The following is a 57,543-nucleotide window of genomic DNA, read 5'->3' as shown; positions in this document are numbered from 1 at the left end:
TGCTGATGGACGAGCCGTTCGCGGCTCTGGACGCCATCACGCGGGACGTGCTGCACGACGAGCTGACCCGTATCTGGGCGGAGACGGGCGTGTCCGTCCTCTTCGTCACGCACAACGTGCGGGAGGCGGTGCGGCTCGCGCAGCGGGTGATCCTGCTGTCGTCCCGGCCGGGCCGGATCGCGCGCGAGTGGACGGTCGACATCCCGCAACCGCGCCGTATCGAGGACGCGCCCGTGGCGGAACTGTCCGTCGAGATCACCGAAGTACTGCGTGGGGAGATTCGCCGCCATGGCCAGCACTGACACGACGACGACCGGGGAGGGGGCCAAGGGCGGCTCCGGACTGGGCGGCATCGAGGCGGGGCTCGACGCGTTGGAGAGCTCGGTCACCGGCCGGCCGCCGCTGCGGCAGACCTTCCGCGAGAAGATCTTCCCGCCGATCGTCGCCACCGTCGTGGTGCTCGCGATCTGGCAGGGGCTGATCTCCCTGAGGATCGTCGACGACGCGTCGAAGCTGCCCTCCCCCGGCGCCGTGTGGGCCGAGGCCGAGGACGCGTGGCTCAGGGGCACCCTGCTCGACTACATCTGGACCAGCGTCTCGCGGGGCCTGTTCGGCTTCGTGCTCGCCCTGATCATCGGCACACCGCTCGGCCTGATCGTGGCGCGGGTGAAGTTCGTGCGCGCGGCCATCGGCCCGATCCTGTCCGGCCTGCAGTCGCTGCCGTCGGTGGCCTGGGTGCCGGCCGCCGTGATCTGGCTGGGCCTGAAGCCGGAGATGATGTACGCGGTGATCCTGCTCGGCGCGGTGCCGTCGATCGCCAACGGTCTGGTGTCCGGCGTCGACCAGGTGCCGCCGCTGTTCCTGCGCGCGGGACGGACGCTGGGGGCGACCGGGTTGCGCGGCACGTGGCACATCGTGATGCCCGCGGCGCTGCCCGGCTACGTGGCGGGGCTGAAGCAGGGGTGGGCGTTCTCCTGGCGTTCGCTGATGGCCGCCGAGATCATCGCGCAGGCGCCCGACCTGGGCGTGGGCCTGGGGCAACTGCTGGAGGTGGGCCGTACGAACAGCAGCATGGCCACGGTCTTCCTCGCCATCCTGCTCATCCTGTTCGTCGGGATCGCCATCGACCTGCTGATCTTCAGTCCGCTGGAGCGGTGGGTGCTGCGCACCCGCGGTCTGCTGGTCAAGGGCTGAGTCCCGTGTACGCCATGGACAGGAAGCCGGTCCTGCTGGTCATCGCCCACGGCAGCCGCGACCCGCGGCATGCCGCGACGGTGCACGCCCTGGTCCGCCGGGTGCGCTCGCTGCGCCCGGACGTACGGGTGGAGACCGGCTTCCTGGACTTCAACGTCCCGTCGGTGCAAGGGGTGCTGGAGTCGCTGGCGGCACAGGGCGTACGGGAGGTGGTGGCCCTGCCTCTCCTGCTGACCCGCGCGTTCCACGCGAAGGCGGACATCCCGGCGGTGCTGCGGGACGCGCCGCCGCGGCTGCGGATCCGGCAGGCGCAGGTGCTCGGCCCCTCGCCGCTGCTGCTCGCCGCCCTCGAACGGCGGCTGTACGAGGCCGGGCTGACGCCCGCCGACAAGTCCTCGACCGGGGTCGTGCTGGCCTCGGCGGGGTCCACCGACCCGGAGGCGATCGCAGTGATCGCTGATATCGCGCGGGAGTGGCGGCACACCGGTTGGTGCGCCGTGCGGCCTGCGTTCGCCTCCGCTGGTTCTCCCGCGGGGTTCCCCCGCACCGAGGACGCGGTAGGCGAACTCCGGGCGCTGGGATGCTCTCGTGTCGCGGTCGCACCGTACGTCCTGGCCCCCGGCTTCCTCCCCGACCGCATCGCGCGGGGCGCGGCCGGGGCGGATGTCCTGGCGGAGGTGCTGGGACCGGCGCCGGAGGTGGCGCGGGTACTGCTGGAGCGGTACCAGGCGGCGCGCAGGCCGCTGCTGGCGGCCGTGGGAGCCTGACGGCGCGGTCCGCACGGCACGCCCGCCGGCCCGGCACGGCTGGGCCGCCGACCCCGTAGCGTCGAACGGTCAGGCGGGTTTCGAGCACGGGTGCGGACGGCCGCCGTCCACCGTCCCCGGCGTCCGCTGCCGGGGTGTGCGTCCGCTCGCGGCCAGGGCCCGGTCGAACGGCGGGGCGCCGGCCGGCACCGGCACCGGGTCGGCGAAGCCGTCGTAGCCGGTAGAGGCCGCCGTGGGTGAGGACGAGCCGGGGACGGGCCGGGCGGCGTACGCCTCGGCCCGCTCCGGACCGGCGGTGAAGTCGCGCGCGACCAGCTCGTCGGGGAGCTGCTTGCGGCAGGGCGCGGTGCTCCAGGCCGTGCGAGGTGTACAGGACACGGTGGTTCACCAGGGCACGCACGTCCCAGCCGGCGCAGTGGGTGGGCTCGCCGCTCGAACGAACGCGACAGCGCGGGCGCCCTCAGACAGCCGTCATCTCCACGAGCTTGAGGACGGTGTTCCAGTTGCGGCTGGTGGCGATCACGCCCTTGTTCAGGCGGGGCTTGGCGAGGCGCTCGGCGAGCTTGGAGCGGCCGAGGCCGTCCGGGGCGTACAGGTACAGACAGCGGTCGCCGAGGCGGAACTCCTCCGGGAGATGGGCGGCCCGGTCGATCTCCGCGAAGCGTTCCTCGCCGACCGGGGCGGAGAAGTAGGTGACGTGGAGCTGTCTGGGCTGCAGGTCGGCGGCCGGGAACGGGCAGGAGCCGGCGACCGCCGCCAGGTAGGCGTGGTCGCGCACGATCACGTCGACCGCGAAGCCGAACCGGCCGCCGATCGCCCGCGTCAACTCGGCGGCCAGCGACTCCTCGTCCCCGTGGTCACTGGCGAAGGCGGCCTGGCCGCTCTGCAGATAGGTGCTTACGCGGTGGTGGCCGAGACCCTCCAGCAGCACGCGCAGTTCGGCCATCGGCACCTTCTTGCTGCCGCCCACGTTGATCCCGCGCAGCAGCGCCGCGTACGTCGTCGTCATCCGCACACCATAAAGCGGCCGTCCTGCCCCGTGGCCGTGGGCGCGGGCACCGTGTCCGGCGCACCGGGCACTCCGGTAGATGTAAGGGACCCCTGTCCTACCCAGTGGGGAGAGCGGAGCGCCGGGGGGATGATGTCGGCCCGCCGCACCTCACCGGGCAGCACGAGGAGATGGCTTTATCCGGCCCATACCGTCGAACTGAAAGGTGGCGGCAGGGGGCTGCCACCGCTCACGAGGGGGCATGTCCATCATGGCGAACGGAGACATACGGGTGCGGGGGCTGGCCGCCCGGGCCGGCGGCTGGAGCGCCCGGCACCGATGGGCCGCCGTCGGGATCTGGATGCTGTTCGTCGTCCTGGCGATGGGGCTCGGTTCGGCTGCGGGCCGGGTCGACGTCAAGGACAGCGACCAGCTGAAGGGCGAGACCCACACCGCCGCCAAGATCAGCGAGGATGCCGGGATCGACGAACCGGCCAGTGAGTCGGTGCTGATCCAGGCCAAGGACGGTGACCTCAAGGCCACCGACGCCGAGTTCCGTGCCGCCGTCGCCGCGGTCGTCGAGGCCGTCGAGGGGACCGGCGAGGTCACGGGCGTCACCTCGCCGTACGACACGGACACCCTCTCGAAGGACGGCCGCAGCGCGCTGGTGCAGTTCGACATGCGCGGCGAGTCGGACACCGCGGGCGAGCGGGTCGAGCCGGTGCTGAAGGCCGTGGAGGGGGTGCAGAAGGAGCACGGGTCGCTGCGGATCGAGGAGCTCGGCGGCGCCAGCATGATGAAGACGTTCGACGACGCGTTCGGGGACGACTTCAAGAAGGCCGAGTACTCCGCGGTGCCGGTGGCCCTCGGCATCCTGCTCATCGCCTTCGGCGCGCTGGTCGCGGCGCTGCTGCCGGTGCTGCTGGCCGTCACCGCGATCATGGCGACGATGGGCCTGATGGGCCTCGTCAGCCATGTGATGCCGATGAGCGAGACCGCCAACTCCGTGATGCTGCTGGTCGGTCTGGCCGTCGGTGTCGACTACTGCCTGTTCTATCTGCGCCGCGAGCGCGAGGAGCGCGAGGCCGGCCGGGACGCGCAGACGGCCCTCAGGATCGCCGCCGCGACCAGTGGCCGCGCGATCGTGGTCTCCGGTGTCACGGTGTGCGTGGCGATGGCGGGCATGCTGTTCACCGGGCTCGCCGAGTTCGAGGCGATGGGCCTGGCCTCACTGATGGTCGTGGCGGTCGCCATGGTCGGGTCCGTGACCGTCCTGCCGGCGCTCCTGTCCCTGCTGGGCGAGCGGGTCGAGAAGGGCCGTCTGCCCTTCCTGCGCCGGCGCAGCCGGAACGGCGGCGGCCATGACAGCCGGTTCTGGACGGCCGTGCTGAAGGGTGTGCTCGCCAGGCCCGTCGTCTCCGTGGTGGTGGCGGCCGGCGCGCTGCTGGCGATCGCGGCGCCCGCGGTCGGCATGAAGACCCAGAACCTCACCCTGGACCAGGAGTTCGGTGACTCGCTGCCCATCGTGCAGACGTACAACCGGATCAACGACGCCTTCCCGGGCGGCTCCGAGCCGGCCGAGGTGGTCGTCAAGGCGGACGACATCAACGCGCCCGAGGTCAAGGACGCCCTCGCCGCCTTCAAGGCGCAGGCGGTGGCCTCCGGTGCCTCGCGCGGCCCGGTCGAGATCACGCTGCACGACCAGCAGAACATCGCCTTCGTGTACGTCCCGCTGGTCGGCGGTTCCGACCTGGACAAGGCGGGCGTGAGCCTGGACAAGCTGCGCGACGAGGTGCGGCCCGCCACGCTCGGCAAGGTCGACGGTGTCCAGGCGCCGATCACCGGACAGGTCGCCGGTTCGAAGGACTTCAACGACCAGCTGGCCGGAGCCGTCATCCCGGTCTTCGCCTTCGTCGTGGTCTTCGCCTTCGCGCTGATGCTGCTGTCGTTCCGCTCGCTGACGATCGCGATCACCTCGATCGTGCTCAACCTGCTGTCGGTGGGCGCGGCCTACGGCATCCTCGTCGGCGTCTTCCAGCACGGCTGGGGCGCGTCGCTGGTGGGCGCGGAGGGGGTCGGCGCGATCATCACCTGGCTGCCGCTGTTCCTCTTCGTGATCCTGTTCGGCCTGTCGATGGACTACCACGTGTTCGTGGTCTCGCGGATCCGTGAGGCGCGGCTGCGCGGCCGTACGACCCACGACGCCATCCAGCACGGGGTGGTCACCACGGCCGGGGTCGTCACGAGCGCCGCCGTCATCATGGTCGCCGTGTTCGCGATCTTCGGCACGCTGTCCATGCAGTCCATGAAGCAGATGGGTGTCGGCCTCGCGGCGGCGGTGCTGATCGACGCGACGATCATCCGGGGCGTGCTGCTCCCGGCGGTGATGGCGCTGCTCGGCGAGCACAACTGGTACCTGCCGAAGTGGCTGCACCGGCTGCCGGACCTCACCCACGACGAGGCGCCACAAGCCGTGGTGCGGCCCGTGGTGCGGGACGACGAGGGTGAGCGGCTGGGGGTCTGAACCCTCCGTCACCGAATTCCCCACAGCTGAGGGCCCGTTGGTCACCGGGGAGCCAACGGGCCCTCTCCCGTGCGTCGTTACGGCAGTTCGGCCTCGATGAGGTCGGCCGCGCGCCGGGTGCCGCCCTCCTCGGCCATCTCCGCCTGGATGCGCCTGAGCCGGCGGGCGACCCCGGGGTCGTCGACGAGCGCGAGGGCGGCGTCCCGCAGCGCGTCGGCGGTGGCCTGCCCGGCGTCGAGGCGACGGGCGACCCCGAGGGCCTGGAGCATGTCGGCGTTGCCGAACTGGTCGACGGCCTGCGGTACGGCGATCATCGGCGTGGCCGTGGCCAGACCCTCCTGGCTGCCGCCCGCTCCGGCGTGCGTGACGAACAGGTCGGCCTGCCGGAGGACCGCCAGCTGCGGGACCCACGACCGTACCTCGACGGTGTCCGGTACGTCGCCCAGCTCGGCGGGGTCGACGTGCCTGCCGATCTGCAGCACCAGGTGCCAGCCCCGCAGCTCGCCGAACGCCTTGACGCACTCCCGGTAGAAGCCCGGCCGGCTGGTGAAGGCGGACCCGAGCGAGACGAGGACCACCTTCTCGGCGTCGGCGGGCCGCCGCCAGTCGCCCTCGGCGGCCCGGTCGCCCTGGCAGGCGCCGACAAAGGTGTACACGCTCTCCTTGACCCGGTCGGCGTTCGGCTGCAGCACTCTGGGGATCAGGACGAGGGAGCGGGCGGGCCGGCCCACGAACTGGTCCGGGTGCCGGGTGATCCCGTTCTCCTCCAGCCAGGCCTGGAAGCGGGCGTAGTAGGCCTGCCCGCGCTCGGTCTTCTTCGGCTCCGCCCACATCGGCTCGGCGACCTCCTCCTCGTAGCCCTCCCAGGCGACGAGGTTGGGGGAGAGGGAGATCGCGGGCACGCCCCAGCGGTGGGCGAGGACCATGGCCGGGTAGGCGGTGATGTCGTGCAGCACGAGGTCGGGGCGGTCGCCCTCGTACGCCTCGGTCAGCTGCGGCAGCGCCTGGACGGCGTCGGCCAGGAAGGGCTCCACGTTGTCCAGCAGGGTGGTGCCCCAGGCCGCCGGGTCGGCGTCGGGCCCGGGGAGCGTCGAGTGCCACGGCTTCACCTCGGCACCGGTCTCGGCGGCCTTCTCGGCGAACGCGGGCGGAATCGCGTAGGTGACCCGGTGCCCGCGCGCGACGAGCTCGCGGATCACCTCCAGGCTCGGGTTCACGTGGCCGTGGGCGGCGATGGAGAACATGGCGATGTGGGCGGGGCGACTGGTCATGACGTGACCGTACGCGAGACGATACGTCTCGTGCAACATGATGGCCGGAACGGGGTGGCCGGTCGTTCCGCAGTCCAGCCCGGCCGGTCGGCGAGGACGCCCTCGGCCTGGGCACGGGCGGCGAGGTCAACCGCGACATGGCCGGGAGCGGCATGGTCCCCCTCGGGCACCGGCCGGCCACGGCCGCGTCGGCCGTCCCGGCCCGGGGCGACCGGCCCCCGCGATGACGCGGCGGATCAAGGGGGTGCGGGGCCGCGTGCCCGCTGTCCGGCCGTCCGGCGGGGAGGGACGGTACGCCACCGGTCCGGCCGTTCCCTGAGTGCGGGCGCTCAGCGCTGGTACCGGGCCAGCACCAGGTTGCCGTCCTCCTCCAGCCGTTCCCGCAGTTCGCCGAGGCCGATCGCCCCGCTGTAGTACTCCTGCAACGCGGGGGTGGCGACCTTGTCCTTCCACTCCGGGTAGCCGCGCACGGACTGGGCGGGCGCGGGACGCAGCCGCGCGGCGAGGGCGGTGCCGGTGGCCCAGCCGTCCTTCGCGGTGTGCAGGGCGGGGTCCTTCAGCGCCTGGGTGCCGGTGGGCAGCATCCAGTCGCCGAGAGCGAGCCGGACCATGTTCGCGGGCCGGAGCAGGAAGTCGAGGAACGCGACGGCCTCCTTCTTGTGCGGGCTGTCCTCGGCGACGGACAGGGTCTGCGGGCTGACCCCCTGGGTGAGCCCGCCGGCGCCGGCCGGGGCGGGCAGGACCTGCCAGTCGAAGCCCTTCGGTGCCTGCTGGGTGATCTGCTGACGGTAGGAGAAGCCGAGCGGGACCATGGCGTACCTGCCGCCGAAGAAGCCGGGCAGGGTGTCCGAGCCGCCGCTGCCGAGGGTGGTCGGCGAGGCGCTGCGGTCGGTGGTGGCCTGGTCGTGGATGGTGCGCGGCACCACCTCGTCGGCGGCCCCGAAACGGACCGTCACCTTGCCGTCCGCATCCCGGTGGAAGAGCCGTCCGCCCGCCGACAGGGACAGGTTGAGGGTCGCGGAGACCGGCTCCTTGAGCGGCCAGGCCACGCCGTACTTTCCGTCGCCGCTGAGCCGCTCGGTGATGTGCCGGAACTCCGGCCAGGTCCAGGGGTGTTCGGGGGTGGGGATCCGTACGCCCGCCTCCTTCAGCCAGGTCCGGTTGGCGATGAGGACGCGCGGTTCCTGGAGGAACGGGACACCGTAGATCCCGTCGCCGAAGGTCGTCGTGTCCCAACTGCGCCGCGGGATGTCCGTCTTGAGGCGCGCGGGCAGCAGGTCGGTCAGATCGGCGAGGTAGCCGCCGTACGCGAAGTCCGCGAGGTCGTCGGAGGCGTCGTGGATGATGTCGGGCGCCTCACCGCCCTCGAAGGAGGTGAGCAGCTGGTCGTGCACGCTGTCCCAACTGCCCTGGACATACTCGACCTTGACGTCCGGGTGGGCCGCGTTCCACTCCTCGACCAGGTCCCGGTTCACCTCGACGGACTCCTGCTGCCAGGCGAGGGACTGGAAGCGCAGGGTGACGCGGCCGTCGTCGCCGCCGCTGCCCGAGGTGCACGAGGTGAGGAGCAGCAGCCCCGTGACCAGCGCCGTGATCCGTCCTCGGCGCATCAGCTCTTCACCGCCCCGGTGAGCATGCCGCCCGTGATCCGCCGTTGGATGACCGCGAAGACGACCAGTGAGGGAAGGGTGGCGAGGAAGGCGGCGGCGGCCAGCGGGCCGAGGTCGGCGACGCCCTCCGCACCGATGAAGTGGGTGAGGACGACCGGCAGGGTCTGCTTCTCCGGCGTCTTCAGCAGCACCAGCGCGAAGAAGAACTCGTTCCACGCGGTGATGAACGCGAACAGGCCCGTCGCCACGATCCCCGGCGCCAGCAGCGGCGCGGTCACCGACACCAGCGTGCGCAGTCGTCCGGCCCCGTCGACCGCCGCCGCCTCCTCCAGCTCGGCGGGCACGGCACGGACGTACCCGACGAGCATCCACAGCGCGAACGGCAGAGCCCACACGACGTACACCATCACCAGCCCGGGCAGGGAGTTGATCAGCCGCAGGTTCTTCAGCACCAGGAACAGCGGGATGATCACCAGGACCAGCGGGAAGGCCTGGCTGACGACCACCCAGCCCGTCGCGGCCTTCGCGAGGCGGGAGCGGTGGCGGGCCATCACGTACGCCAGCGGGGTCGCGATCAGTACGGCGATCAGGGCGGCGCCGAGCGCGGCGAGCAGGGAGTTGCCCGCGGCGCGCAGCAGCGGCTGTTCGTCGAAGGCCTGCCGGAAGTTGGCGAGGGTGGGGTCCCGCGGGATCCAGGCGGGGTGCAGACTGCCCAGTTCCCGCGGCGACTTGAAGGCGGTGGAGACCAGCCACAGGAACGGGAAGGCGAGGAAGACGAGATACCCGAGCAGAGCGGTGTACTGGCCGGCCCGGCCGGCCGTGCTGGTCCTCACGCGTCATCCCCTCCCCTGAGCCGGCCCACCAGGAAGAGGGCCAGCAGTACCGAGATCACCGCGACCATCACGCAGCCCATCGCCGCCGCGTAGCCGAACTGGCCGTAGCGGAAGGCTTCTTCGTAGGCGAACAGCATGGGCAGGCGGGTGCGGCCGCCGGGTCCGCCGCTGGTCAGGACGTACACGAGGGCGAAGGCGTTGAAATTCCAGATGAAGTTGAGGGCGGTGACGGCGAGCGCGACCGGCCGCAGGGCGGGCCAGGTGACCGTCCGAAAGCGGCGCCAGGCGCCGGCGCCGTCCATCGCGGCCGCCTCGTGGAGTTCGCGCGGGGTGTTCTGCAGGCCGGCCAGCAGGGCGACCGTGGTCTGCGGCATGCCCGCCCAGACGCCGACCACGATCACCGCGGGCAGGGCGGTCGCGAGGCCGCTGAGCCAGTCCCGGCCGTCGCCGAGGCCGAGGTCGCGCAGGGTCTCGTTCAGGACACCGGCGTCCGGGCTGTAGACGAGCCGCCACATCACGCCGACGACCACCTCGGGCATGGCCCACGGGATGATCGCCAGCGCGCGGGCCAGCCACCGCAGACGCAGGTCCTGGGCGAGGAGGAGGGCCAGGCCGAGCGCGAGCAGGAACTGCGGGACGGTCACCCCGACCGCCCAGACCAGGCCGATCCGGAACGACTCCCAGAACAGCGTGTCGTGCAGCAGGTCCCGGAAGTTGAGGCCGCCGATCCACTGCGTGGGCTCGGTCCGCCCCGACTGGGCGTCGGTGAAGGCCAGCAGGATCCCGTAGAGCAGGGGGCCCACGCTCAGCAGCAGGATCGGGATCAGCGCGGGCAGCACCAGGAACCAGGCCCCGCGGTCGGGCGGCCGCCCGCCCCCGTCGGCACGCGACGCGCCCTGCGCCGGCCGCTTCGTCGCGGTCACCAATGTCACGTGATCGGCTCCTTCGCACGGCTCGTCACGCGTTCCGGGCCCCCGGCGGGCCCCCGTCATGGTCGTGAAGTCGCTGTACGCCGTCAAGGCACCGCGCACACCGGTCCGACCTGTGCGAATGCGACACTGACCGGCGGATGGCGGGAACCCGACCCCCGTCCGGGCGACCCCACGCGGGCAGGACGAGGCGGGACGTACGACGACACGGAGGCGGACGATGGACGAGGCACGGGCGCGGGACGTACTGGCCGCGGCGGGGGTGCTGCCCGGTGCGGCGCGGGACGCGCGGCTGCTCGCGCTGGGCGAGAACGCGGTGTTCGCCGCCGGTGACCTGGTCGTCAAGGTGGGCCGGGACGCCGAACTCCTCGACCGGGCCCGCCGTGAACTGGCTGTCGCGGTGTGGCTCGCCGAGGCGGACGTGCCCGCGGTACGGGCCGCGGATCCCAGGCCGCTGCTGGTCGAGGGGCACCCGGTGACGGTGTGGCACCGGCTGCCCGACCCGGTACGTCCCGCCGAACCGGGCGATCTGGCCGCGCTGCTCCGGCTGGTCCACGCCCTGCCCGCCCCTTCCTTCGGGCTGCCGCCCCGCGATCTGCTGGCCGGGGTGGAACGCTGGCTGCGCCTGGCGGGCGACGCGATCGACCCGGCCGACGCGGCCTACCTCCGGGAGCGCCGCGACGGCTTCGCGGCGGCCGCCGCCGCCCTCACCCCGCACCTGCCTCCGGGCCCGATCCATGGCGACGCCCTCCCCCGCAACGTCCATGTCGGCCCGGCCGGCCCGGTCCTCGTCGACCTGGAGACCTTCTCCACCGATCTGCGCGAACACGACCTGGTCGTCCTCGCCCTCTCCCACGACCGCTACGGTCTGCCCGCCGACGCGTACGCCTCCTTCACGCGGGTCTACGGCTGGGACGTCCGCGCGTGGGAGGGCTGCGGCGTCCTGCGCGGCGCCCGTGAGACCGCCAGCTGCGCCTGGGTCGCCCAGCACGCCCCGGCCGACCCGAAGGCCCTGGCCGAGTTCGAACGCCGGGTGGCCTCCCTGCGGGACGGGGACGAGACGGTGCGCTGGTATCCGTTCTGAGCGGACGCGGTGCCGGGGAACCCGCTGACCGTCCCCTCGTCGGATGGGGACGCTCCCTCGTCGGATGGGGGACGCTTTCCGGTGATCGAGCGTGAGTTCGCCGTCCGGCCGGCCGAGGCCCGGTTGGAGCAGCAGGCCCCGGGGCGGTTCGTGGTGTCCGGTGCCGAGAAGCACGCGCTGGCGTGGATCGTCTTCCACGACTCGGCTCAGGGGTCCGTCGCGGAATCCTCGCCCGAGGCGTGAGCGTCGCGGTCCCGGATGACGCGTGCGGCGCGCCGCAGTTCCGTCAGGACCGTGCGGACCGCTTTGCGCGCGGTGCGTTCCGGGCGGTGGAGGGCGTCGATGTGGCGGCGGGCCTGCACGCCGGCGAGCGGTCTGAGGACCAGGGCGGGGTGCGGGCGGGTCGTCCAGCGCGGCATCAGCGCGAGTCCGCCGCCGGCGGCGACGGCTTCGGCGGCGACCGCGAACTCGTTGATGCGGTGGACCAGTCGGAGCCCGCGGCCGGCCGCCGCGGCGATGGCCTCGATGGTCGCCATGACCGGGAAGCCGTCATGGACGGTGATCCACGGCTCGTCGGCCACGTCGGCGGGCGTGAGCCGTCGCTTCACGGCCAGCGGGTGGCCGGCGGGCAGTGCCACGTCCAGTGGTTCGCGCAGCAGCGTCGTCGCGGTCACCGCGCGGGGCCACGGCGGGGCGTGGTCGAGACGGTGGGCGAGCACGAGGTCGTACTCCCGGGTGAGCCGGGGGAAGTCGTCCTGGGCCACGTCCTCGTCGGCGAGCGCGAGCACCGGGTGCCCGGGACCGGCGAGGGCCCGCAGCAGCAGGGGGAAGAAGGCCGCGCCCGCGCTGTGGAAGGCCGCCACCGACACCTCGCCGTCCGGCCGGCCCACGAACTCCTCCACCGTGTGCCGGGCGCGTGCCAGTGCCGTCTCCACCTCGATGGCCGCGCCCGCCAGCGCCTGCCCGGCGTCCGTGAGCACCAGCCGCCGCCCGTCGCGCTCGGTCAGCGGCACCGGGACCGAACGCTGGAGCAGCCGCAGCTGCTGGGAGATCGCCGACGGGGTCACCAGCAGCGCCTCGGCGACCGCGGTGACACTGCCCAGTTCGCCCAGTTCCCGCAGGATCCGCAGCTGCCGTTCGTCCACGCCTCAGTGTAGAGGCACTCTGTAGCCGCGCTAAAAGATCGTTTAAGGAAGTGGCCCTGGGCTTCAGGGACCTTCGCGGTGCACGGTGGGCGGGTGCCCGATGCCCGCCGTACCGACGCGGTACTCCTCCTGGTCGCCCTCGTCTGGGGTTCCAGCTATCTGTCCGCCCAGACCGCCACCGCGGCCCTCCCCGTCCTGCTGGTCCTGCTCGTGCGGTACGCCCTGTCCGCCGTCGCCTGTCTCGGCCTGGTCGCCGTCCGCGGCGGAGCCCGGCGCGGTTCCCCCCGGTGGACCCGCGCCGAGCTGCGGGCCGGGGTGCCGCTCGGACTCACCCAGGCCGCCGTCCTGGTCGTGGAGACGTACGGCGTCGCCCACACCACCGCCGCGAACGCGGGGCTGATCATCAGCCTGACCATCGTCCTCACCCCCTTCCTCGACCGCACCGGTCACCCGGGCGGACTGCCGCCCGCCTTCTACGCCGCCGCCGGCGTGTGCGTCCTCGCCGTCGGGCTCCTCATGTCCGGCAACGGCTTCCACGCGCCCCGCCTCGGCGACCTGCTCATGCTCGGCGCGGCCCTCGTCCGGGCCGTGCATGTGGCCCTCATCGGCCGGCTCACCGCGGGCCGCGCGATACGCCCGCTCCAGCTGACGACCGTGCAGACCCTCGTCGGCTTCGTCCTGTTCCTGGCACCGGCCGGGCGTGACCTGCCGGACCTGGTCCGCGCCGACGCCGCGACCTGGGCCCAACTCGTCTATCTCGCCCTGTTCTGCAGTGTGTTCGCCTTTCTGGCACAGACCTGGGCGGTGCAGCGCACCTCCGCCAGCCGGGCCGGCCTGCTGCTGGGCACCGAGCCGATCTGGGCCGCCGCGGTGGGTATCGGCCTGGCCGGCGACCACTTCACACCGCTCACCGGCCTGGGCGCGTCGCTCATGGTCGCCGGAACGTACTGGGGGCAGGCCGTGGAGCGCGCCCACCGCGCCGCCGCCCTCCGCCCGACCGAGGGCCCGCCCCTCTCGGAGGACACCGCGGACCCACCTACGAAACTGACCAGCGCCTGATCTCCCGGTCACCCCGGTCACCCACCCCCAGGGCCGCGGCGGGCGGACCCGGCCGCCGTCCGGGCGCTGTGCGCGGCCCGACGCGTCGGCCTCAGTGACCCGGAGCCGGCCGAGCGGCCGACGCACGCGGTGCCCGGCACGTCCTCCCCTCCGGCTTCGGCCCCGGCCTCACAGTCGTCGCCGGCCCGAATGCCGGCGCGAATGCCGGGGCCGGCCGCTGCGTCACCTCACCACCGCGTGCCCGGACCGGGTTCCCCGCAGGTCGGGCGCCGACTGCGCACGGATCGCCCGCCCCGGGGTGAACCCCTCGGCAGTCCCCCGCCGGCCGACGGGCGGGCTCACACCGTCTCGTCGGCCGGCTCCCGCAGCGGCCACACGCCGTCCACCACCGCCGCCGCGTCGCCCTTGCGGCGCAGGAAGCTCTGGAAGTCCGCCGCCCACTCGGCGTACCACTCGACCTGGCGGCGGTGCAGTTCCGCCGGGCCGAGCCCCGCGACCTTGGGGTGGCGGTCGGCTATCGCGCAGGCCAGCCGGGCCGCGGCCAGGGCGTCGGCCGAGGCGTCGTGCGCGGCGTCGAGCACCACGCCGTACTCCTCGCAGACCGCTTCGAGGTTGCGCTTGCCTCGGCGGTAGCGGTCGGCCCAGCGGTCGATCGTGTACGGGTCGACGACCGGGGCGGGATCGAGGCCGCCGAGACGGTCACGCAGGGACGGCAGTCCGTGGCGCCGCAACTCGGCGGAGAGCAGGGTCAGGTCGAAGGCCGCGTTGTAGGCGACGACCGGAACACCCGTCTTCCAGTACGTCACCAGGACGTCCGCGATGGCCTCGGCGACCTGGTCGGCCGGCCTGCCCTCGGCGGTCGCCCGCTCGTTGCTGATCCCGTGCACCGCCACCGCGTCCGCCGGGATCTCCACGCCGGGATCCGCCAGCCACTCCCGGCGCCCCAGGGGCTGTCCGGCCCTGACCTCTATCACGGCGCCCGTGACGATGCGCGCCTCGCGCGGATCGGTCCCGGTCGTCTCCAGGTCGAAGCCGATCAGCAGCTCCCGGTGCCAGCCCATGGGCGGTCCCCCTTCGTGGTGGTGCTTTCCCCCAGTGGTCTCCACGATCCCATGCGCCACTGACAATCCGAGGACCGCATTCCGCTTGACCGGGCGGACAGTTCAGGACACCGGGAGCGAAACCCACCCAAGACCCACCCAGGCCACCAGGCCCGGTATCCCGGGCTCGGGCAGCGGGTCCGGGATACCGGAGGCCCATCAGGACACCGGCCGCGAATCCGCCCAGGCCGTCTCGAACTCCTCGCGGTACGTCGGGAAGAGGCCGGTCTCGTCGATCTCCCCCGGCTTGACCAGCCTGCTGCCGCCGCGCAGCACCAGCACCGGCGCCTCCATCCCCCGCGAGCGCCGCAGATAGGACTGCACCACGGCGACACCGTCCGTGCCGTCGCCGTCGACCAGGTACGCCGTGAAGCGGGGCGTCTCGTCGTACACCTGGATCTCGAAGGCCCCGGGGTCGCGCAGCTTGGAGCGGACCCGGCGCATGTGCAGGATGTTCATCTCGACGGCCCGGCTCAACTCGCCCCGCTTGATCCCGAGTTCCCGCTCGCGCCGCTTGACCGAGCTGGAGGCCGGGTTCAGGAACAGCAGCCGTACCCGGCAGCCGGACTCGGCGAGCCGCACCAGGCGGCGCCCGGAGAAGTTCTGCACGAGCAGGTTGAGGCCGATCCCCACGGCGTCGAGCCGGCGGGCACTGCCGAAGATGTCCTCGGCGGGGAACTGGCGCATCAGCCGCACCCGGTCCGCGTGCACGGCGACCACGTCCGCGTACCGGTCGCCGACGAGCTCCTCGACCGCGTCCACGGGGAGCCGGCGGGCGGAGGGCATGTCGCCGCCGGTGCCGAGCATCTCCAGCAGCCGGGCGGAGGCCCGCTCCGCCTGACTCAGGACCGCCTCGGACAGCGCCCGGTTGCGCGAGACGACGTTCCGGGTGACCTCCAGCTCGTCCAGGGCGAGTTCGACGTCCCGGCGGTCGTCGAAGTACGGCTCGAAGCACGGCCAGTGCTGCACCATCAGCTCACGCAGCTGCGGCAGGGTGAGGAAGCTGAGGACGTTGTCGTCGGCAGGGTCGAGCAAGTACCCCTTGCGGCGGCTGACCTCACGTACGGCGACCGCGCGCTGGACCCACTCCTGGCCGGCCGGACCGGCCGCGGCGACCACCCAGTCGTCGCCGTGGACGGGTTCGTAGATCGGACGCAGTACGGCGGCGACGACGGCACGCAGCCGCTGTTCGACGAGGTTCAGCCAGATGTAGGCCCGCCCCGCCCGCTGGGCGCGTGTGCGCACCTCGCGCCAGGCGTCGGCGTCCCAGTCCAGCTCCGGTCCGATCGTCGCTCCCGCGTCCATCGGCCGGGCCAGGGACACCGTGCCGGGCGGGGCGTCCGCGGAGTTCCCCTGGTGACCCTCGTCACCAGGGGGCAGCTCCAGCCCTCCCGAGCCCACCCGCGCACCGCCTTCCGCTCCCCCGAGCACTCCCCGTCCCGACGATCAAGGAAGGGTACTCCGGGAGCGGTCGGCGGTGCAGCCGGATGGACAGGTCGTTTCTCAACTACGCGGCTCCCATTCGCCGTTCTGCCACGCGAGGTCGGCGGGAGTGAGCGGATTCATAGCGGTGACGTCCCTGGGGGCGATGGAGAAGCCCTGCCAGTGGATCGGCATGGGCTGCTGGTCCTCGTCCCGGGCTATGTGGTGGAAGCCCACGTTCATCCAGACCACCGGGTGCGTGAGGGTCTGGCCGTTGACCCATTTGTCGACGGACGTGCCGCCGCAGCCGCCCGGGTTGTTGCTGGCGAACAGCTCGCAGTTGTTGTACTGGGTGAAGTAGAGGTCCCGCTTGGTGAAACTGCGGCCCGGGTACTTGGTGGTGACGCCGGGGACGATCTCGTACGAACGGGCGTGCCCGTCCTTGTTCTTGCCGGTCGCGCTGACCACCCGCCACCAGCGGTAGTTCTTGGTGTCGGCCGCGAGTTCCCTGGTGACCTTGGTACGGGTGGTTGTGGTGGTCGGGGCCTGCTCTCCGCGCGTGGGCGCGCTGACCGTCGAGTCGTACTGCTCGATCCCGTTCCCGGAGGAGCCGTCGAGGCCGAAGTCCAGGCGCCAGAAGACGTTGTGGCTGTGGCTGGTGGCCTTGGACTTGGCGCCCTTGCCGATGGGCCAACCGCGTCCGTCGCCGGCGTCGTAGTCCTCGTAGGAGAGGCTGCCGGTCGCGCCGACGTTCATGTTGACCGTGCCGTCGTCCTGGAAGCGCCACTCGGTCATGTACTCGTACCAGCCGACCTGGTTGACCGAGTAGACGAGCAGGTCCGTGCCCTGGGCCTGGTGGACCTTGTTCGCCGCGTCGCCCTGCATGCGGTAGGCGTGGCCGCGGGCGCGGGTGGTGGTGCACAGGCCCTTGACGTTCGGGTTCTGCGAGGTCCACAGGTCCGGCACCTTGACGGTCCTGATGGTGCCGCCGGGGCACTCGCCCGGCGCCAGGTTCATCAGCCCCTGGGCGAAGTTGTAGCCCGTCAGGTCGTCGAACTCCTGCTTCCCGTCGTCGTACGGGACGTGGATCTGGCCCAGGCGGGCGCTGTTGAGGACCTTGATCGGCTGCGCCTCGCCCTTGGGCTGGTAGGAGATGTTCTCCAGGACGAGCCCGGCCTTGTTGTCGTAGCGCCAGCACATCCGCCACGTGGTGCCGCCGGCGAGCTGCTGCTCGATGCGGTAGGCGGCGCTGCAGTCGGCGGCGGCCGCGACGGCGGCCTTCGGCTGGGCGGCGGCCGGTCCCGCGCCGGTCGTGGCCCCGGCGGCCAGCGCGGCCACGGACAGGCCGACGGCCGCCCGGGTGCGGGCACGGCTGATTCTGTTCACGTGCATGAAGAGGTGACTCCCTCGCAGGAGGTGCGGGTCTGGACAGGGGACGGAGAGCGGCTCAGCTGTCGATCTTGACGACCTTGCGGGCGCTCAGATCGATCACCACGGACCTGGCGTCGATCCACGGCCCGTTCTTGACCTTCGGGAACAGCCGCACGCACCGGTGCTCGCCGCACCGGTCGAGGGCGGCGGGCTGCCCGCCGGGCGTGGCCCGGTAGATCCCGCCGGTCACCAGCAGCTGATCCGCGCGGGTGAGCTCCTTGCCGGTGGCGTCCTTGTAGTCGGCCTTCAGGCCCGCGCCCAGCGGGTCAGCGATCAGCATGCTGACCGCTTCGACGTTCTCGGCCCGGGCCGGCGGCGGCTGGACGCCCTGCTGGGTCGCGGTGTCCACGACCTTCCCGCTGTCCAGGTCGACGGTCCTGGTGACGAGGGTGTCGTCCCGGTAGTCGTAGAACGTCACCTCGGCGCGCCGGGGCGCGTCCGGGTCGTCCACCTCGGCGGCCTCCGGCTCGGCGAGGTCGACGGTGAGGCGCTGCGGACCGCGGTCACCGTCGACGTCCTCGCTCGTGTCGATCAGCTGCCGGTTCACCGCGAGCTGCTCGACGCGGGTGATCTCGTCGTCGGTCAGCGGGTCACGGCCCGTGCCCTTCTCGCCCTCGGCGGGTGCCTGCTGGACGACTCCGGGCGCGACGGCCGCACCCTGGTCCTGCCCCTGGCTCTGCCCCGGCCCGGTCTGTCCCGCGGCCTGCCCGGCCGTCCGGGTGCTCCCCGTCTCGCCGGCCCCCGCCGTGCCCGGCAGGGTGATGCCGATCATCACGGCGGTCCCGGCCACCGCGACGGCCGCACCGGCCACCACCTTGCCCAGATGGCGGTGCACTATGTTGCGCACGTCTTCCCCCTACTCCCCCAAATGTCCCCGGGAGTACGTTTTTGCCCCACTGGTTTCGGTCCATGGCGCGGTCGTTGATCGCCACGGACACTGGTCGTCCGGTAAGAGGGAGGGAAGTCATAGGTGGTTCCCTCACTTTTGGGGAGACTCAAGACCAAGGCGCCCCCCGCGGCCCCCCTGAGCTGAAAGAGTCGTATCCATGCAGGTCTGGCCTGGAGAGGCGTATCCACTCGGTGCCACGTACGACGGCGCCGGCACCAACTTCGCGGTCTTCACCGAAGCCGCGGACCGAGTAGAGCTGTGTCTGTTGCACGACGACGGCTCGGAGACGGCGGTGGAACTGCGCGAGAGCGACGCGTTCGTCCGGCACGCGTATCTGCCCGGCATCATGCCGGGACAGCGCTACGGCTTCCGTGCGCACGGGCCGTACGCCCCCGAGCGCGGCCTGCGCTGCAACTCGGCGAAGCTGCTGCTCGACCCCTACGCGCGCGCGATCAGCGGTTCGATCAGCTGGGGCGAGGAGGTGTACGGCTATCACTTCGACTCGCCCGACAAGCGCAATGACCTGGACTCGGCTCCGCACATGATGACGTCGGTCGTGGTCAACCCGTACTTCGACTGGGGCGACGACCGTCGCCCGCGCACCGACTACCACCAGACGGTGATCTACGAGGCCCATGTGAAGGGCCTCACGATGCGGCACCCCGGTCTGCCGGAGGAACTGCGCGGGACGTACGCCGCCCTCGCGCATCCGGCGATCATCGAGCACCTCACCGAGCTGGGCGTCACCGCGCTGGAGCTGATGCCGGTCCACCAGTTCGTGAACGATCATCGCCTGGTCGACATGGGGCTGAACAACTACTGGGGCTACAACACGATCGGTTTCTTCGCCCCGCACAACGCGTTCGCCTCCTGGGGCGACCGCGGCCAGCAGGTCCTGGAGTTCAAGTCGGCGGTACGGGCGCTGCACGAGGCCGGCATCGAGGTGATCCTGGACGTCGTCTACAACCACACCGCCGAGGGCAACCATCTCGGCCCGACGCTGTCCTTCAAGGGCCTCGACAACCCGCAGTACTACCGGCTGACCGAGGACCCCCGCTACTACATGGACACCACGGGCACCGGGAACTCGCTCCTCATGCGGTCCCCGCACGTGCTCCAGTTGATCATGGACTCGCTGCGGTACTGGGTCACCGAGATGCACGTCGACGGGTTCCGCTTCGACCTCGCGGCGACCCTGGCACGGCAGTTCCACGAGGTGGACCGGCTGTCGTCGTTCTTCGACCTGGTGCAGCAGGACCCGGTGGTCTCCCAGGTGAAGCTGATCGCCGAGCCGTGGGACGTGGGCGAGGGCGGCTACCAGGTGGGCAACTTCCCGCCGCTGTGGACGGAGTGGAACGGCAAGTACCGCGACACCGTGCGGGACCTGTGGCGGGGCGAGACGCGCACGCTGGCGGAGTTCGCGTCCCGGCTGACCGGCTCGTCCGACCTGTACCAGGACGACGGGCGGCGCCCGCTGGCCTCGATCAACTTCGTGACCTGCCACGACGGCTTCACCCTGCACGATCTGGTCTCGTACAACGACAAGCACAACGACGCCAACGGCGAGGGCAACCGGGACGGCGAGAGCCACAACCGGTCCTGGAACTGCGGGGTCGAGGGCGAGACCGACGACCCGGCCGTGCTGGAGCTGCGGGCGCGGCAGATGCGGAACTTCATCGCCACGCTGCTGCTGTCCCAGGGCGTGCCGATGATCAGTCACGGCGACGAGGTCGCACGCACCCAGCACGGCAACAACAACGCGTACTGCCAGGACAGCGAGCTGGCCTGGGTGGAGTGGCCCGGCGACGAGGGGCCCGGCCGTGAGCTGCTGGACTTCACACGCGCGATGGTGGGGCTGCGCAGGGACCATCCGGTGTTCCGGCGCCGGCGCTTCTTCCACGGGCGGCCGGTGGAGGGCGCCCACGGCGAGCTGTCGGACATCGCCTGGTTCACTCCGGAGGGCAAGGAGATGACCCAGCGCGACTGGGATTCGGCGGGGGCGTCGGCGCTGGCGGTGTTCCTCAACGGCAACGCGATCTCCGAGCCGGGCGCGCGGGGGGAGCGCATCACCGACGACTCGTTCCTGCTGATGTTCAACGCCTCGCCCAGGACGCTGGACTTCGTCGTGCCGGTCGACCACGGCCGGCAGTGGGAGGTGGTGGTCGACACCGCCCGACCGGACGCGGTGCCCCCGGGCACGGGCACGAAGGTGCAGGCCGGGGACCGGCTGAGCCTGGTGGACCGGAGCATGGTGGTCCTGCAGCGGCCCCTGTAGGGGAGGTGTCGTCCACGCGCGCGTGCCGGTGTTCCCGGCGGCACGCGCGCGTGAGACACGCCACGCCGGTGAGGGCCGTGCGGGTGGTGATGACACGAAACGCGGCGGGGCGGGTACGTAGGTCTGCATGACACCTGAGCGATCTGTTCCCGCGGCGCCGACGGCCACCTACCGGCTGCAGTTGCAGCGCGAGTTCCCGTTCGGGGCGGCGGCGGAGGTCGTGCCGTACCTGGCCTCGCTCGGCGTCTCGCACCTGCACCTGTCCCCCGTCCTGGAGGCCGTCCCCGGCTCCACGCACGGCTACGACGTCGTGGACCACGCGCGCGTGCGGGAGGAACTGGGCGGCGAGGAGGGGCTGCGGGCCCTGGCCGGCACCGCGCGCGAGCACGGGCTCGGCCTGGTCGTGGACATCGTGCCCAACCACATGGCCATGGCTCCGCGCCACAACCACGCCCTGTGGGAGGTGCTGCGGGAGGGCCCGAAGTCGCCGTACGCGCGCTGGTTCGACATCGACTGGGAGGCACAGGGCGGCCAGGTGCTGCTGCCGGTGCTCGGGCAGCCGCTCGGGGCGGAGATCGGGCACCTGGAGATCGACGGGAACCTGCTGCGCTACTACGACCACGTGTTCCCGCTGCGCGAGGGCACCGAGGACCTGCCGTTGCCGCAGCTGCTGGACGCCCAGTGGTACCGCCCGGTGTGGTGGCGGCTGGCCCGGACCGAACTGAACTACCGCCGTTTCTTCAGCATCTCCGAGCTCATCGGGGTGCGGGTGGAGGACCCGGAGGTGTTCGAGGCGACCCATGCCAAGATCCTCCAGCTTCTGCACGAGGGCGTGGTCGACGGGCTGCGCGTCGACCACCCCGACGGGCTCGCCGACCCCGACGGCTACCTGCGACGGCTCCACGAGGCGACCGGCGGCCGGTGGACGGTCGTGGAGAAGATCCTGGCGGACGGGGAGCACCTGCCGGCCTCCTGGCCGGTGGCGGGCACCACGGGCTACGACGCCCTGCGGCACGTGGACGGCCTCTTCGCGGATCCGGCGGGCGCCGGGGAACTTCTGGGCCAGTACCGCCGGTTCGCCGCCCCGCAGACGGACCGGGGCGGTGACTGGGCGGCGACGGTACGACGGGCGGCCTACAAGGTGCTCACGCACGAGCTGGCCACCGAGATGGACCGGCTGGTCCGGGTGGCCAGCCGGCTGTGCGCCGCCTCCCCGGATCCCGCGCTGCGTGACCGCGCGCCCTGGGCGCTGCGCACCGCCCTCCGGGAGCTCCTGGTCCGCCTGGAGGTGTACCGGCCGTACGCCTCGGGTGACGCGTCCGGTGTCGTCACCGAGGAGGCTGCGGCCGAGGCCCGGCTCGCGTTCGCGGTGCCGGAGGAGGCGGGCGCGGTCGACGTCGTTCGGGACCTGGTGCTCGGGCGCCACGGCGACGGGCCCGCGCACGTCGAGTTCCGGACGCGGTTCGCGCAGACCGCGTCGGCGCTGCGCGCCAAGTCCGTGGAGGACACGGCGTTCTACCGCTATGTGCCGCTGCTGTCGGCGACCGAGGTGGGCGGCGCCCCGGGCGCTCCGGCCGTCTCCCCGGATGATTTCCACGCCTACTGCGCGCGCGTGCAGCGCGACTGGCCGGTGAGCGGGACCGTCACGTCGACGCACGACACCAAGCGCAGCGCGGACGTACGGGCGGCCCTCGCGGTGCTGACCGAGTGCCCGCAGCGGTGGGCCGACGTGCTGGCCGAGGTGACCCGCACCGGGGAGGGCGTGCCGGACGCGCAGTTGGCGTGGGCGGCCTGGCAGACGGTGTTCGGACTCGGGCCGGCCGAGTTGGAGCGCGTCCGGGAAGCGCTGCTGAAGCACGTGCGCGAGGCGGGGCTGTACACGAGCTGGACCGAGCAGGAGCCCGCGTACGAGGAGGCGGTGGCGGCGTTCGTCGCGGCCGGGCCGTGCGGGGCGCCGGGCGGGCACGTGGCCGCCTTCCGCAGCACGCTGGAGCCGCACATCCGGGCGAACGTGCTGGGCACGGCCCTGGTCCACCTGACGATGCCGGGCGTGCCGGACCTCTACCAGGGCACGGAGGCCGAGTACCGGGCGCTGGTCGACCCGGACAACCGGCGGCCCGTGCGGTTCCCCCCGGGGGATCCCGGCGACAAGGGCGCGGTGACGCGGGCGGCGCTGCGGCTGCGCGGGCGGCGGCCGGAGGTCTTCGGTGACGCGGCGACGTACGCGGCGCTGGCGGCGGAGGGTCCGGCGGCGGGCCACTGTGTGGCGTTCGTGCGCTCCGGGGAGGTGCTGACGGCCGTGACCCGGCTGTCGCTGCGGCTGGCGGAGGCGGGCGGCTGGCGGGACACGCTGCTGCCGCTGCCGCCGGGGCGGTGGGCGGACGCGCTCGCCCCGGAGCGGGAGTTCACGGGGCACACGCGCGTGGCGGAGCTTTTCGACCGGCTGCCGGTGGCGCTGCTGGAGCGGGTCCCGGAGGAGTGACCGGGGTCGCTGCCCGGGTGGGGCTGGGACGCCGAGCCCGCCGACGTGGCCCGGCACGTCCACCCGCACCCGACGCTGCCCGGGGCGGTCGGGGCGGTCGGGGCGGTCGGCGCGGCGTTCCTGACACTGGCCGGGCGCGGGCTGCACCGGCGGTGAGCACCGGGACCCGGCAGCGAGCGTCGGCCCCCGCCACCGCGGCCGTGCGGCGCGGGCGATTCCGCCGGCACCCACGGCCCTGGCCGCCGGCGGTGAGTGCATCCGGGCGCCCCCTGGAGCCTCCCCTCGGAGTCCTTGACACGTCAACGAGGGCGTGGGGTACTGCGGATTGCGAAGCCGGGCGGATGTGACGGGGGTGAGTCTCCTGCCGGAGCTGCGCTACCCCACGGTGACCGAACTGATCTCGTCGGCACGGGCGTTGACCGCGCACCGGCCTCACGTATGCGCCCTGAGACAGGTGGGCGTCTCCCGGGCGGGCAGGCCGCTGCATCTGCTGTCCCTGGGGCACGCCCGACGTGCCGTACTGGTGGTCGCGGGCGCCCACTCCAATGAACCGACCGGCGGCGCCACGCTTCTCGCGGTCGCCGAACGGGTGCTGCGCGAACGGAGGTTGAGGTCGGACACGTCCTGGCACTTCCTGCTGTGCGCGGATCCCGACGGGGCGCGTCTGCATGTCACTCCGGCGCCGCGCAGCCTGTTCGACTACCACCTCGGTTTCTACCGTCCCGCGGGACCGGAGCAGCCGGAGTGGTCGCCGTCCTTGGTGCCGCCCGACCGGCTGCCGCCGGAGACCCGTGCCCTGAAGGCAGTCATCGACCGGCTGCGGCCCTACCTCCAGGTGACCCTCCACGGCACCGACGTGGGCGGCAGCTGGGTGCAGCTGACGAGGGCGGTGCCGGGGCTCGCCGAGCCGTTCGCCAAGTCGGCGGCGGAGCTGAACATCCCGGTGGAGACGGGCGCCTCGGACGCGGCGGGCTGGCCCGCCTCCGGGCCCGGCGTGCACGTGATGCCGGCGCCCGGCGCGGGCGCCGCGTACCCGAGCATGCCGGACGACGCGCGCCGGTGCACCTGGTACCACGCGCACCGGTACGGCGGGCTGACCGCGGTCGTCGAGGTGCCGATGTGGGCGAGCGACCTGGTGGACGATCCGGCGCCGCACCCGGCCCCCGCGGCGGCGATGCGGCGGCTGGCGGGCCGGCTGCTGCGGGACACTCGGGAGGTGGAACGGGTGGTCGCCGACGCGCCCGGGCTGCGGACCCTCGACGACCCGCTGCTGCGGGCGGCCCGATGGGGCATGGACCTGGTGCCGGGGCTGGCCGCGGACTGGATGCGGACGCCGCCCGCCGACGACACCCGGGCGTACGTCGGCAGCGTGGACGCGTTCGCGCGCCGGCTGCCGTTGCGGGCGGCGGCCATGCTGCTGCGGGTCCTGCGGGACACCGGCGACCCGGCGGTCCCGCGCCTCGAACGGCTCGTCGCGGCCTGGAGCGACGCCTTCGCGGAACGTTTCCGGGCGCGCTGGGTGCCCGTGCAGCACCAGGTCGAGCACCAGTCCCGCACGGTGGTCGCGGCGGCCCTGCACGCGCGCGAGCGGGCGGGGTGAGCGGCCGTACCCGTCCGCCGCCCCCGCGCGCGGGGGCGGGGCCGCGGTGGACGTCAGCCGTCCAGCGCGAAGACCGCCCCGGTGCGCGCCCCCATCACGCACCGGTTCGTGAAGGTCTCCGTGTAGTCGACCTGCCGGCCCTTCCAGTGCCCGCGCGCGTGGGCGGTCACCGGGGCGTGGACCATCGGGCAGCGGACGTCCCGGAGCGAGATGGCACGGAGGTCGCCGAGGGCGGCCTCCAGCTGGGCGCAGGCCTCGGCGGCGCGCCGGTGGCCCTGGGGCGGGTCGCACAGCAGCAGGGTGCCGCGCGTGTCGCTGGACCGGGCGTCGCCGGTGGTGACGGTCACGAGGAGCCAGCCGCCCGGGATGCCCTCCTGGGGCGTCGCCCGCGCCGGGGCCACGGTGACGAGGAGGAGGGCCGCCGCGGCCAGCAGGGAGCCCCGGACCGCTTTCGCTGTGGTGGTGTGCGTCATTCCCGATGCATCGGCACGGCGGCCTGGGAACCCCACCCCGGCTCACCCGAACGGGAGCACCCGGGGGCGTACCGCCCGGCGAGCTCGAAGGCGGCCAGCACGACCCGCGACTGGTACTCCACCTGGCGGGCGACCGGGACCCAGCGCGCCCCGCAGCCGTCGCGGTAGTCGGCGCACCACTGGTCGAGCAGCCGGTCGAGCTCGGGCAGAGCACCGGACGGATCGGCGCCGGAACGGGTCACGAGCTGGTGCAGCAGCCCCGCCGTGCGCAGTGCCAGCCGCCGCCCGGCGATGCGCAGGGCGGCCAGGTGGGCGGAGTTCAGGGGCGGCAGCGGGCGGGCGCCGTCGGGGACGTCGGGGTCCCAGGCGTCGGCGAGGCCGGGGCAGACCAGTAGATAGTCCTCGACCGGGGCGATCAGGCGGGCGGCGTCCGGGGTGGCCGAGACGTGCGGGCGGATCCGGGCGAGGAGCACCTCCAGGAGCCGCGCGTCGTGCCGCAGGGCGTGGCTCACGGTCCGCAGCGCGCCGGCCCGGTCCGCGGGCGGCCGGGCGTCCTCCACCGCCGCCACGCCCCACATGGGTGCCTCCACGACGGCGGTCACCGTGCCGTGCCGGTGCGGGTGGTACCACGTCGACTCGACGGCGGCCTCGGTGATGGCCGCGGCCAGGTCCCCCGGGATCGGGGGCGGTATCCGGTAGACGGCGGGCCCCAGGCGCGGCCAGTACAGGGTGTCGTACGGGCCGAGTTCGCGCGGTATGCCGAGGCGGTCCGCGGTGTGCGCGACGCGCTGGGCGAGGCCGGGCAGGTCGCGGGTCAGCTCGACGAAGCCGCCGCCGACGTCGACGCCGTGCAGGGAGCAGTGGAAGAAGGGCCGCAGTTCGTCCTGGAGGTCGAGCAGGGCGCGGGTCTCGGGCAGGACGGCGGCGGCCGCGCCGTCGGGCAGCCATTCGGGCTGTTCCAGGAAGCCGGGCCGGAAGAAGTGCCGGAAGTAGCGGCCCAAGGTGTACGGCCCCTGGAGCCAGCCCTCGTTACGGCGCAGGCCGTCCGGGTCGAGGCACAGCAGCAGGTTCCAGGTGGCGTCGGCGCCCGTGGTGAGCGTCGGGTCGGCCAGGGCCCGCTCGGCCAGCCGCAGGACGGTGGCGCCGCCCACGGGTTCGTTGGCGTGCGGGCCGGCGACGACGAGGGCCTGCCGGCTGCCGTGGCCGACGGAGAGCAGCCACAGGGGCGTGCCCGCGCGGGAGGTGCCCGCCCGGCGCAGTCGGGCGTCTTCGGGGTGACGGGCGACCAGTGCGGCCGCCCGCGCGCCGAGTTCGTCGACGGTCGGGTAGCGGTGGAGTGGCGGCAGGGCACACCTCCGCAATGCGGTGCCGTCGGTTCACCTGGTGTGCATGGTGTACGCACAGTCAGTCACGACTTGACGGGTACGTCAACACCACGGAGAGCAAAGGGACTTGAGTCAACACATCGGGTAAAGCACGGGCCAGGGCTAAGGTATGGCTCAGTCGATCATGCCGTGCGCCCGGCCGGCCGGCGGCGTCCGCTCAGTCGGCCGAGAGCCGGAACGCCATCCGGCCGAACCCGATCTGGTCGCCCTGGCGGACCACGGCGGCGCCGGTGACCCGTCGTCCGTTCACCGTGGTGCCGTTGGTGGAGCCGAGGTCCCGCAGCACCCACATGCCGCCCTGCCGGCTGAGCTCGGCGTGCACGCGGGACACCGTCTCGTGGGTCAGCCGCAGCCCGTTGGCGGGGTCGCGGCCGATGCGCAGCGGGTAGCCGTCGCCGGGGTGCGGCAGCAGCAGCTTGGGCAGCCGCTCGGCCTGCCAGGCCCTGCGCAGCCGTACGGTGAAGCCGGAGACCGCCTCGACGGTGCCGAACACCAGGCGCAAGACGCGGTTGTCCCGGGGCAGGTCGGCGGTGAGCACGGCGAGTTCGTCAAAGCGGCGGGCGGCGAGCGCCAACTCCATGCGCCGGATGAACGTGTCGTGCGAGAGCCGGCCCATGGCGGCGCCGTCACGAAGCACCTTCAGTGCCTTGTCGCGCTCCGCGTCGGACAGCCGCGCGGGGTACGTGTTGAACTCGAAGGACGACGTCACGTTCGTGATTGTCGGCCAGCGGACGCCGGGTGTCCAGAAGACGCGAAAACGACCGCCACGCGCGCGTACCTGGCGACACCTGCCGCAAGGGGACGGATTCACCGGCGTATTGATCCCGTTTGAAACATCATGGACAGGGCTACATCACGGTGAACAGACGAAGGGGAACCGTCCGTGCAGTTCGAGGTGTGGGCACCGCAGGCCGACCGTGTGACGCTCCAGTGCGAGGGCGCCGCACATGCGATGGAGCGCGATCCGGAACGCGCGGGATGGTGGACGGGCGAGGCCGAGGCGCGGGACGGCAGCCGGTACGGCTTCGCCCTGGACGACGGCCCCGTGCTGCCGGACCCGCGCTCGCGCCGCCAGCCGGACGGCCCCGACGGGCTGAGCGCGGTCGTCGAGCACGAGCGGTACACGTGGCGCGCCGCGTGGGCGGGCCGGCCGCTGCCCGGGGCGGTGCTGTACGAGCTGCACGTGGGCACCTACACGCGCGAGGGCACCCTGGACGCCGCCGCCGAGCGTCTCGGGCATCTCGTCGAACTGGGTGTCACCCACGTGGAGTTGATGCCCCTGTGTCCCTTCCCCGGCCGGCACGGCTGGGGATACGAGGGAGTCTCGCTGTGGGCGGTGCACGAGCCGTACGGCGGTCCCGAGGCACTGAAACGCTTCGTCGACCGGGCCCACGAGCTCGGTCTGGGGGTGGTCCTGGACGTGGTGCACAACCACCTGGGCCCCTCCGGCAACTACCTGCCGCAGTTCGGGCCGTACTTCACGGACACCCACCACACGCCCTGGGGTTCCGCCGTGAACCTGGACGCGCCCGGCTCGGACGAGGTCCGCGCGTTCCTGCTGGGCAGCGCACTGGCCTGGCTGCGGGACTACCGGCTCGACGGGCTGCGGCTGGACGCGGTGCACGCGCTGGCGGACACCCGCGCCCGTCACTTCCTGGAGGAACTGTCGACCGAGGTGGACGCCCTCGCCGCCGATCTGGGCCGGCCGCTGTTCCTGGTCGCCGAGTCCGACCTGAACGACCCGCGGCTGGTCACCTCGCGCGCGCAGGGCGGTCTCGGGCTGCACGCCCAGTGGAACGACGACTTCCACCACGCGCTGCACACCGCGCTCACCGGCGAGGCCCAGGGTTACTACGCCGACTTCGGGCGCGCTCCCCTGGCGGCGGTCGCCAAGACGCTCACCAGCGGCTACTTCCACGACGGCACGTACTCGAGCTTCCGGGGCCGGCACCACGGGCGCCCCCTGGACCGCTCGCGGGTGGCGGCACACCGGCTGCTCGGTTACAGCCAGACCCACGACCAGGTCGGCAACCGCGCCCAGGGCGACCGGCTGGCGGCGTCCCTCTCCCCCGGCCTGCAGGCCTGCGCGGCCACGCTGGTGCTCACCGCGCCCTTCACGCCGATGCTGTTCATGGGCGAGGAGTGGGCGGCGGGCACGCCGTGGCAGTTCTTCACCGACCACACCGATCCCGAGCTCGCCGAGGCCGTACGGCGGGGCAGGCGCCGGGAGTTCGCCGCGCACGGCTGGGCCGAGGAGGACGTTCCCGACCCGCAGGACCCGGCGACCCGTGAGCGCTCCTGCCTCGACTGGTCCGAGCCGGAACGTGAGCCCCACGCGCGCGTGCTGGCCTGGTACCGCGAGCTCATCGCGCTGCGGCACGAGCAGGCGGACCTCACCGACCCCGACCTCGCCGACACGAAGGTGGCGTACGACGAACGGGGCCGCTGGCTGGCCTTCCGGCGCGGGGACGTCCGCGTGGCCGTGAACCTCGCCGGGGAACCGGCCGCCATCCCGCTCGGTTCCCGCCCGGTGCGCGTGCTCGCCGCGTGGGAGCCGGTCGAGGCACCGGGCGCGGGCGGGCTGCTGCATGTGCCCGGGGAGTCGTGCGTGGTGCTGTTGCAGACGTGACGTGGGCGGGCACCGGACGCGCGCGCGTAAACGCTTGCGTAAGCGTTTACGCAAGCGCTTACGCCAGATGCCGACCGACGCCCGGCTTCCTCCGCCGGCCCTTCAGGAGGCCCCGCCGTCCGTGTCGTCGGCCTCGCCCTCGGCCTCGCCCTCGTCCCGCAGCTCCGTGAGCCGCTCCAGCAGGATCGCCTCCCAGGCACGCCGCAGATGCGTCCGGAGCAGCGGCAGGGGGCTGTCGTCGCGGCCGTCGAGGCGGGCCGCGAGACGGACGACGGTGTCGCAGCGGGCGAGCCAGAGGCCGCGCAGACAGGGGCGGGCGCCGTAACCGGCGAGGGTGGCGGCGCGGACGGCGGCCGGGGAGCCGACGGCGAGCGCGAGGCCGGCGATGTCCTCCGCGGGGTCGCCGACGATGGCGCCGGTCCAGTCGAGCACACCGCGTACCCGGCCGTCGGCGCTGACCACGAGGTGTTCGCCGCCGAGGCGGTGGTGGACGAGGACGGCGGTGCCGGACTGGGCGGCGAGCTGGGCGGCGGCCGTCGGCGCGAGCTGGTGCAGGCGTACGGGGTCGAACTCGTCCGCTTCGGCGAGGCGTTCGACGGCGCGCCCGGCTTCCCGGCGCAGTGCTTCCAGGGAGCGCGGTGCGGCGCGCGGCACGCCGAGCGTCTCGGCCTGCCGGGCCGGCACCTCGCGCAGGCCGGTGAGGAGTCCGGCCAGGTCGGCCTCGCCGACGGCGGACACGTCGTGCTCCTCCGCCGAGCCGCCGGGCACCCTGGTGTCCAGGGTGTAGGTCAGCCCCGAGGCCCACTCGCCGTGCGCCACGCTGGTCGGCACCGCGACCGGAAGGTGCGGGCGCACCAGGTCCCGCAGGCGCAGTTCGCGGCGCTGGCGGACGGTGGCCTCCCGGTCGGGGGCGAGGCGCAGCACATGGCGGGCGCCGACCCACCAGGTGGAGGGCGGATCGCCCTCGGTGACGGGCCGGACCTCCGGCCCGGCGGTGTCGTCCGCGCCGGCCCCGCCGTCCTTGAGCAGGGAACGGACCAGTCGGCGGACGGTGTCCGCGGTGGGTGTCGGTGCCTGGGTCATGGTCGCGCCGTTGTCAGTCGGGGACGGGGGCTCCTGCTGTTCGTCAGTCCACTATGACCATCTCCCGGCTCGTCGTGTTGAGCCGGCGGCCGCCGTCTTCCGTGACGGTGACGATGTCCTCGATGCGTACCCCGAAACGGCCGGGCAGATAGACGCCGGGTTCCACGGAGAAGCACATGCCGGGCACGAGGGGCTGTTCCTCACCCTCGATCATGTACGGCGGCTCGTGCGTGGTGACGCCGATGCCGTGGCCGGTGCGGTGGATGAAGTACTCGCCGTATCCGGCGTCGGCGATGACCGCGCGGGCGGCCCGGTCGACCTCCTGGCAGGCCACGCCGGGCCGTACGGCCCTGAAGCCCGCCTCCTGGGCCGCGCGCACGAGGTCGTGCACCCGGCGCTCCTCGTCGGTCGGCGCGCCGACGTGGACCGTGCGGGAGGTGTCGGAGCCGTAGCCGCCCTTGAGGCCGCCGAAGTCGAGGACCACCATGTCGCCGCGTTCGACGACGCGGTCGTCGGCCTCGTGGTGCGGGTCGGCACCGTTCGGGCCGGAGGCGACGATGGTGAAGTCGACCTGCTCGTGCCCGTGGTCCCGCAGCAGGCGACTGAGGTCCGCGGCGATCTCGGCCTCCCGGCGGCCCGCGAAGGGAACGTTCCGGATCTCCTCGAAGGTCGCGTCCGCGGCCGCTCCCGCGGCTGCCAGCAGCTCCAGTTCCGCCGCGTCCTTGACGGCACGCAGCATCGGCAGGGCCTCGGTGAGGGAGGCGTACGAGGTGCCGGGCAGCGCCCGTTGCAGTGCCAGCAGGTGCATGGCCCAGGCGTTGTCGCTGACACCGAAACGGCCGCCCGCGTCGAGGAGCGCGGCGGTGGCGGCGTAGGGGTCCTTGCCGTCGGTCCAGTCGCGCAGGGTCAGCGCGGGCGCGCCGGTCGCCTTCGCCGCGTCCGGGGCCTCCAGGGTGGGGACGACGAGGACGGGGTCCTGCCCGGGGGCGAGGACGAGCAGCGTGAGCCGTTCGGTGACCGCGGTGGGCGCGTAGCCGGTGAGCCACACCAGGTCGGGGCCCGGCGCCACCAGGAGCCCGGCGAGCCCCGCGTCGGCGGCCGTCCGGGCGGCGCGCTCCATACGGGCCCGGTAGTCCTCTGCGGTGAAGAGCGCGGCCGTACTGCCGGTCATCCGGGCCTCCCAGGGCGGGTGAAGGATTACGGGGAGCATCCTGCCCGGACAGCGGGGGCCGCGCGAGCCGTTTGTCGTGCCTTCGGATTCCGGCCGCCGCCCGCTCCTCCTGACGGATGACTGCTGCGCAACCATCATCTCCGAGGTTCGGGTCGGCCGATCCCCTGAGCGGCTGCCGACCGGAGGCGTCCGTCGTGCTCGTCCTCGCCCACATCAGCGGGTACGGGAGCGGCTGCGGGAGCGGCCGGGGCCGGTGGACGCGCTGCTGGTCACCGGGGACATCGCGGACCACGGCGCGCAGGCGGAGTACGAGGAGGCCACCCGTGTCCTCGGGCCGCACGACCGGGCGCGCCCTTCCCGGTGCTCATCCGCCCGGCAGCCACGACAGCCGGACGCCGTACCGCACGGTCCTGCTGGGAGCGTCCGCGGCCGAGGGGCCGGTCAACAGCGCATGTCCGCGACGACGGCGCCGTGCCGATGTGCGGACTCCAGCGTCCCGGGGAGCGACGAAGGCGCCCCTGGACGAGGAGCCGTACGGCTGGATCGAGGCGACGCCCGGCGAACTCGACGGGGACCTTCCGGTCCTGTCGGCCTTCCACCACCCGCCGGCCGCCCTGGTGGCGCGGCGGCCCGGGATCGCCGGGCTGATCACCGGTCACGCGCACCCGCCCGCCGCCACCCCAGGGTGCGGACCGGGAGGCCCCGGTCGGGCCGGCGTTCCGTCTGCTGGGGCGCCGAGGGGCGGCTGACCAGTCACTTCCGGATGGTCAGGTGACGACGCCCGGTCTGACCGTCAACTGCTGGTAGCCGCCGCTGCGGTGCCGCACGGTCAGGGTCACCTCCTTGCCGGGGCGGGCCTCCCTGACGGCGCGCGCGAGGTCGGCTGCCGAGTCGACGCGGCTCCGGCCGAACGTGAGGAGCACGTCGCCCCGGACCAGGCCGGCCGAGTAGCCCGGGCCCGGCACGTGGACGCCGACGACCAGGGCGCCCACCTTCTCGGCGTCCACGGCCTCCAGGCCGAGCGTCGCAGCGCCGGACGCCGGCGAGGACCGTGGTGTCCAGGACGGCGCGGAAGGGCCCGGGTGCACCGAGGCGGACGCGTCCCCCCGCACCCCGGACGCGGCTTGTCCCCCCTCGCCCGCCCGCCCCGCCTGCCGTTGCAGTTCGGCGAGTTTGCTCATGCCGATCACCGTGGCGCCGACCGTGCCGAGGCCGATCCCGGACAGGACCAGGGTGGTACCGGCGACCAGGGCGAACAGCAGGGCCCGCAGCCGTCGGCCCCGCCGCCGTGCGGCATGCGGGCGCCGGCCGGGCCCGGACGGGGTGCCGCCCGGTTCCCGACCGGGCATCGGCTTGGGACGCAGTGCAGTCTGTTCCATGGATCGCCTCCGGCTGATGCTCTACCCGGGGCGGCAGCGCACGACGAGCCACGAACGAGTGAGACTGACCGGCGGTCAAGGGCGGGAAGCCATAGCCGTTCGGCCCCTCCCCCGGCGCCGCGACCGCCTGGGCACGGCCCCTGACAGTTCTGGGACCGCGCCTCGTGGACGGCCGGCCACCGGCGGCAGGAGGTACGTCAGCCCGTGTGGCCCTCGCCGTGGCCGCCGTGCGCTCCCCCGTGGTCGAACATCAGCGCCTCGGCGGGCAGGACGACGAAGGGCCGCATCATGCCCACGTCCTCGTGTTCGAGGAAGTGGCAGTGGCAGTGGTACGTGAGGCGGCCGTACGCCCCGTCGAACCTGCCCATGATGCGCAGCATCTGGTTTCCGGGCACCCGGTAGACGTCCTTGCAGCCGAGTTCGTTGGGCGCCAGCGGGATGGTGGTCGTCGGGTCGTACGCGAGCGGGGTGCGGGTGCCGCCGGCCGCCGCGTCGAAGCCCCGCACGACGTACGGGTCCCGTCCCAGTGCCTGGAAGTCGGCGAGGTGGATGTGCATCGGGTGGGGTTTCGGCGCGAGGTCGAGGAAGCTCCACTGTTCGTGGCTCCGAGGGGGGTCAGCCGATCGGCACCGCCGGCGGCCGGTCCGGGAGGAAGCCGTGGGCGCGGCCGGACAGCCAGTCGGCCTTGTAGCGGTCGACCTCGCGGTGCCAGTGCAGGATGCCCGCCATCCAGTTCTGGAGGTCGACCACATGGCCCTGCATGACCTCGCGGGCCTCGGCGGAGAGCTGGAAGTCGTCGTACACGACGGGCAATTCGTGCGCGGCGACATGCTCGAACTGCCGCATCCGCTGGGTCATGAGGTCGTCGACGACGCCCAGCGCGGTCGGGTAGTCGATGCCGAAGAAGTGCTGCACGACGAGGATCGCGTTGTGGATCTCGCCCTCGTACTCGATCTCCTTCTGGTATGAGAAGACGTCGTTCAGGAGGCACGCGTAGTCGACGGCGGCGTTCTCCAGGGAGCGGACGGGTCCGGTGCGGTAGACCTCCGGCGGGACGGCGGGGCCGTGACCCATCCGGCACAGGCTCATGGTCAGGTCGGCGCCGAAGGTGGCGCGGCGCATCTCCAGGTAGTCGACCGGGTCGGGGATGCGGTTCTGGATCTGGTTGGACACCTCCCAGACCCAGCTCTCGGTCATCACGTTCACCGCGTCCTTCAGGCCGCGCCGCTGTCCGGAGGTCATCTTCGCCGTCGTCCGCGTCCACAGGTCGACGAGTCCGCGCTCCATGGCGTTGAGGGGGACGGGCGCTTCCTCGCCGTCGACGGACATGCAGTCCGACAGGCGCTGCGTGGTCAGCCGGGCGGCGGCCAGGTCACGGCGGTGGCCGAAGACGAGCGGGTAGTAGTCGTCGCCGTACGTCCCCCAGGCGAGCCAACTGGAGCTGAGATCCAGGGCCTCGGGCGTCGCGTCCGGGTCGAGGCCCGCCGCGCACAGCGGAAGGTCGTAGGCGGCGAGCTTGTCCTCGTCCCAGACGCCCTCCTGGAGGATGCCCATGCGGTGCACCCAGTCGGTGAGCCGGTCGCGGGCGCCGCCGAGATGCGGGCTGAGCTGGAGCTGGAAGGGCATGGAGAAGTCGGGCAGCAGGGAGGGGCCGACCTTCTGGAAGGGCACGTGCGTGTACGCGCGCAGGCGCTCCGCGCCGGCCGAGGCGAGCAGCGCGCCGACGTCCGCCGCGGAGGTGCCGGGGCCGGTCAGCCCCTGCCACGGCTTGGTGGGCCGTGCCCGCGCGTTCATGTACCGGCTGGAGCGCATGTGCCACTCGTGCCCGCCGGACTGCCAGTCCTGCAGACCCTGCGTGTACGCGGCGACCGCGGCCACCTCGGCCGGCGTGAGCCCCTTCTCCATGGCCAGGGCGGGCACTTCGGTGACCGCGGTGTGCTCGAACTGGTGGAGGCGGGAGGTGAGGACGTCGTTGACGGTGTCGGCGGCCTCCTGGGTGGTGCAGCCGAAGAAGGTCTCCAGGACGAGCACGCCGTTGCTGAGCTCGCCCTCGTCCTCGACCTCCCGCTGGTAGGAGAACAGGTCGTTGCGCAGGTGGACGCCGTCGGAGAAAGTCTCCATCAGGACCCGCAGCGGCCTCGACTGCGCGACGGAGGCGGGCACTTCGGCCGTCGCGTACTCGACGAGCCCCGCCGACCAGGGGGCGCCGCCCACCTTGCGGCGCATCTCGATGTACTCGACCGGGTTGGCGATCCGCCCCTCGTTGATGTTGGACAGCTCCCACAGGGACTCGTTGAGCAGGTGCTCGGTGGCGACGGCGAAGCGGCGGCGCCAGTCGGCGGACATCGACGGCACCGTGCGCGTCCACAGGTCGGCGAGGCCCGCCTCGACCGGGTTGCGCGGCTCGGGCATCGGCGTCGACAGGTCCATCGGCATGAACAGCGGGAGCCGGTCCAGGTAGGCCTTGCCGCCGGCCCGGTCCTGGGTGCGCTTGAAGGTCTCCAGGAAGTGGTCGTCGAAGAAGAAGACCCACACGTACCAGTCGGTGATGAGCGAGAGGGCCGGGCCGTCGCAGTCGGGGTGGGTGCAGGCGCAGAGCAGACCGTAGTCGTGGGCGTCGAGGTCGGCCTGCTCCCAGATCCCGGACCCCTCCAGCATGCCCATCTCGCGTGCCCAGGCGGTGGAGTGAGCGCGGGCCTCGTCGACGTGCGGGTTCAGCCGCGCGGGATACGGCATGTAGAAGTGCGGGAGTTCGAAGGGCTGCTGCGTCATGGCCGGGCCCTACCCAGGGCCCTCGGGCGGCATCCGCGGGCCGGGACATGATCACACCATCGCGTGAATCGGGAGCGAATCCGGCAGTGGGGGACGCAGAGTGTGGCGTGCGCCACCGGACGAAGAAGATGGTCGTGGCGTCGGTGCGGTGGCCCTCCAGGAGGAGGTGTCCGAGGACCTCTCCGGTCTGACGTCCAGGGAGCCGAAGGGCTCGTCCTTGAGGAGGAGGGTGGGAGGCACACGGTGTCCCGGACCGTGGGTCAGGGGAAGAGGGAGCGGCCGTAGTCCCGGAAGACGACGGTGAGGCGGTCGGGGACGCCGGTGACCGGGGTGCCGGCGATGGCGATCGCGCCCCCGCGCGCGGGGAGCAGTCCGGCGATCGTGCGCAGCACGGTGGCTCGATCACCGCACGAAGGCACGCCGAAGCGGTTCGCCTCGGAGACCCGTGGGGCCGCTGGGAGCCGGGCGGAGGAAGTTCCCAGGGGCGCCTCAGGGCCTGACCTGGATCAGCGCATGGGTGCCGCTGGTGCGCCAGGCCTGCCCCTCGGCGGCGACCAGCGCGGCCTCCGTGCCCGCGTCCAGACCGGTGATCACGTCGGATTTCAGGGTGCGCAGGGCGGCGACCGGGCCGGGGAAGTGGGCGGTGACGTCGGCGAAGGGGGTGGTGGGGGACCATCGGCGGTCGCCCACCAGACGGCGGTAGTTGAGGTCGCCCTTGACCACGGTCAGCACGGCCGGGGCGAGTTCCTCGCGGAGGTCCCCGGGCAGGTCCGCGTACGGCAGCGGAGCGCAGGAGAACGGGTGGGCGCGGACCGTGAGCCGGCCGTCGGCCGTCGCGGACCACAGGCGGCGCCCGTACGCCGCGGCCTCGCCCGGCGCCTTCACGAGCCGGCGCAGCGCGTCGACCACGTCGGCGGCAGTGGCGTCGGAGACGTAGTACGGGTACGGCTTGACGTGCAGGACCACCCGCTCGACCCGCCGGTGCGTCAGGAGATGGTCGACGAGCAGCAGGTCCGGGATCAGTTCGCGGCCGGCGTTGTCGGCGATCAGGCAGAGCGTGCCCGTGCCCGTGAGCAGCGTCCACAGGGTGTCGCTGTGGTCGGCGACCAGGCTCGGCACGGCGGCCCGGTCCTCGGCGGCGGCGTCGGAGAGGCGGAAGCCGAGGTCGGCGCGGTTGCCCCACAGGGAACCGTGCAGCAGGGCCATGGCCTGCTCGTCCGCCGAACGGCCGGCGAGGTCGTCGAGCGCGGCCAGTTCCTCGTCCGTCTCGCGGGAGTCGAGTTCGGCGAGCTTGAAGGGACGGAAGGGGTCGATGCCCTGCCAGGGCCCGGGGCCGAAGTAGCCGACGGCGTCGAGGAGCCGGCGGTAGAAACGGCTCTCCGCCCACAGCCACGGCACGTCGAACCAGGAGCGGCCGGTGTACTCGCCCATGCCCCAGTCCGCCCAGCGGTCCAGGTCGTGCGCGTCGGCCGGGAGCGGTTCGATCACTCCCTTGGTGCAGCTCGTGAGCAGTGCCTCCAGGGCGTGATGCTGCTCGGGGCCGTACGGGAACGCCTCGCGCACCTGCCGGACGATCGCGGGGTGCCGCTCGGCGAGCACGCTGTGCGGGAACGAACCGGGGTCGTCACCGAAAATCACGGGCGCGGACGGGCCGGGCGCGGACACGGGCGGCGGGGTGTCGGGCATGCGCCTCACGGTATCGCGCAGGCCGCGAACGTCGGCGCGCACGTCACACCGGCCGCACGCACGTCACCGGCCCGCACCCGCACCCGCACCCGCACCCGCGACGGTGTCACCGGCACCGGCACGGGCCCGCGTCACCCCACTCTGATCTCCCGCTCCAGTTGCGTGACCAGGGTCAGGTACCGCGCCCGCCGGGGCACCGGGACCATGCCGCGGATCATCACGTGCCACATCTCGGCCAGTCGGCGCGGCTGTCGGGTCACCGGCTCCAGGGAGCGGCTCACGACGCGGGTGCCGACGAAGAAACAGACGAGGGAGTGGGCGACGGCGTCGACGTCGGTGTCCGGATGGAGGTCGGCCTCCTTGACCGCGCCGAGGAGTTTGCGGGTGGAGAGCTCCAGCCACTCCGTGAAGGGGTGCCGCAGCGGCGGGCGCACCTCCAGCCCTCCGGTGGCCAGGCGGAGGCCGGCCCGCGGAATCGGGTCGTCGACGGACAGCCGCGCTATGCCGAAGGTGATGCGCACCAGCGCTTCGAGCGAGGTGTAGCCCCGGCCGTCCGCGTCGCTCGCCAGCCGGCGTGAGGCACGGGACTGCAGTTCCATGATCGCGTGGGCCAGGTCCTCCTTCGCCGCGAAGTGGAAGTAGAGGGCGCCCTTGGTGACTTGGGCGTGCTCGACGATGTCACTCAGGCTGGTCGACTCGTAGCCGTACCGGTCGAACAGCTCGGCGGCGGCCACGATGATCGTCAAACGGGTCTGCTCGGCGCGTAACTGCCTCGGCATGGACGGGACACTCCTGCGGGAAAGAACGGGTCATGCCGTTTGTTTCTGGCCTCGCCGTCCACGATAGCTCACCCGGCCGCGGTACCCACCGTGCAGGCGAAGACCGTCGACTCTCCCTGTGTGCCCACGACTTGTACGTCGGTCCCGTCCCCGTCCGACGCCGCGATCCAGGTGGGTTCGTCCAGCTCGGCATAGCGGTGGAAGGTGATGTGGAAGGACACCGGTGAGCGCGCCCCCGCGGTCCGCGCCCGTACGGCCTGCCGGGCGGCCTCCAGCAGCAGCGTGCCGGGGGCGTGATCGAGGGGGTGGTCGAAGAAAACGGGGTGTGCGGTATCTACTCGCAGCTGCCAGAGGTCCGGCCGCCCGGACGGGGCGAGGACGACGTCCCCGGACAGCGCACGGCCGACGGCGGCGGCGGGCAGCGGGGGCGGCAACGGCACAGGGGCCACCGTGGCGGCCGTACGGCCGCCACGCAGCCGGCGGTAGACGGGCTCGCTGACGCAGGTGAACGCCACCCGCGCGGTCGCCACGCGTTCCCCGCCGCGCAGGACCTCCGCGGTGTAACGGGCACCCACCGGTCGGCGGCCCCGGTACTGGACGTCGACGAAGACGACCTCGACGGTCAGCTCCGCCGGGACCGCGCCCACGGACAAGTGCTGTGCGAACGTGTCGACTTCGAACTCCTGGAGCACGAAGTGGTGGTCCAGCGGCACGTCGTACTCGGTGTGCGCGATCAGTGTCCCGCTCTGCCGCACCGTCTCCACGACGAGCAGGGGGTCGTACGCGGACCAGTCCGCCGACACGTGTAAACCGTGCGCGCGCGGCCATTGCGCCGAGACGGAGAATCGGTCGGGCTCGTTCCGTGTCCAGCCGGTGAGGAGAGTCTCCGCGACCGCCGCGCGGTGGACGAGTTGACGCGGGACGGTCGCGGTCATGGACAGGGATTCGGCACGTTGCCGCGGTTGAGGCATGTCTCTCCCTACGGTCCCCCCGAAAGGCCAGGTGCGGACGGTGAAACGTCCGCTCCGGTGAGCGTTTAGAGTACGAGGCACCCGGTTTGTTTTCAATGAGACCAGTCCCGCGCACCTTATGATCGGGGTCACCGCGGCACACCGACTACGGAACCGGACAACGCGGCGCAGCGGAGGGGCTCTTATGGCACGACAGGAGCGCGCCATCAGGACGCGCAGGGCGATCCTGGAAGCGGCGGGCGCGGTCTTCGACGAGCACGGCTACACCTCGACCACCATCGCCATGGTGCTGGAGCGGGCCGACGTCACCAAGGGCGCCCTGTATTTCCACTTCCCGTCCAAGGAGGCGCTCGCTCAGGCAGTGCTCGACGAGCAGGTGCCGTTCGGGACGGTTCCGCCACAGCCCTGCAAGTTGCAGGAGATGATCGACATGACCTTCGTCGTCGGTCAACGGCTGCTGGGCAACGCCCTGTTGCGGGGCAGCGTGCGGCTGGCGGTGGACCAGGCCTCGCCGTCCGGTGTCGATCACGGCGAGCCGTTCCGGCAATGGGCGGACCGGTTGACCTCACTGCTGGAACAGGGCCGGGCGCAGGGCGAGTTGCTGCCCACGGTGGACATCCGGGAGACGGTGGAGCTGCTGGTGGGCTCGTTCACCGGCATCCAGCTGATGTCGCGGGCGCTGACCGACCGGGACGATCTCGGGCACCGGTTGTCCGTGCTGTGGGCCCATGTCCTGCCGAGCATCGCGGTGCCGGGGCTGCTGCTCGCCCTCGACAGCAAGGCCGACCGCGGCGCCCGGGTCCTCGCCTCGCTCGACGCGGCGACGTCGTGATCCTGCTGACCGGGGCGACCGGTACGGTCGGCGGGCTGACGGCCCGGCGGCTGTCCGGCGGCGAGCCGGTGCGCCTGCTGACCCGGGACCCGCGACGCGTCGCCGGCCCGGCGGGAGCGCACGCCGAGGTGGTGGGCGGGGACTTCGAGGACCCCGCCGGTCTGCGGCGGGCGCTGACCGGCGTGCGGTCCGCCCTGCTGGTCACCGCGGATCCGCTCACGCACGCCCATGACGAGAACTTCCTGACGGCCGCCCGCGCGGCGGGAGTCCGCCATGTGGTGAAGGTGACGACCCTGTCGGTGACCGAGCCGGACGCCACCGATCTGGTCACCGAGTGGCACCGGGAGAACGAGCGGTTGCTGCGCGCCTCGGGTCTGACCTGGACCCTGTTGCGGCCACGGGCCTTCATGTCGAACACCCTGGGCTGGGCGCGCTCGGTCCGCGAGGAGGGCGTGGTGCGCGCCCCGCACGGCGACACGGAGACCGCCGCGGTCGATCCACGGGACATCGCGGAGGTGGCGGTCCGCGCGCTGACCGGCATCGAGGAGCACGCGGGGCGGGCACACGCGCTCACCGGGCCCGAGGCGGTGAGCCCGGTCCGACAGACGGAGATTCTCGCGGCCCTGCTCCATCGGCCGCTGGAATTCGCGGAGTTGACGCAGGACCAGGTGCTGCGGGGAATGCTGGAGCGGTATCCGGCTCCGGTGGCGCGGGCCCTGGCGGAGAGTGCCGTGCGGGGGCGGGAGGGGACCAAGGCGCGCGTGCACCCGACGGTCGCCGAGCTGCTCGGCCGGCCCGCGCGGTCCTACCGGGACTGGGCCGCCGAGCACCTGTCCGCTTTCCGCGCCTGACCGGACGGCGGGCCGGCCGGTGCCCATCCGCACCGGCCGGCCCGCCCGGTCGAGGGACCTCGCTCAGAACGTCAGCTTCCAGCCGTTGATCCTGCCGGTGTCCTGCGCGGCCGTGTCCTGGACGCGCAGCTTCCAGGTGCCGTTGGCCGTCTCGGAGGACGCGTTGACGGTGTAGGTGGTGGTGACGTTGTCCGCGGAGTCCGAGGAGCTCGCGGCCTTCAGGCGGTACGCCGTACCGTCCGGGGCCACCAGGTCGATGACCAGGTCGCCGCGGTAGGTGTGGGTGATGTCGACGCCGACCGGGAGGGCCGAGGGGGCACTGCCGCTGCGGCCGCTGACGGCCAGGGAGGACTCGACGGCGGACCCGTTGTCCGGGATGGTGACGGCGGTGGTGCTGGCGAAGGTCGCCCCCGTGGACGTACCGCCGCCGCTGACGGCCGTCACCGTCTTGGCGGCGTCCGCCAGACCCGCTCCGCAGCCGCCGGAGCAGGCGCCGGGCAGCGCGCGGGCGTTGCTCTTGACGGCGGTCTCGATCTGCGCCGGGGTCAGCGCCGAGTTGGCGGACTTCATCAGCGCGACCAGGCCTGCGATGTGCGGGGTGGCCATGCTGGTGCCCTGGTAATAGGCGTACGACTCCGTGGACGGCGTCTGGGTGCCGGAGTTGAGCGTGGACAGGATGCCGTTGGCGGTGCCGGTGCTGGTCTGGCCGCCGGGCGCCGAGATGTCCACGAGGGTGCCGTAGTTGGAGTACGAGGCCTTGGCGCCGGTGCGGTTGGTCGCGGCGACCGAGATGACGTTGCCGCAGTTGCCGGGTGAGTGGTTGGCCACGTTGTCGTTCTCGTTGCCCGCCGCCACGACGACGGTCGTGCCGCGGCCGACGGCGGCGTTGATGGCGCTCTGGGTCGCCGAGGTGCAGGCCCCGTCGCCGCCCAGGCTCATGTTGATGACCTTGGCGACGTTGGTGTTGGCGGGCACACCGGAGACGGTGCCGCCGGACGCCCAGGTGATGGCGTCGATGATGTCGGAGTCGTAGCCGCCGCACTTGCCGAGCACACGCACCGGGGAGATCTTCGCGCCGTACGCGATGCCCGCGACGCCCTTGCCGTTGTTCGTGACCGCGGCGATGGTGCCGGCGACGTGCGTGCCGTGCCAGGAGGAGGTGCTCGCGGGGATGCCGGAGCCGCACTCGTTGGCGGCGTAGTAGTCGCCCGGGTCCGCCGGGTTGCTGTCGCGGCCGTTGCCGTCCACCGCGACGGCGGTGTCGGCGATGAAGTCGTAGCCGCCGACGATGTTCGCGGCGAGGTCGCTGTGGGCGACGTAACCGGTGTCGATGACGGCGACGGTGACGCCGGTGCCGGTGGTGGTGTTCCAGGCGCCGGGCACGTTCATGCCGGCCGTGGACTCGAACAGGTCCCACTGCTTGGCGTACTCGGTGTCGTTCGGGTCGGCCTTCGCGGTGTTCAGGCGGTCCGGGACGACATAGGCGACCTGCGGGTCGGCCCTGAACTCGGCGACCACGTCGGCCACGTCGGCGGAACTGGGCCGCTCGCCGAGGTCGACGAGGGCGGCGCCGGTGCCGAGGCGGCGCTGGAAGTCGACGTCCTCGCCGGTCTCCTTGCCCTTGGCCGCGGCGTCGGCCTCGGCGGCCGTGTTCGATCCGGCCTCGGCGGCACCGGACTTGTAGCCGACGATGAGACGCTCGGCCGGGGTGCCGGGCGCGGCCTCGGTGAACGCGGCCGGGAGGGACGGAGCCTTGGGGGCGGGTTCCTGGGCGACGGCGACCGAGGCGGTGGTGGCCGTCAGCAGGGCCGCGGAGACCGCGGCGACGGATATCAACTTCCGTCCGGAGGTGGGGAAGGTGCGCAAGGGCTTGCCTTTCGTGGCCGTACTCCGGGCAGCACGGAGCGGTGGTCGATTCGCTTCGGCGGTGAAGCGGCGGGGAGTGTGCAGCGGTGCTGCTGGCAGCGGTGGGGGCATTGAGGAGCGCGCGGTGGCCGGCCAGACGCGGGGTGTGACCCGTCCGGGGTTACCTGTGGGTCAGCTGTGGTCGAACGATAGGCAAAGGGCAGGTCATCGGGATACAGGGGAAACCCTTGATCCGGCCGGAAACCCACCCTCGACAGCGGGCAGTTGACCGGGAACGGTTCGTTTTGCGCGGGTTGGGACCCCCGTGAACGCGCCCGGCCGGTTTCCCGTACTGGACGGCAGCGGTCCGTGCACCCACAGAAGCCAGACCGTTCCGCCCCGGCCGAGGAGATGTTCCGGATGTCCCGGACCACCGCACACCGCACCACCGCCCTGGCGGTCTCCGTCTCGACCTCCCTGCTGCTGGGGATGTGGGCGGCGGCGCCCGCCGTGGCGCACGGCGCCCCGACGGATCCGGTCAGCCGCGTCCACGGCTGCTCCCCCGACGGCGGCGCCACCGGCACCGCCGCCTGCCGGGCCGCCGTCGCCGCGAACGGTTCGCCCTTCACCGCCTGGGACAACCTGCGCGTCGCGAACGTGAACGGGCGGGACCGGCAGACCGTCCCCGACGGGAAGCTGTGCAGCGGCGGGCTGCCCGCCTACCGGGGCCTCGACCTCGCCCGCCCCGACTGGCCGTCCACCCGCCTGTCCCCGGGCGCCGCCCTGTCCATGCGGTACGTCTCGACGATCCCGCACACCGGCACGTTCCGGCTCTATCTCACCAAGCCCGGATACGACCCGGCGCGACCGCTGACCTGGTCCGACCTGCCGGACAAACCCTTCGCGGAGGTGAAGGACCCGGCACTGACGGACGGGGCGTACCGATTCACGACGACCCTGCCGTCCGACCGGGCGGGACGGCACGTGCTGTACACGGTCTGGCAGAACAGCAGCACGCCGGACACCTACTACTCGTGTTCGGACGTGGTGTTCCCGGCGGCGAAGAGCGCGGGGGCGCAGGGGCCGGGAGCGCAGAGGCCCGCAGCGGAGGGCTCCGGGCCGGCGAGTGCGGCAGCCGAGGCCTTGGTCCCGGCCGCGGCGGACAGCGGGCAGGACCGCGCGAGCGCCCGTCCGTCGCCGGCCGGGAAGCGCGCCGCACCAGCGAGTGAGCCGCCCGCCGGCCGCTCCGCCGCTTCCGAGGCCGGCACCGCACCCGGGAGCACGCCGGTGGCCTCCGCCGCCGACGTGGACCCCGGCTCCTCCGCCCCCACGCTGGCGAGCGGCGCCGCCGCGGTGCTGCTCCTCACCGGGGGCGCCGCTCTGGCGCTGCGGATGCGCCGGCGCTGACCGTCCGGCGCGACGGTGCCGGCCGACGTGCGTCGCCCGCCGCGCTAGTTGACGTAGACCGGCGCGCCGCCGTCCGTCACCGGGGCGTACTTCGCGGTGAAGTAGCCGTTGGCGAAGCACAGCGAGGAGCCGGACGCCTTGGTGAACTGCTGGTTGGTGAAGGTGATGCTGTTGTCGGCGTTGTCGGCCTTTCCGATCAGGCTGGGCGTCCGGTAGACGCAGTTGATGCTGCCGAGCAGGGTGCGCAGCACGACCGTGGTCTGGATGGCGGAGCCGCTCGCCGGGGTGACCGTGAGGGTGCCGTCGGAGTTCACGGAGGTCGCGTACGGCAGGTTGTTGACCGTGATGCTGGTGACGCCGAGCACGCCGACGACGTTGGCGGTGCAGCTGCCGCTGTCGAAGGTGTGGGCGGTGACCGACTCGGTGGCCGTGCCGGGCGCGGCCGGGTTGTCGGTGACGGTGGCGGTGAACTGCGAGGACGTGCAGGAGATGCCGCTGGTGCCGGTCGCGCTGGAGTAGAGGGTCGCGGTGGTGCCGGTGGCGAGCGGCGCGGTGAGGACGTCGCCGACGGCGACGGGCGTACCGCCGAGCCCGCCGGTGGTGAGGACCGGGGTCTCGGCCGCCGACGCGGGAACGGCCGCCGGGAGGGTGAGGGCGGCGACGGCTCCGGCGAGGGTGAGGAGGGATCGAGTACGCATGCGGGTGCCTCTTTCTGGGGTGGGGGACCGATGCCCGCGGCGGGAGAGCCGGTTCCCGCGGTGCGGGTGCGGCTTCCAGGGGTGCGGGTGCGGCTTCGGGGTGGGGGGTTCGGCTCCCGAGGTGGGAGTGCGGCTTCCAGGGACAGGCGGGGTGCGGTGCGGAGTGCGGCTTCCAGGAAAGGCGGGGCGCGCGGTGCGGAGTGCGCCGTCGCCGGCCCGTGACGCCTTCTCCGTACGTGACGGACCGGCGGCGGCAGCCGGCCGGTGACCGGCCGGAGACCCGATGGGGGGAGGGCCTCCGGCCGGGCCGGCCGGACAGACTGCCCGGCGCGGCCTCAAGGGGAAGCGACCGTGCGGGTGCCGTGGAGGTCGGACGCGGGCGATGACATGCCCGTACTGGACAGAACGTCCGGGAAGCGGCTGGATCCGGCGCCACGGATCCTGGCGAGCCAGGGAGAGTTGTAGACCTGATGGTCAGTCAACGTCAAGGCGTGTCACGGCAGTTGGTGCGCCCGCCGGGGCCTTTTTGTCACCGGGGGAGCAGTCCGGGCACAGGTGGCACACAACCGGCACCCTTTTCGCACAACATGCTTGACCCTCGAATGTAACCGCCGGTAACTTCCCCATCGGCTACTGATGCGTAACCAGGAAATCCCCTGTGACCGCCGGGAGTTGCGAGGGGGCACGCGCATCCGTTCGCTGTCCGCGCCAGGGCAACGTGCCACTGAACCTGAAGCCCGATCGCATTGACTATGCCCATGAGAGCAGAAGATGGCCTCGTCCCCGTCCCCGTCCCCGGACGTCAGCTCGTCCGCCGGCAACACCCCTGAGAACACGGACAGCGGTTCCGCGACCGCGACGCCCGAAACCCCCGGCAGCTCCGTGAGACGCGGGCGGGTCAGGGCGCGACGGGCCGCGATCATGGCGGTGCCGGCCGCCGCGGTCGCCGCGGGACTCGCCATCCTGACGGCCGAGGGAGCGCTGGGCGTGCAGTTCGCCATCTCCGGCATGCCGTTCACGGTCACCGCCACCGAACTCAACGGCACCGGATTCGAGCAGTTCGGCAGCCTCGACAACATGGCCGAGGGCAGCCCCAACGCGGGAGACACCGGCGGCCAGGTGCTGGTCGTCACCTCCGCCATCAAGAACGCGACGCTCACCAAGCTGTGCCAGAGCGTCGACCTGGGCGGCACCAACCTGCTCATCACCGCGGGCAGCGGGGCCCAGCCCGTCCAGGCGAGCGATCTGACCACCGACTCGACCGAGCTGTCGGGCGACGCCGCCTTCAAGAACATCGAGATCGGCAACGACGCCAGCACCCTCACCAAGGCCGGCGTGAAGGGCCCGATCGGCGTGTTCAGCCAGCAGGCCGACACCGTGCGGATCGCCAACCTGCGGCAGACCAACTACGCGACCACCGCAGGGGTGTTCAAGCTGCCCGGCCTGAAGCTCGGCTTCAGCGACAAGGGCTGCTGATGCCGGGCCGGCCGGGTCAGGGGTCCGCCTTCCGGCGCTGGCGGGCGGGCCGTCCGTTCTGGGGCGGGCTGCTGCTCGCCCTGGGCGGTGCGGAGATCCTGCTCACCGAGAAGGCGTCGCTCAAGGTCATCCTGCACATCGGCGCGCAGGGCCTGGCCGGCTACCTCCTGCCGGCCCTGATGTTCCTGCTCGGGCTGCTGATCCTCTTCAACCCCACGCAGCGCCTCTTCTACTCGATCACCGGCATCCTGCTGTCCCTGGGCACCTGGCTCACCTCGAACCTGGGCGGTTTCTTCGTCGGCCTCCTGCTGGGGGCGGTGGGCAGCTGCCTCGCCTTCGGCTGGCTGCCGGACCAGGAGCCGCGGGTGAGCCGACGTCAACGTCGGAAGCGGGCGCGGGAGGCGGCGGGGGCTCAGCCGAGAACGGGCCGTGAGCGGACGGCGCATGAGCGGATGGCGCATGAGGAGACGGGCCGTGCGGGGACGCCTCATGAGGAGGCGGGGCGCGAGGAGCCGGCCGGCCACGAGCCCCTGTGTGAGGAGCCCGTTCAGGAAGCGCCCGTTCAGGAAGCGCCGGCTCAGGGGCAGGCCGGCCAGCGGCACGCCGTAGAACCCGCCTGACCTCGGGCTCGGCCGCCCGGTGAGCGCGTCGGGCGGCCGAGCACGAGTCAGTGCGCGCTCGGCCGCGCGCCGGAGGCCGTGCCGGGCCGGGCGCCCGAAACCCTGTACGACCGCGCGCCGCCGACCGCCCTCATGACCGGCGCGCCGCCGGGCAGGCCCACCACCCCCTCACAGCCGCCCCTCCCCCGCCCTCGCCCCCGCCCCCGCCCCGCCCTGAGCCGGGGGTGTGTCTCGCCGAGGCAAAGATCATCACGATGCGGCACCGACAACTCACTGCGAGCGGCCGATCACTTGACTACCGGCGGTCACACGCGGTTGGCTCCTGGCCAGTGAAGGTTCAACCGGCGGCGCACTCCAGCGCCGCGGCCGGGCTTTCGCGTTCCTCTTGCTCGGCCGCACAGCGAGGTGCAACCCTCCATGAACACTCCTCCCCCACCTCAGGCCTCCCCGGGATTCCTCCGCACCGCCGCCCTGACGGCCGCACTCTGCCTGCTCCTCGCCGGCTGCTCCGGATCCGGCGGCGCCGGGCTCGCCGCGGACACGGACGCGGCGGGCGGTGCGGGCACCGGCCGGATCAGGGTCGCCCTGATCACCCACGGCGGCGAGGGGGACGCCTTCTGGGACCGGGTGCAGAAGGGCGCCCGGGCGGCGGCCGCCAAGGACGGCATCGAGCTGACGTACGCGAACGACTCCGACCCGGCCCGGCAGGCGCAGCTGGTGCGGGACGCGGTCCGTGACAAGGTCGACGGCATCGCGGTGACCCTGGCCAAGCCGCAGGCGATGAAGACGCCGGTCGCCGAGGCGAAGGCGGCCGGGATCCCCGTGGTCGGTCTCAACTCCGGGATCGCCGCCTGGCGTTCCCAGGGGCTGCTGGAGTACTTCGGCCAGGACGAGAGTCTCGCGGGCAGGGCCGTCGGCGACAAGCTGGACGGCCTGCGGGCCCGCCACGCCCTGTGCGTCATCCACGAGCGGGGCAACGTCGCCCTGGAGGCGCGCTGCGCCGGGGTGAAGAAGACGTTCGCCGGCGAGACCGAGATGCTCTATGTCGAGGGTACGGACATGGACGCGGTGAACGCCTCCGTCACGGCGCGACTGCGGCAGGACCCGACCATCGACGAAGTCGTCACGCTGGGCGCCCAGTTCGCGCTGACCGCGGTCAGGTCGGTGAAGGCGGCCAAAAGCAAGGCGCGGGTCGCCACCTTCGACCTCGACAAGGACCTGGTCGAGGCCGTGCAGGACGGGCAGGTGCAGTTCGCGGTGGACCAGCAGCCGTATCTGCAGGGCTACCTCGCCGTGGACGCGCTCTGGCTGTACGAGACGAACGGCAACCTCAGCGGCGGCGGGGTGGCTCCCGTGCTCACCGGGCCCGCCTTCGTCACCCGGGCGAACGTCGCCTCGGTCGCGCGGTTCGCCGCCGCCGGAACACGCTGACCGGCTCCCGGCGGACCGCCGCCGGACCGAGGCCTCCAGATCCCCGCCCGCTCCCCACCGCCGCCCCCCCCTCTCGCCCCCCTCTCGCCCCGCTCTTCGCCCCCGCTTCCCCGCTGACCGCCCAAGGACGACCATGTCTCGACGGACAGGTGCCCGGCGCCGCCTCGGTTCCATACGTCTTTCCCTCATCCTCCTGGCGCTCGTCCCGAGCGTCACCCTCGCCGCGCTGTGGGGGGTGACGACGAGGCAGATCTTCTCCGAGGGCCTGCGGCTGCGGTCGCAGACGGAGCTGAGCCGGTCGACCGGCGCGATGGGCACCGAGGCCACCCTCGCGCTCCAGCGGGAGCGCGGTCTGTCGGCCGCCTGGCTGGCCGCGCGGCCCGGCTCCCGGGCCGCCCTGGAGCGGGCCCGGAAGGAGACGGACACGGCGGTCGGCAAACTCGTCGGCCGCTCCGACGCGATCCAGCGGGCCCCCGCCCGGATCGCGGACCAGCTGTACTCGGTCGTCGGGTCGGTGGGCAGCCTGGAGTACTACCGCGGCCAGGTGGACGATCCGACCGACATCACCGCCGAGCAGGCGCTGGACCAGTACACCTCGATCATCGACGACCAGGTCCACGCCTTCCAGGAGCTCTCCCAGGTCGACGACGGCGACCTCACCTCGCAGGCCGGTCCGCTGGTCGCGCTGGAGCACGCGGCGGAGCTGGTCTCCCAGGAGGACGCGCGGCTCACGCTCGCATGGCCGTCCGGGTACTTCGACGAGAAGGCGTGGGCCGAGTTCAGCCAGTTGGTGGGCACCCGCCGCTGGATCGTCCAGGACCAGATCGTCCCCTCTCTGCGCGGCAGCGCGAAGACAGAGACCGAGCGGATCCTGCGCAGCGCCGAGTGGCAGACCCTGGAGGCCATCGAGGACCAGGTGCTCGCGGCCCGGCCGTCCGACGACGCCCGCCGGGTCGCCCTGCCCGACCTGCGCGCCCAGTGGACCGTCGCGCTGCGGAAGGTCTCCGACCAGTACGGTGCCCTGATCCAGCGGCAGACGTCCGCGCTGCTCGCCCGGAGCGCCGACAAGGCCGACGGGATGCTGCTGACGGCCGCCTCGCTGAGCGCCGGCGGACTGGTCGCGCTGCTGCTGTGCGTGGGCATGTCCTGGCGGATCACCCGCTCCCTGTCCCGGCGGCTGCGCGGCCTGCGGGAGGCCACGCTCGGTCTGGCGGAGGAACGACTGCCCGACGTGGTGCGCCGGTTGGAGCGGGGGGAGAAGGTCGACGTGGACCTGGCGGCGCCCCCGCTGGACTACGGCTCGGACGAACTCGGGCAGGTGGCGCAGGCGTTCAACACCGCGCAGCGCACGGCGGTGGTGACCACCGTGGAACTCGCCGACACCCGGCGCGGCTTCCGGAAGGTGATCCTGGGGATCGCCCGGCAGAGCCAGAACCTGGTCAACCTCCAGCTCAGCCGGCTGGACGCGCTGGAGCGCGAGCACCAGGACCCCGACGTCCTCAAGGGCCTGTACGAACTCGACTCCATGGCAAGCCAGTTGCGCCGCTACGAGGAGAACCTCGTGATCATCAGCGGCGAGCAGCCGCGGCGCAGCTGGACCGAACCGGTCGCCCTGGCCGACATCCTGCGCAGCGCGATCGGCGAGGTCGCCGAGTACCGGCGGGTGGAGGTGCACACCGACGAGGAGGTGTGCCTGGCCCCGCCCGCGGTGGCCGACGTCATCCATCTGCTCGCCGAGCTCATCGACAACGCCACCGCCTACTCCCCCGCACCGAGCCCGGTCGGAGTGCGGGCCGCGATGGTGGCGAAGGGGCTGGCCGTGGAGGTCGAGGACCGGGGTCTGGGCATGTCCGAGGAGGACTACGCCTCGCTCAACGGCCAGTTGGCCGAGCCTCCGCAGTTCGACGTGGTGGCGCTCGCCGACGACCTGCGCCTGGGCATGTTCGTGATCTCCCGGCTCGCCAGACGGCACGGCATCGCCGTCACCCTGCGCTCCTCCCCGTACGGCGGTACCACCGCGATCGTGCTGATCCCGCACGACATCGTGGTGCCGGCGGCTTCGGAGGCGGACGCTCCCCGGGAGCGGGGCACGGCAGCGGAGCCGCTCGGGAAGGACCAGGGTGCCCTGACGCTCCCGGTCCCGGCCGCCGTCGCGGACCCGGACAGCACGAAGGAGCCGGCCGGCACGAAGGACCCGGCCGACCTCAAGGCCACGGACGCCTCGCAGGACTCGGCGCTCGAACGCGCCGTCCGGGCCCTCTCCTCCCCCGGCCCACCCGCCGCCTCCACCTCCGCATCCGCATCCGCATCCACATCCGCGCCCCGCTACGACGGGCTCACCCCCCTGCCCCGCCGGGTGCCGCAGACCAGTCTGGTCGCCGAACTCCGCGACGAGGCCGCACCGGCCGAGGAGGCCGACGCCGAGGACTTCACCGCGGAGCACGCCGCCTCCTCGCTCGCCTGCTTCCAGGCCGGAACGCTCCGGGCCCGGGACGAGGACGGGCCGCCGTCGCGGAAGGACGAGCGGCCATCGGACGAGGACCAGCCGACGCCGGACGAGGACCAGCCGGCGCGGGACGAGGACCAGCCTGCACCGTACGACGGGAAGGCACCGTACGAGGGGAAGCCACCGTCCGACGAGAAGGCACCTCCCCCGCCGGACCCCCTGGCCGCTCCCGCCGCCATCCCGACCGCCCACACCGACCGCTCATGAAGGACATCGCCATGACACGCCCCACCCCCGCCACGGACACCCAGCTGGACCAGTTGCTCACCGGTCTCGTGGACCGGGTCGCCGACGTGAACCACGCCGTGGTGCTCTCCGAGGACGGGCTGGTCGTCAGCAGGTCGGTCGGGTTCGTGCGCGACGACGCCGAGCGGCTGGCGGCGACCGCCTCCGGGCTGATGAGCCTCAGCAAGGGTGTCAGCCTGGACTTCCGCGGCGGCCCGGTGCGGCAGGCGCTGATCGAGATGGCCAACAGCTACCTGATCCTGACCTCCGCGGGACCCGGCGCCCACCTGGTCGTCCTGACCGGACCGGGGGCGGACGTCGGCGTGGTGGCGTACCAGATGAACATGCTGGTGAAGAAGATCGGCGAGCACCTCAGCGCGGCACCGCGGGCACACGTGGGCCCCTCCCCGGCCGCCCCAGGCGAGTGAAGTGAGCGGAAGCGACGCGGCGGGGCGGCTGGTACGGCCCTTCGCGCTGACCGGCGGACGGACCCGGCCCAGCCGCGCCGACTTCACCCTCATCACGACGGTGACCGCGGTGGATCCGCCGCCGGAGCGGGCTCCACGGCCGCAGCCCGAACAGACCCGGATCCTGCGCCGGTGCGCGCGGCCGGTGGCCGTGGCGGAGCTCGCGGCGCTGCTGGACCTTCCGGTGAGCGTGATCGTCATCATGCTCTGCGATCTGCTGGAGGCCGGTCTGATCACCGCCCGCCCGCCGCATCCCGTCTCGCTCCGCACCCCGGACATGGACCTGTTGCAGAAAGTGAGGGACGGTCTTGGCCGGCTCTGACACCGCCGCCCCGGCGGCACCGGACACCGTGAAGATCCTGATCGCCGGAGGCTTCGGCGTCGGCAAGACCACCATGGTCTCGTCGGTCAGCGAGATCGCCCCGCTGCGTACCGAGGAGTCGCTGACCGCGGCGGGCCTGGGCGTCGACGACCTCGACGGCATCGAGGACAAACGTGCCACCACCGTGGCCCTGGACTTCGGCCGGATCACGATCAGCGACGAGCTGGTGCTCTACCTCTTCGGTACGCCCGGTCAGCAGCGGTTCTGGTTCATGTGGAACGACCTGGCCGTCGGCGCGCTGGGCGCGGTGGTGCTGATCGACGTCCGCAGGCCGGAGTCGAGCTTCGCCGCCGTCGACTTCTTCGAGCGGCGGGGCATCCCGTTCGTCGTCGGGGTGAACGGCTTCCACGGCCGGCATCCGTACGCTCCCGGGGACATCCGGGACGCGCTGGCGCTGCCGGAGCATGTGCCGGTGCTGCTGTGCGACGCGCGGGAGCGGGCCTCCAGCCGGGACGTCCTGGTCGCCCTGCTGGACCAGGTGATCGCCGAGGTGGACCGGAGGGACGGCTCCCCGGGCGCTGCTCGTCCGGTCCGCTGAGCGGTTCGGTGAGCGGTCCGCTGAGCGGTTCGGTGACGGTGGGCCGGACGGGGCGTCGAACTCTGGGCGGCCCAGGTCCCTGCGGGCTGCTGGCCGCGCTGCTGACGACGGCAGGCGGGCCGGGGAGGCGCGCTCCGCCGAGCGCTGTGCCTTGTGCCGGGTCCGGGCCCGGACCCGGCATCCGGCCCTCTGACGGACGCGGCCCTGACGTCCGGGCAGCTACCACCTCGCCAGCACCGGCAACAACTCCGACGCCGCCGTCACGTCGCCCGTCAGCGGGCGGTCGTCGGTGCCGGACGGCAGGGAGGCGGCGGCGGCGAGGACGGGCAGCGGTGGGGGCGTGGGGTGCATCCGCAACGCCCGTACGGCGGTGACGAGTTCGCAGGCCAGGACGGTGCCGTACGCCTCCACCACGCGCAGTGTCTGCCGGGCGGCCTGGGAGGCGAAGCTGGCGGCCTCCTCCAGGCCGTGGGAGAGGACGGCGTGCCCGGCGGAGGCGGGTGTGGCACCTGAACGGAGCTCCGCGAGGGCCGAGTTGGCGGTGTACTCCAGGATCATCGTGCCCGAACTGCTCGCCGGGCCCGCCGCCAGGAACGCGGGCAGGCCGGTGAGGTCCTCACGTCCCAGCGCGGCCAGCCGGGCGACGGAGAGCTGGGCCGTCTGGAGCAGGGCCAGGTTGAGCCCGTCCAGGGCGAGCCCGAGGGGCGCGGCGTAGAAACCGCCGTGGTGGTAGGCCGCGGTGCCGTCGGGCGCCATCAGGGGGTTCTCCGACGGGCAGTTGATCTCGACCTCGACGATCCGCCGGAGCGCGTCCAGGGCGTCCAGGGCGCAGCCGTGCACCTGGGGGAAGGCACGGAAGCCGAAGGGGTCCTGGACGCGGCGGGGTTCGAGGCGCGGGTGGGCAACGGCCGCCAGCCAGGCTTCCATTCCGCCCGCCTCGCCCGCGCCGAGCAGCCGCCGCACCTCCGCGGCGGCCCGGGCGGCCCCGGCATACGGCCGCAAGGCGTGCACCGGGGCGGCGTACGCCTCCAGCGAGCCGGACACCGCGGCCAGGGACAACGCCGTCACGGCGTGCGAGGCACGCAGCAGCACATCAAGGTCATGACAGGCCAACGCCGCCTGCCCCAGAGCAAGGGCATTGCTGCTCAACAGGGCCAGGGCGTCCCCGGGTTCCAGGCTCACGGGGACCGGGAGACCGTGCGCGGAGGCGGCCGGCCGGAGCGGGGCCGCGGCTGCGGCGGCCTGTCGTGGCGCGGTGGCGGGGAGGGGGGCGCTCGGGTGATCCGGCCGCGTGGTGGCGCCGTCCGGGTGCGGCGGGGCAGGGTCGGTGGTCAGCCAGGGGCGTTCGCCGATGAGCGTGAGGCCGGTCTGGGCGAGGGCCGTCAGGTCGCCGGTGCCGAGGCTGCCGTACTCGTTGACGGCCGGGTGGACGCCGAGCCGGAGTGCCTCGGTGAGGGCGTCGACGAAGGCGGGCCGGATGCCGGAGCCGCCGGCCAGGAGCTGGTTGGCGCGGACCGCGAGCATCGCCCGGGTCTGGCGGGCCGGGAGCAGTGTTCCGGCCCCGCCGGCGTGGCTGCGCAGCAGGCGGAGACCGTGGCCGCGCTCGTCGTCCGCGTCGACCGGCACCGAGCGCCGGGCACCGGCGCCGGTGCCCCGGCCGTAGAGGCGTCCGGCCGCGGCGAGGTGCTGGGCGGTGCGCCAGGACCGGGCCGCCCGTTCGCGGGCCTCGGGCGGCACGACGGGTACGGCGACGTTGTCCGCGAGCCGTACGAGCGTGCCGATGTCGAGGGTGGTTCCGTCGAGGACGGCGCGGGCGCCCTCCGTTCGAGGGGGCACCCGCGCCGCTCCGTCCGCGGTGGTGTCCAAGGCGTTGACGGAGGCGGTGACGGTCAGTCCAGGCCGACCGACTTCAGCCAGGCCTTGGCGACGTCGAGCGGGTCCTCGTTCTCCAGCTGCACCTGGGAGTCCATCTCCAGCAGCGACTTGGTGTCCAGCTTGGCCGAGACCTCGTTGAGGGCGGCCACGCCCTCCTGGGAGAGGCCGGACTTGTACACCAGCGGCGTCACGTTCGCGAAGCCGAAGAGGTTCTTGGGGTCCTGGAGGACGACGAACTTCTCCTTGGTGATGGTCGGGTCGGTGGTGAAGATGTCCGCGGCCTGCACGGTGTTCTTCGTCAGCGCCGCCTGGGTGAGCGGGCCGCCCGCGTCGAGGGCCTTGAAGGACTTGAACTTCAGGCCGTACTCGGCCTCCAGCCCCACCAGACCTTGCTGCCGGGTCTGGAACTCCGGCGAACCGCCGATGACCAGCTCCGGGGCGATGTCCTTGAGGTCCGCGAGCGAGGACGAGGCGGTCAGGCCGTACTTCTTCGCGGTCTCCGCGTTGATGCTGACGGAGTCCTTGTCTTCGGCGGGCGCCGACTCCAGCAGCGTCAGCTTCGGGTCGAGCTTGGCCTTCGCCGCCGCGTTCACCGCCTCGGCCGTCTTCTGCTCCGCCTTGGCGTCGAGGTAGGCGAGCAGCGAGCCGTTGTACTCCGGCAGGACCGTGACGGAGCCGTTCTTCAGCAGGCCGTAGGTGGTCTCGCGGCTGCCGATGTTGGGCTTGTACTCGACCTTGATGCCCTTGGCCTTGAGGGCCTCGCCGTAGATGTCGGCGAGCAGGATGCTCTCGGCGAAGTTGTTGGAGCCGACGACGACCGTGCCGTTGTCCGCCGTCTTCTCGGCCAGCGGGTCGGACGTGTCGTCGGAGGAGGAACATCCCGCCAGCAGGGCGGTGGCGGCGGCGAGCGCGAGGGCGGCCACGCCGGGACGTCTCCTGAAGGACCTGCTGTGGGCGGCGGTAGAAGTCACGATTTCCGTTCCGGACGGTGAGGGATGCTCGGAAGCTCTTGCGCTGATCCAATCCAGCGTGTTCTTGATCAGTCAAGTGCAGTCCGGTCACCAAACGGCGTCGACGCGTGGTCAATTGCGAGTCGGTTGTGCGTCGACGGTGAAGGATGCTTATCCGGGCCGCCACCGAATCCGCCGATTCATGCGCGTGTCGTAATGATTTCTTGACGCGGAGTGGCACGGCCACGTGTCCGAAGAGGCTGTAGTCTCCCGGAAGTTGGCGCCGGTCACAGTGGCGTGCGGGGGCCGCGTCGGTGTTGTCGTGTCACACCGCCCCGTATCGATCAGAAGCGGTCACGTGCAGGTCTCGCGCGCCGTAAGACACCCACGAAGGAGGCCCGGTGTCCACGAGTGAAGGGGGCGCGCCCGCCCCGCCGACACCGCCACCGGACCGGGGTGACTCACCTGGTGCACGGGGGGTGCGGCGGCTCCGGGGTTTCGCCGACCGCTGGCCCTTCCGCCGCAAGCTCAACGTCCTGGTCGGTGTTCCGCTGGCCGTGGTCGCCGTGCTGCTCACCTACCTCATCGCCGAGCAGGTGGATCAGGCCCGGCACGCCGACTCCGCCGCGCGCCTGGTCCGGGACAGCGCCCAGGTCGCGGAGCTGGTGGACCGGGTGGAGACCGAGCACCAGCAGGCCATCCTGCTGTCCGTGCGCTTCGAGGCGTCGGGGCCGGGCACCCAGCCCTCCGCCGCCGAGTACCGCAAGGCGCAGGCCGCGGTGGACTCCCAGGTGCGGACGGTGCGCGACATCTTCGGCGACCGGCTGCCGGACACCGAGGCCCAGGCCCTGCGCGAGATCAACGGCCTCACCAGCCTGCGCGACACCATCGAGCAGTCCTATCTGCCCGCCGACAACATCGACCCGGCCTACACCAACGCCTCCAAGGGCCTCATCGACGGCCTCGGCCTGGACCACGACGAGGACCTGGCCGGCACCTTCACCGGCAGTCAGCTGGACTCGCTGCTGCGCGCCGACGCCGCCCACAGCGCCTTCGAGACGGCCGTCTTCTCCGCCCGCACCGGGGACAGCAACGCCCTGATCGAGTTCATCGGCGCGGTCGGCTCCGAGAACGAGTACTCCCACCAGGCCGACCGCTTCGCCCGGTTCGCGACCGAGGCCCAGGCCAACGAGCTCGGCGGGATCGAGCACAACTCCGCCCAGGCGACCATCGGCCGGCACTACGCCGAGCTGCAGATCGACCCCAGCAACCTCCAGGCCGGCACCCCCGACCGGATCCGCGAGGCGTTCAACGAGGCGCTCGCCTCCTACCCCGCCTACCGCGAGCAGTCGCAGACCCGGCTGGAGATCACCCGGTCCCTCATCGACCAGATCGCCGACCGGGCCGACGCCGCCTCCAGCGAGGCCGCCTGGCGCGCGGGTCTGCTGCTGGGCATCGCGCTGTCCGGTTTCGCCGTGTGGATCGCCTTCGCGGTCCTCGTACGCCGTTCCGTGGTGCGCCCGGTGCAGGCGCTGACCGGTGCCGCCCGGCAGGTCGCCGACGTGGCCGGGCGGGAGCTCGCGCGGGTCGCCGACGACGACGCCGAGGACGCCGCGCCGCCGCGGCTGCGCGAGGTGCCGGTCACCGCGAAGGACGAGATCGGCGACCTCGCCGAGGCCTTCAACCATGTGCAGACGACCGCGTCCGCGCTGCTGGAGCGGCAGGTGCTCAGCCGGCGCAACGTCGCCGAGATGTTCGGCAACGTCGGGCGTCGGGTCAGCAACCTGACCACCCGGCAGCTGGCGCTGATCGACGCGGTGGAGCGGGGCGAGACGGACCCCGCGCTGCTGGAGCGGCTGTACAGCATCGACCACATCGCGGTCCGCCTGCGCCGCAACGCCGACAGCCTGATGCTGCTCGCCGGCATCCGTGAGACGGTGCTCGACTCCGGTCCCCTCGCGCTCACCAACGTGGTACGGGCCGCGCTCGGCCAGATCGAGGGCTTCCAGCGGGTCCGTCTGCGCGCCGCGACCGAGGTCATGGTGGAGCCCGACATCATCGGCGACCTCACGCTGATGGTGGCCGAACTCGTCGAGAACGCCGTGTCCTTCTCGCCCGCGGGCAGCCCCGTGGAGGTGACGGTCCACGACGGCGCCGAGGGCGCGGTGGTCGTGGTCACCGACCACGGCCTGGGCATGAGCGAGGAGCGGCTCGCCGAGGAGAACGCCCGGCTGATCCGCCGCGAACGCCTCGACGTGGTCCCGACCAAGGTGCTCGGCCTGTTCGTGGTGGGCACCCTGGCCCGCCGCTGGGAGGTGAGCGTGACCTTGTCCCGCACCCCGGGAGGCGGTGTCACGGCCGAGGTGACCATCCCGTCGTCCCTGCTGCTGACGATGGGCCCGGTGACGGCGGCCGGTGCCACGAAGCACACGCCGTCGCGTGCGCACACCGCCCGAGCGAGGTACGTTGTGCGAGCGCGCTGAAGAACGGCGAACGCTCCCGTGGACGA

The 57,543-nt window shown here is 72.7% G+C and carries 45 protein-coding genes and 5 pseudogenes (1 of these 50 only partly in view); 23 read left to right on the top strand and 27 right to left on the bottom strand.

Annotated features, from left to right (window positions below; all coding sequences use genetic code 11):
- The 3 genes in view from ACWD0J_RS03965 to ACWD0J_RS03955 are tightly spaced (at most 14 nt apart) and all read left to right on the top strand, a layout consistent with a single transcriptional unit that may run on beyond the window.
- Positions 1-302, top strand: the 3' portion of a protein-coding gene (locus tag ACWD0J_RS03965; RefSeq protein ID WP_451494143.1) for an ABC transporter ATP-binding protein. The gene continues 502 nt to the left of window position 1, outside the view; only the last 302 of its 804 coding nucleotides appear in the window; its start codon lies off the left edge, out of view; it ends in the stop codon at positions 300-302.
- Positions 289-1,194, top strand: coding sequence for an ABC transporter permease (locus ACWD0J_RS03960; protein WP_451494142.1), 906 nt, complete (start codon positions 289-291; stop codon positions 1,192-1,194). The genes ACWD0J_RS03965 and ACWD0J_RS03960 overlap by 14 nt, the downstream gene beginning before the upstream one ends.
- 14 nt (positions 1,195-1,208) lie before the next feature.
- On the top strand, positions 1,209-1,961 hold the full coding sequence (locus tag ACWD0J_RS03955; RefSeq protein ID WP_451494141.1) for a sirohydrochlorin chelatase: 753 nt from the start codon (positions 1,209-1,211) through the stop codon (positions 1,959-1,961).
- Between the two features lie 69 nt (positions 1,962-2,030).
- Here ACWD0J_RS03955 and ACWD0J_RS03950 read toward each other — a convergent pair.
- Positions 2,031-2,385 (bottom strand): annotated as a pseudogene (locus ACWD0J_RS03950) (hypothetical protein); the annotation flags it as partial.
- A 36-nt stretch (positions 2,386-2,421) separates the two neighbouring features.
- Positions 2,422-2,970: a DUF1697 domain-containing protein gene (locus ACWD0J_RS03945; RefSeq protein WP_451494140.1), complete on the bottom strand. Its 549-nt coding sequence runs from the start codon at positions 2,968-2,970 to the stop codon at positions 2,422-2,424.
- A gap of 250 nt (positions 2,971-3,220) precedes the next feature.
- Here ACWD0J_RS03945 and ACWD0J_RS03940 point away from each other — a divergent pair, with 250 nt between their 5' ends.
- The gene (locus ACWD0J_RS03940; RefSeq protein WP_451494139.1) at positions 3,221-5,473 is read left to right on the top strand and encodes an MMPL family transporter; all 2,253 of its coding nucleotides are present in this window, start codon (positions 3,221-3,223) and stop codon (positions 5,471-5,473) included.
- Between the two features lie 77 nt (positions 5,474-5,550).
- Here the strand turns inward: ACWD0J_RS03940 and mgt are convergent, their stop codons facing one another.
- The 4 genes from mgt to ACWD0J_RS03920 form a co-directional block, all read right to left on the bottom strand.
- Positions 5,551-6,783, bottom strand: coding sequence for a macrolide-inactivating glycosyltransferase (mgt, locus tag ACWD0J_RS03935; protein WP_451494138.1), 1,233 nt, complete (start codon positions 6,781-6,783; stop codon positions 5,551-5,553).
- A gap of 290 nt (positions 6,784-7,073) precedes the next feature.
- Positions 7,074-8,354 (bottom strand): ABC transporter substrate-binding protein, encoded by a 1,281-nt coding sequence (locus ACWD0J_RS03930; protein ID WP_451494137.1) that lies wholly within the window; start codon positions 8,352-8,354, stop codon positions 7,074-7,076.
- Complete coding sequence (locus ACWD0J_RS03925; protein ID WP_451494136.1) at positions 8,354-9,187, bottom strand: carbohydrate ABC transporter permease; 834 nt, start codon at positions 9,185-9,187, stop codon at positions 8,354-8,356. Before ACWD0J_RS03925 ends, ACWD0J_RS03930 begins: the two co-directional genes overlap by 1 nt.
- Entirely contained in the window at positions 9,184-10,119 is a 936-nt protein-coding gene (locus ACWD0J_RS03920) for a carbohydrate ABC transporter permease (protein ID WP_451494135.1), read from the bottom strand. Before ACWD0J_RS03920 ends, ACWD0J_RS03925 begins: the two co-directional genes overlap by 4 nt.
- Before the next feature lie 217 nt (positions 10,120-10,336).
- Between ACWD0J_RS03920 and ACWD0J_RS03915 the strand changes: the two genes are divergently transcribed.
- Both ACWD0J_RS03915 and ACWD0J_RS03910 read left to right on the top strand, forming a co-directional pair.
- Complete coding sequence (locus ACWD0J_RS03915) at positions 10,337-11,200, top strand: phosphotransferase enzyme family protein (RefSeq protein WP_451494134.1); 864 nt, start codon at positions 10,337-10,339, stop codon at positions 11,198-11,200.
- 81 nt (positions 11,201-11,281) lie between these two features.
- A complete protein-coding gene (locus tag ACWD0J_RS03910; RefSeq protein WP_451494133.1) occupies positions 11,282-11,443 on the top strand; it encodes a hypothetical protein in 162 nt (53 codons plus the stop codon).
- Here ACWD0J_RS03910 and ACWD0J_RS03905 read toward each other — a convergent pair.
- A complete protein-coding gene (locus tag ACWD0J_RS03905) occupies positions 11,407-12,345 on the bottom strand; it encodes a LysR family transcriptional regulator (protein WP_451494132.1) in 939 nt (312 codons plus the stop codon). The genes ACWD0J_RS03910 and ACWD0J_RS03905 overlap by 37 nt on opposite strands.
- A gap of 93 nt (positions 12,346-12,438) precedes the next feature.
- Between ACWD0J_RS03905 and ACWD0J_RS03900 the strand changes: the two genes are divergently transcribed.
- Entirely contained in the window at positions 12,439-13,404 is a 966-nt protein-coding gene (locus tag ACWD0J_RS03900; RefSeq protein WP_451494131.1) for a DMT family transporter, read from the top strand.
- Positions 13,405-13,742: 338 nt separating this feature from the next.
- On the opposite strand, the gene ACWD0J_RS03895 is transcribed toward ACWD0J_RS03900, so the two are convergent.
- The 4 genes from ACWD0J_RS03895 to ACWD0J_RS03880 form a co-directional block, all read right to left on the bottom strand.
- Positions 13,743-14,465 (bottom strand): exonuclease domain-containing protein, encoded by a 723-nt coding sequence (locus ACWD0J_RS03895; protein WP_451494130.1) that lies wholly within the window; start codon positions 14,463-14,465, stop codon positions 13,743-13,745.
- Between the two features lie 198 nt (positions 14,466-14,663).
- Positions 14,664-15,905 (bottom strand): SAV2148 family HEPN domain-containing protein, encoded by a 1,242-nt coding sequence (locus tag ACWD0J_RS03890; RefSeq protein ID WP_451494129.1) that lies wholly within the window; start codon positions 15,903-15,905, stop codon positions 14,664-14,666.
- A 102-nt stretch (positions 15,906-16,007) separates the two neighbouring features.
- Entirely contained in the window at positions 16,008-17,318 is a 1,311-nt protein-coding gene (locus tag ACWD0J_RS03885) for a copper amine oxidase (RefSeq protein WP_451494128.1), read from the bottom strand.
- A gap of 55 nt (positions 17,319-17,373) precedes the next feature.
- Complete coding sequence (locus ACWD0J_RS03880; protein WP_451494127.1) at positions 17,374-18,204, bottom strand: Tat pathway signal sequence domain protein; 831 nt, start codon at positions 18,202-18,204, stop codon at positions 17,374-17,376.
- Positions 18,205-18,403: 199 nt separating this feature from the next.
- Here ACWD0J_RS03880 and glgX point away from each other — a divergent pair, with 199 nt between their 5' ends.
- From glgX to ACWD0J_RS03865, 3 genes are all read left to right on the top strand, one after another.
- Positions 18,404-20,521 (top strand): glycogen debranching protein GlgX, encoded by a 2,118-nt coding sequence (glgX, locus tag ACWD0J_RS03875; RefSeq protein WP_451494126.1) that lies wholly within the window; start codon positions 18,404-18,406, stop codon positions 20,519-20,521.
- Positions 20,522-20,648: 127 nt separating this feature from the next.
- Positions 20,649-23,003 carry a malto-oligosyltrehalose synthase gene (treY, locus tag ACWD0J_RS03870; RefSeq protein ID WP_451494125.1) on the top strand — a complete coding sequence of 785 codons (2,355 nt, stop codon included), beginning with the start codon at positions 20,649-20,651 and terminating at the stop codon, positions 23,001-23,003.
- 352 nt (positions 23,004-23,355) lie between these two features.
- Entirely contained in the window at positions 23,356-24,603 is a 1,248-nt protein-coding gene (locus tag ACWD0J_RS03865) for a M14 family zinc carboxypeptidase (protein WP_451494124.1), read from the top strand.
- 53 nt (positions 24,604-24,656) lie between these two features.
- Here ACWD0J_RS03865 and ACWD0J_RS03860 read toward each other — a convergent pair whose 3' ends face one another.
- The 3 genes from ACWD0J_RS03860 to ACWD0J_RS03850 form a co-directional block, all read right to left on the bottom strand.
- The gene (locus ACWD0J_RS03860; RefSeq protein WP_451494123.1) at positions 24,657-25,076 is read right to left on the bottom strand and encodes an SSI family serine proteinase inhibitor; all 420 of its coding nucleotides are present in this window, start codon (positions 25,074-25,076) and stop codon (positions 24,657-24,659) included.
- On the bottom strand, positions 25,073-26,437 hold the full coding sequence (locus tag ACWD0J_RS03855) for a M14 family zinc carboxypeptidase (protein WP_451494122.1): 1,365 nt from the start codon (positions 26,435-26,437) through the stop codon (positions 25,073-25,075). The genes ACWD0J_RS03860 and ACWD0J_RS03855 overlap by 4 nt, the downstream gene beginning before the upstream one ends.
- Positions 26,438-26,618: 181 nt before the next feature.
- Positions 26,619-27,170, bottom strand: coding sequence for an FHA domain-containing protein (locus ACWD0J_RS03850; protein WP_451494121.1), 552 nt, complete (start codon positions 27,168-27,170; stop codon positions 26,619-26,621).
- Positions 27,171-27,344: 174 nt separating this feature from the next.
- Here ACWD0J_RS03850 and treZ point away from each other — a divergent pair, with 174 nt between their 5' ends.
- Positions 27,345-29,090, top strand: coding sequence for a malto-oligosyltrehalose trehalohydrolase (gene treZ / locus ACWD0J_RS03845; RefSeq protein ID WP_451494120.1), 1,746 nt, complete (start codon positions 27,345-27,347; stop codon positions 29,088-29,090).
- Positions 29,091-29,192: 102 nt separating this feature from the next.
- Here treZ and ACWD0J_RS03840 read toward each other — a convergent pair whose 3' ends face one another.
- Together ACWD0J_RS03840 and ACWD0J_RS03835 are read right to left on the bottom strand one after the other, a co-directional pair.
- A complete protein-coding gene (locus tag ACWD0J_RS03840; protein ID WP_451494119.1) occupies positions 29,193-30,173 on the bottom strand; it encodes an aminoglycoside phosphotransferase family protein in 981 nt (326 codons plus the stop codon).
- Positions 30,174-30,216: 43 nt separating this feature from the next.
- Positions 30,217-31,344 carry an aminopeptidase P family protein gene (locus ACWD0J_RS03835; protein WP_451494118.1) on the bottom strand — a complete coding sequence of 376 codons (1,128 nt, stop codon included), beginning with the start codon at positions 31,342-31,344 and terminating at the stop codon, positions 30,217-30,219.
- 172 nt (positions 31,345-31,516) lie between these two features.
- Here ACWD0J_RS03835 and ACWD0J_RS03830 point away from each other — a divergent pair.
- Positions 31,517-32,119 (top strand): annotated as a pseudogene (locus ACWD0J_RS03830) (metallophosphoesterase).
- Here the strand turns inward: ACWD0J_RS03830 and ACWD0J_RS03825 are convergent.
- The 7 genes and pseudogenes from ACWD0J_RS03825 to ACWD0J_RS03795 all read right to left on the bottom strand — a co-directional run bounded on the left by ACWD0J_RS03825 (position 32,112) and on the right by ACWD0J_RS03795 (position 38,895).
- A complete protein-coding gene (locus tag ACWD0J_RS03825; protein WP_451494117.1) occupies positions 32,112-32,723 on the bottom strand; it encodes a PDZ domain-containing protein in 612 nt (203 codons plus the stop codon). The pseudogene ACWD0J_RS03830 and the gene ACWD0J_RS03825 sit on opposite strands and share 8 nt — an antisense overlap.
- Before the next feature lie 197 nt (positions 32,724-32,920).
- Positions 32,921-33,385 (bottom strand): annotated as a pseudogene (locus tag ACWD0J_RS03820) (multicopper oxidase domain-containing protein); the annotation flags it as partial.
- Positions 33,339-35,495 carry a germacradienol/geosmin synthase Cyc2 gene (cyc2, locus tag ACWD0J_RS03815; RefSeq protein WP_451494116.1) on the bottom strand — a complete coding sequence of 719 codons (2,157 nt, stop codon included), beginning with the start codon at positions 35,493-35,495 and terminating at the stop codon, positions 33,339-33,341. The pseudogene ACWD0J_RS03820 and the gene cyc2, both read right to left, overlap by 47 nt.
- 260 nt (positions 35,496-35,755) lie before the next feature.
- Complete coding sequence (locus ACWD0J_RS03810; RefSeq protein ID WP_451494115.1) at positions 35,756-35,887, bottom strand: hypothetical protein; 132 nt, start codon at positions 35,885-35,887, stop codon at positions 35,756-35,758.
- A gap of 97 nt (positions 35,888-35,984) precedes the next feature.
- Positions 35,985-37,181, bottom strand: a complete 1,197-nt coding sequence (locus tag ACWD0J_RS03805) for a damage-control phosphatase ARMT1 family protein (protein WP_451494114.1) — start codon at positions 37,179-37,181, stop codon at positions 35,985-35,987.
- A 131-nt stretch (positions 37,182-37,312) separates the two neighbouring features.
- The gene (locus ACWD0J_RS03800) at positions 37,313-37,960 is read right to left on the bottom strand and encodes a ScbR family autoregulator-binding transcription factor (protein WP_451494113.1); all 648 of its coding nucleotides are present in this window, start codon (positions 37,958-37,960) and stop codon (positions 37,313-37,315) included.
- A 68-nt stretch (positions 37,961-38,028) separates the two neighbouring features.
- Complete coding sequence (locus tag ACWD0J_RS03795) at positions 38,029-38,895, bottom strand: ScbA/BarX family gamma-butyrolactone biosynthesis protein (protein WP_451494112.1); 867 nt, start codon at positions 38,893-38,895, stop codon at positions 38,029-38,031.
- Positions 38,896-39,115: 220 nt separating this feature from the next.
- Between ACWD0J_RS03795 and ACWD0J_RS03790 the strand changes: the two genes are divergently transcribed.
- The gene (locus ACWD0J_RS03790) at positions 39,116-39,763 is read left to right on the top strand and encodes a ScbR family autoregulator-binding transcription factor (protein ID WP_451494111.1); all 648 of its coding nucleotides are present in this window, start codon (positions 39,116-39,118) and stop codon (positions 39,761-39,763) included.
- Positions 39,760-40,614, top strand: a complete 855-nt coding sequence (locus tag ACWD0J_RS03785) for an SDR family oxidoreductase (protein ID WP_451494110.1) — start codon at positions 39,760-39,762, stop codon at positions 40,612-40,614. Before ACWD0J_RS03790 ends, ACWD0J_RS03785 begins: the two co-directional genes overlap by 4 nt.
- A gap of 63 nt (positions 40,615-40,677) precedes the next feature.
- On the opposite strand, the gene ACWD0J_RS03780 is transcribed toward ACWD0J_RS03785, so the two are convergent.
- Positions 40,678-42,480, bottom strand: coding sequence for a S8 family peptidase (locus ACWD0J_RS03780; RefSeq protein WP_451494109.1), 1,803 nt, complete (start codon positions 42,478-42,480; stop codon positions 40,678-40,680).
- Between the two features lie 399 nt (positions 42,481-42,879).
- Here ACWD0J_RS03780 and ACWD0J_RS03775 point away from each other — a divergent pair, with 399 nt between their 5' ends.
- A complete protein-coding gene (locus ACWD0J_RS03775) occupies positions 42,880-43,866 on the top strand; it encodes a lytic polysaccharide monooxygenase (protein WP_451494108.1) in 987 nt (328 codons plus the stop codon).
- Positions 43,867-43,910: 44 nt separating this feature from the next.
- Here ACWD0J_RS03775 and ACWD0J_RS03770 read toward each other — a convergent pair whose 3' ends face one another.
- A complete protein-coding gene (locus tag ACWD0J_RS03770) occupies positions 43,911-44,564 on the bottom strand; it encodes a Tat pathway signal sequence domain protein (protein WP_451494107.1) in 654 nt (217 codons plus the stop codon).
- 771 nt (positions 44,565-45,335) lie between these two features.
- On the opposite strand from ACWD0J_RS03770, the gene ACWD0J_RS03765 reads away from it, so the two are divergent.
- The 7 genes and pseudogenes from ACWD0J_RS03765 to ACWD0J_RS03735 all read left to right on the top strand — a co-directional run bounded on the left by ACWD0J_RS03765 (position 45,336) and on the right by ACWD0J_RS03735 (position 52,209).
- Complete coding sequence (locus tag ACWD0J_RS03765; protein ID WP_451494106.1) at positions 45,336-46,040, top strand: DUF6230 family protein; 705 nt, start codon at positions 45,336-45,338, stop codon at positions 46,038-46,040.
- Positions 46,040-46,453, top strand: a pseudogene (locus ACWD0J_RS03760) (DUF6114 domain-containing protein); the annotation flags it as partial. The gene ACWD0J_RS03765 and the pseudogene ACWD0J_RS03760, both read left to right, overlap by 1 nt.
- Positions 46,454-47,077: 624 nt before the next feature.
- The gene (locus ACWD0J_RS03755; RefSeq protein WP_451494105.1) at positions 47,078-48,091 is read left to right on the top strand and encodes a substrate-binding domain-containing protein; all 1,014 of its coding nucleotides are present in this window, start codon (positions 47,078-47,080) and stop codon (positions 48,089-48,091) included.
- Positions 48,092-48,224: 133 nt separating this feature from the next.
- Positions 48,225-50,804 carry a nitrate- and nitrite sensing domain-containing protein gene (locus tag ACWD0J_RS03750; RefSeq protein ID WP_451494104.1) on the top strand — a complete coding sequence of 860 codons (2,580 nt, stop codon included), beginning with the start codon at positions 48,225-48,227 and terminating at the stop codon, positions 50,802-50,804.
- 11 nt (positions 50,805-50,815) lie between these two features.
- Complete coding sequence (locus tag ACWD0J_RS03745) at positions 50,816-51,250, top strand: roadblock/LC7 domain-containing protein (RefSeq protein ID WP_451494103.1); 435 nt, start codon at positions 50,816-50,818, stop codon at positions 51,248-51,250.
- Between the two features lies 1 nt (position 51,251).
- Positions 51,252-51,611, top strand: a complete 360-nt coding sequence (locus tag ACWD0J_RS03740) for a DUF742 domain-containing protein (RefSeq protein WP_451494102.1) — start codon at positions 51,252-51,254, stop codon at positions 51,609-51,611.
- Positions 51,598-52,209 carry a GTP-binding protein gene (locus tag ACWD0J_RS03735; RefSeq protein ID WP_451494101.1) on the top strand — a complete coding sequence of 204 codons (612 nt, stop codon included), beginning with the start codon at positions 51,598-51,600 and terminating at the stop codon, positions 52,207-52,209. The genes ACWD0J_RS03740 and ACWD0J_RS03735 overlap by 14 nt, the downstream gene beginning before the upstream one ends.
- Positions 52,210-52,428: 219 nt before the next feature.
- On the opposite strand, the gene ACWD0J_RS03730 is transcribed toward ACWD0J_RS03735, so the two are convergent.
- Both ACWD0J_RS03730 and ACWD0J_RS03725 read right to left on the bottom strand, forming a co-directional pair.
- Positions 52,429-54,045, bottom strand: a complete 1,617-nt coding sequence (locus ACWD0J_RS03730; protein WP_451494100.1) for an aromatic amino acid ammonia-lyase — start codon at positions 54,043-54,045, stop codon at positions 52,429-52,431.
- Between the two features lie 53 nt (positions 54,046-54,098).
- Positions 54,099-55,055: an ABC transporter substrate-binding protein gene (locus tag ACWD0J_RS03725; protein ID WP_451494099.1), complete on the bottom strand. Its 957-nt coding sequence runs from the start codon at positions 55,053-55,055 to the stop codon at positions 54,099-54,101.
- Positions 55,056-55,435: 380 nt separating this feature from the next.
- On the opposite strand from ACWD0J_RS03725, the pseudogene ACWD0J_RS03720 reads away from it, so the two are divergent.
- Positions 55,436-57,460, top strand: a pseudogene (locus ACWD0J_RS03720) (ATP-binding protein); the annotation flags it as partial.
- Between the last annotated feature and the right edge of the window lie 83 nt (positions 57,461-57,543).

It is taken from the genome of Streptomyces sp. NPDC003011, from assembly GCF_053591515.1.
This window is presented reverse-complemented; position numbering and strand designations above follow the sequence as displayed.

Coding starts and splice junctions, on each gene's coding strand:
- ACWD0J_RS03960 (WP_451494142.1), top strand. CDS start 289: ATGGCCAGCACTGACACGACGACGACCGGGGAGGGGGCCAAGGGCGGC.
- ACWD0J_RS03955 (WP_451494141.1), top strand. CDS start 1,209: ATGGACAGGAAGCCGGTCCTGCTGGTCATCGCCCACGGCAGCCGCGAC.
- ACWD0J_RS03945 (WP_451494140.1), bottom strand. CDS start 2,970: ATGACGACGACGTACGCGGCGCTGCTGCGCGGGATCAACGTGGGCGGC.
- ACWD0J_RS03940 (WP_451494139.1), top strand. CDS start 3,221: ATGGCGAACGGAGACATACGGGTGCGGGGGCTGGCCGCCCGGGCCGGC.
- mgt (WP_451494138.1), bottom strand. CDS start 6,783: ATGTTGCACGAGACGTATCGTCTCGCGTACGGTCACGTCATGACCAGT.
- ACWD0J_RS03930 (WP_451494137.1), bottom strand. CDS start 8,354: ATGCGCCGAGGACGGATCACGGCGCTGGTCACGGGGCTGCTGCTCCTC.
- ACWD0J_RS03915 (WP_451494134.1), top strand. CDS start 10,337: ATGGACGAGGCACGGGCGCGGGACGTACTGGCCGCGGCGGGGGTGCTG.
- ACWD0J_RS03895 (WP_451494130.1), bottom strand. CDS start 14,465: ATGGGCTGGCACCGGGAGCTGCTGATCGGCTTCGACCTGGAGACGACC.
- ACWD0J_RS03885 (WP_451494128.1), bottom strand. CDS start 17,318: ATGCACGTGAACAGAATCAGCCGTGCCCGCACCCGGGCGGCCGTCGGC.
- glgX (WP_451494126.1), top strand. CDS start 18,404: ATGCAGGTCTGGCCTGGAGAGGCGTATCCACTCGGTGCCACGTACGAC.
- treY (WP_451494125.1), top strand. CDS start 20,649: ATGACACCTGAGCGATCTGTTCCCGCGGCGCCGACGGCCACCTACCGG.
- ACWD0J_RS03860 (WP_451494123.1), bottom strand. CDS start 25,076: ATGACGCACACCACCACAGCGAAAGCGGTCCGGGGCTCCCTGCTGGCC.
- ACWD0J_RS03840 (WP_451494119.1), bottom strand. CDS start 30,173: ATGACCCAGGCACCGACACCCACCGCGGACACCGTCCGCCGACTGGTC.
- ACWD0J_RS03835 (WP_451494118.1), bottom strand. CDS start 31,344: ATGACCGGCAGTACGGCCGCGCTCTTCACCGCAGAGGACTACCGGGCC.
- ACWD0J_RS03825 (WP_451494117.1), bottom strand. CDS start 32,723: ATGGAACAGACTGCACTGCGTCCCAAGCCGATGCCCGGTCGGGAACCG.
- cyc2 (WP_451494116.1), bottom strand. CDS start 35,495: ATGACGCAGCAGCCCTTCGAACTCCCGCACTTCTACATGCCGTATCCC.
- ACWD0J_RS03805 (WP_451494114.1), bottom strand. CDS start 37,181: ATGCCCGACACCCCGCCGCCCGTGTCCGCGCCCGGCCCGTCCGCGCCC.
- ACWD0J_RS03800 (WP_451494113.1), bottom strand. CDS start 37,960: ATGCCGAGGCAGTTACGCGCCGAGCAGACCCGTTTGACGATCATCGTG.
- ACWD0J_RS03795 (WP_451494112.1), bottom strand. CDS start 38,895: ATGACCGCGACCGTCCCGCGTCAACTCGTCCACCGCGCGGCGGTCGCG.
- ACWD0J_RS03790 (WP_451494111.1), top strand. CDS start 39,116: ATGGCACGACAGGAGCGCGCCATCAGGACGCGCAGGGCGATCCTGGAA.
- ACWD0J_RS03775 (WP_451494108.1), top strand. CDS start 42,880: ATGTCCCGGACCACCGCACACCGCACCACCGCCCTGGCGGTCTCCGTC.
- ACWD0J_RS03770 (WP_451494107.1), bottom strand. CDS start 44,564: ATGCGTACTCGATCCCTCCTCACCCTCGCCGGAGCCGTCGCCGCCCTC.
- ACWD0J_RS03765 (WP_451494106.1), top strand. CDS start 45,336: ATGGCCTCGTCCCCGTCCCCGTCCCCGGACGTCAGCTCGTCCGCCGGC.
- ACWD0J_RS03755 (WP_451494105.1), top strand. CDS start 47,078: ATGAACACTCCTCCCCCACCTCAGGCCTCCCCGGGATTCCTCCGCACC.
- ACWD0J_RS03750 (WP_451494104.1), top strand. CDS start 48,225: ATGTCTCGACGGACAGGTGCCCGGCGCCGCCTCGGTTCCATACGTCTT.
- ACWD0J_RS03745 (WP_451494103.1), top strand. CDS start 50,816: ATGACACGCCCCACCCCCGCCACGGACACCCAGCTGGACCAGTTGCTC.